The organism is Xenorhabdus bakwenae (genome assembly GCF_030272115.1).
Lineage (GTDB): Bacteria > Pseudomonadota > Gammaproteobacteria > Enterobacterales > Enterobacteriaceae > Xenorhabdus > Xenorhabdus bakwenae.
Map to the genome: position 1 here is coordinate 1,844,496 of NZ_CP119194.1, position 57,671 is coordinate 1,902,166.

The window sequence follows — 57,671 nt, forward strand, 5'->3', positions numbered from 1 at the left end:
CTCAATTGCAATCCATTATCCAATAATTGCCCATCGATAATTTGCCCTACAGGATCAGCCAAGCGGCAGACCTGTCGCACATCATTGGCAATGGTATTCAGCCGTTCCGGTGTCAGTAATAACCGATCGAGCAGCGCCTCGCTCATCCCCTGTTCGCGGGCTTGCAGCATGTCTTGCTGGTTAGCGGCAAGAATCACTTCTATTTCTGTCTCTAACAAATCAGCAATGTGATTCAGCGCCTGGTTTTTCTGATTGCTACTTAATTGCGCCAGCTGCCACGATGCTGCTTTGGCGGCTTTTCCCATCTGCTCTAGCATGATGAAATCCTTAACCCTCAATCAATTCATTAAATTACGATCAAATCATCACGATGCACCGCAACCGCACCATATTCATAGCCCAGTATCTGGCTAATTTGCTGTGAATGATGGCCTGCAATCATACGTAACGCATCACTGTTGTAACGACAAACACCATGGGCCAAATCTTTGCCTGATAAGCTACGGACGCAAATAACTTCACCACGGGAAAAATCACCTTTAACGTTTTTAATTCCTTTTGGTAACAACGAGCTACCTTTTCCAACAATTGCCTCTTCTGCTCCATGATCGACAATAATTTCCCCTGCCGGAGGTGCTCCAAAGATCCAACGTTTACGGTTTTCCATCGGGCTGGCCAGGCCATGAAAGCGGGTTCCAACCGGTTTTCCGGCAATAACATCAGCGATAACATCCTGCCTGTTACCCGCGGCAATAATGACATCAATTCCAGCCCGTCCGGCCACGCCTGCTGCCTGAAGTTTTGTTGCCATTCCTCCCGTACCTAACCCCGACACACTGTCTCCGGCCATCATTTTCAGCTCATCACTGATATCATGAACTTCAGAGATCAATTTTGCCTCTGGGTTACTACGCGGATCTGCGGTATAAAGCCCTGCTATATCTGTCAGAAGCAACAATTTATCTGCACTGCCCAAAATAGCAGCCAGTGCAGAAAGATTATCATTGTCACCCACTTTAATCTCTGCTGTCGCAACGGCGTCATTTTCATTAATAATGGGAACAATGTGATTATCAAGCAAAGCCTGAAGGGTATCCCTTGCATTCAGGAAGCGTTCACGATCTTCCAAATCTGCGCGGGTCAGTAACATTTGCCCGACGTGAATACCATAAATAGAAAAAAGCTGCTCCCACAATTGGATCAGACGACTTTGCCCAACGGCTGCCAGCAACTGTTTTGAAGCAATCGTAGCCGGAAGATCAGGGTATCCTAAATGCTCACGCCCGGCAGCAATTGCACCAGAAGTCACAATAATAATGCGATGACCCTTTTCATGCTGTTGCGCACATTGGCGAACCAGTTCCACAATATGGGCACGATTCAAACGACGAGAGCCACCAGTCAATACACTCGTCCCCAGTTTCACAACCAATGTTTGGCTGCCATTCATCATATTTCTGCCATTACAGTTAATTTGAAAAAACAGTGTTCAGTTTTAACAGGAGAGAGGCGTTATGCCAACTGACATAACGCAAAATTTAATAAAAGCGGGTAAAAAACAAAATCATGCCACCACTTGCGTTTGCAAAGTGACAGTATTTGCAGATGGGATCAATGTCAGTTTAAGAACGTCAAAAGAATCAACCAGACGTTTATGGAATACTTGCAAAGTTGACTCAAGGTGTTCGAGATCGGCCTTTTTTTTGATCTTCATAGCGCGCCATTCACCATTTTTATCAAATAAACCTATTTGATAGTGATAAATAAAACCTTGCTTTTGCTCTTCCAGCTCTAACCACCATCCCCAAAATTCCCGTTTTTCCGGTGCCACCTTTGCGTCGACACAAACGGCTAAACAATCAAAGAAAAAATAACCATTTTGGCATTTTAATTCACGTACATACGGCCCTAATGCAGAAAAACGCTTCAACAACCTATTTTTAGAATAACTTGCAGGTAAAGTCATACAAAGGTCTCCTTATATACAGGACACCTTTGTATCAAATGATTAAAAAATATCAAGTAATAAATTTCGTTTTATAAAATTTTATCTTTCAACCATACACTTATTTCGTGTAATGCCTTATTAAAACCACTATAAACTGACGTGGCAGGAATAGCCCGCAATGAGCCATCCATTGATGACAGGGCAATTAACTTCGAATCTTTTCTTGGGCTGAAAATATCATCTTCCCAATACACCGAAAACATGGGTACAGAACAACGACGGCCCAATAAACCTTGTTTTTTCAAAGAATAACAAGCCAGTTCTGAACGCAATCTCTTTTCATCAACATGATAAATTCCCAGGCGGCTGGCTAACACGTCAATATACATTGACGGGATTTTCTGCTGTAATTTTTCATCATGCAGTAATTCATGGACAATCGGACCTACTACCGATACGCCTTTAATCAGTTTCGGTTCCAGATAGGCAAGGCGGACAGCGATATTTGCCCCAAAACGAAAACCAAATACGCCGACACGGGTATGATCAATCCACGGTACGCTGTTTAGCTGTTGTAAAACTTGTTGATGAAGTGCACATGTATCCTGCGTTAATGCGAATTTAGCGGAATACCCCACAGAAGGCATATCCACCGTTAACATGGCAAAACCAAGAGGTGCGAAGTATTCACGGAATAACCGCCAGCAATCACTCTGTACATTATCCAGACTGGCGCAAACTAATATTGTTGGATAAGGTCCCGGTACATGGGCAGGAAAGTGCAATAATCCAGTCACACTTTTGCCCCCTTCCAGCCGGAATTCCAGTTTTTTCAATTCATAATCAGAAAAACGGGCGGCATTTTCATAGGCTTTATTAGCCATCACAATGGCCTGATCGGCCAGTTCATCACCACGCAAATGAGGATAAGCCGCAATACTGTATAGCGTTGCAGCCTTTAACCAACATGCTCCGGCTTTTTCTGTATCCTCAGTATGCAATGCTTCCTGTTGCCAGTACATTGCCTGCTGGGACCACTCAAATGCCCAGTTTCCTTTACGATAGCCGACCACAGTATCCAACAAATGTTCACTACTGCGCTCGGCATCTGTCACCGCAATCCGGCTGAGAACATCTTGAATTTCCAGCGGATTGACTCCCCTCCAGATCCAAGCGAGCCAATTAATCATGCGATACCAGCACTCGCGGCGCTCCCCACCCAACTTACCAGCACTGGCAGTTACAGATTGTGGGCGAATATATTTTACCAGTGTAGACGTCTCACGTTGTTTAAGCCGGGGCTTAAACAACGATTCTGAAAGGTTTTTTTTCGTCATGACAAAAGAAAATCTTACTGTTTCTCACAAATAGGCGGAACGAACACGACGCCCATATCCCATGGCTGTTCAATCCATGTATTTTGGGGAATATCAACAACATAATCATCCACAAGAGGACGTCCGGCGGGTTTGGCAAAAATCGTTACAAAATGCGCTTTCGGATACATTTCACGAATTGCCTGAGCAGTTCCTCCGGTATCAACCAGATCATCAACCACAATGAACCCTTCACCATCACCTTCCGCCCTTTTCAATACGTTCATCTCGCGCTGATTATTGTGATCATAGCTGGAAATGCAGACAGTATCGACATGGCGAATACCCAATTCACGAGCCAGTAACGCGCCCGGAACAAGGCCACCACGGCTAACGGCAATAATGCCTTTCCACTGTTCTACGGGAAGTAAACGTTGCGCCAATTGACGGGCATGTATTTGCAACATATCCCACGTTACAACATATTTTTCACTCATAAAATTAGATCCTGGAAACTAAAGAATATTTCAGAAAAGTGCTTTTTGCGGCAAAAAGGTTGCGCGGGATTATAGTGATTTGAACCGACAAAAACCAGTAAAAACAGGGTAAGCCCTCATTCTGACTGCCCATTGCTGACAATAAAATGATATTCTCAAATTTCGCATGGATAGTAGGTCAATGCCGATGACAAAACGCCCTGATGTGTCAAAACATGACTCTTTTCTTCTCACTAAGATGCAATTATAGGAGATTCGCCGTGTCCGAATTATCAACATTATCCCCGCAACCATTATGGGATATTTTTGCCCAAATTTGTTCCATCCCCCACCCTTCCTATCATGAAGAAGCACTCACCGCCCATATCATTGAGTGGTCCAAAAACAAAGGATTCCATGTAGAACGGGATGAAGCAGGCAATATTTTAATCCGAAAACCCGCCTCAAAAGGAATGGAAAATCGTCAAGCTGTCGTACTTCAGGCACACCTTGATATGGTTCCACAGAAAAATAACGATACCCAACACGATTTCACACAAGATCCGATTCGTCCTTATATCAAGGATGATTGGGTGACGGCTGATGGTACAACTTTGGGTGCGGATAACGGTATCGGCATGGCTTCTGCTCTGGCGGTATTGGCGGACGAGTCCGTTAAACACGGTCCATTAGAGGTCTTACTGACCATGACCGAAGAAGCGGGTATGGATGGTGCATTTGGCCTGAAATCCGGCTGGTTGCAAGCCGATATTCTGATCAATACCGATTCAGAAGAAGAAGGCGAAATTTACATGGGTTGCGCGGGGGGTATTGATTTCATCACAACTTTATCACTGACCCGTGAAACTCTGCCAACTCACTATAAAACGCTGCAACTGACTATTAAAGGATTAAAAGGTGGTCACTCTGGTGGCGATATTCATCTGGGATTGGGTAACGCCAATAAATTACTGGCGCGTTTTCTGGCGGCGTATTCCGATGAGTTGGAGCTGAAATTAATACATCTGCAAGGCGGAACCCTGCGCAATGCCATTCCGCGTGAAGGTTCTACCGTGGTGGCTGTTCCCGCCGATAAAGTTGAAAAACTCTATCAATTGAGAGATAGCTATCTGGAAACATTGAAAAATGAATACGCTGTCGTTGAAAAAAAACCTCACCCTGTTGTTGGATGAAACCGAAACATCATCACAGGCACTAACAACAGATTGCCAGATTCGCCTGGTATCCATGCTCAATAGCATGCCTAATGGCGTTATTCGTATGAGTGATGTCGCCAAAGGTATTGTAGAGACCTCACTGAACGTAGGCATTGTAACGATGGACGAAGATAAAGCAGAGGTAATCTGCCTGATTCGTTCACTGATCGAAAGTGGCAAGGTTTATGTTACTGAAATATTGTATTCCCTGGCAAAACTGTCTGGAGCAGAAACCGTGGCAAGTGGCAGCTATCCGGGCTGGCAACCTGACGCCAATTCGCCAATCATGCATTTAGTCCGTGAAACTTATCATCAACTCTTCGATAAAACGCCGAATATCATGGTGATCCACGCGGGTTTAGAGTGTGGCTTATTCAAAAAACCGTATCCTGATATGGACATGGTTTCTATCGGCCCAACCATTCGGGGTGCCCATTCCCCTGACGAGAAAGTTCACATTAAGAGTGTTGGTCAATATTGGCAGTTACTCACTGCAATTCTGAAAGCTATTCCGGTTAAAGAATAATAGAAAATATATTGGTTCTCCCCTGCTATCTGTTCTGTTTGCAGGGGAGACTTCGTTCTTTGCACCTCACCACGCCAATAAAAGCTGACGCTCCAGTTGTGGGTTTTGTAATGTCACATGCAGCCCAACTAACCTGACGCCTCGCCCTTCCCGGCGAGTTTCCCAAACCTGTCTGGCTACCTGAATCAAATCGCGTTTATCCAATACCGGATGGACATGTTCCTGTGTCGTCAATTGAAAATCATCAAACTTTAATTTAATACCTTGACGGGCAATATGGAGATCGGGTTTTACCTTTTCCAGCCGTTTTTTCAACTCAGGATAAAGTTTTTCAATCAGTTCAACACATTCATGCCACTCATGGATATCCTGCGCTAAGGTTTTCTCCACCCCAACGGATTTACGCAAGCGTTCTGGCGTAATTTGCCGTTCATCAATGCCGTGGCAACGCTGCCAGAGCGCCAAACCGAACTTACCCAAGCTTTTTATGAGTGCCAGCTTATCGTAACGTTGCACGTCAGAGCAGGTTTCCAACCCCAGGTCTGACAAACGTTTAGCCGTGACCTTTCCGACACCGGAAATTTTGCGCAATGGCAGCGAGTTAACAAAAGTTTCAACCTGTTCAGGAGAGATAACATATTGTCCATTGGGTTTATTGATATCAGAGGCTATTTTGGCTAAAAACCTCACTGGTGCCACACCGGCGGAGGCCGTTAACTGCAATTCATCAAAAATGGCCTGACGGATTTCCTGGGCAATCAACGTGGCAGAGCCGTGGCAATAACGGCAATCTGTCACATCCAGATAAGCTTCATCTAAAGAAAGAGGTTCGATCAACTCCGTGTAACGGGATAAAATTTGACGGATATGTCGGGATACTTCTTTATAATGCGCCATCCTGCCGGGGATAACTTTCAATTGCGGGCAACGTCTTAATGCCATCGCTGTGGACATCGCACTATGCACCCCAAAACGGCGGGCAAGATAATTTGCCGTACTAATTACGCCCCTGCGATCAGCACTTCCCCCGACAGCAATGGGGACATGACGAAGTGACGGATTATCCCGCATTTCAATGGCGGCAAAAAAGCAGTCCATATCAATATGAATGATTTTGCGCATCTGATCCCCCCATGCCAAACAACTGTATAAATATACAGAAAGAGATCATGAAATTCTAGTTAATTTTTCAGCAAAACTTCAATGCATTGATTGCTCAAATACCTTTATAGGATAAGAAAATAATTTCCATTACGAAATTATTTCACATAGTGCTATAGTCTTTATAAGATGTTCACGCCACGAAATAAACGGCATTTGTAAATCATAAAATATAATATATAACATTAAGTTATTACAAAAACACATCAAATAAAAAATTAAACAGAATTCAATTCTGAATGAAACCCGTCAACTACATTAATATAATGATTTCCATTTTGAAATCATTTTCTATGGTGTTATAGTCTTCATAATCTGTTTATTATATGAGATGAACAACAGTGAAAAAATCAGAAAACACACTGAATAATAGTTATTTAGATCAAACTATCCCATCTAACCAAAAAGGTGAACTGGCATTCAAACTTGTTCTGGTTCTGGGAATGTTGAGTGCCATTGGCGCTCTTTCAACCGACATGTACCTTCCTTTATTTCCCGCCATATCACACGCACTATTCACGACTCAGGCGGGTGTTCAATTAAGTCTAACCTCATTTATGGCTGGTCTCGCTATTGGACAATTAATCATTGGTCCCTGGTCGGATGCCATCGGCAGGAGAAAACTTTTACTCGGCGGCATGGTTTTGCTGACTGTAGCCTCAATTGCCTGTTCATTCTCTTCAAGCATTGAAATGTTAATCACTAGCCGCTTTTTTCAAGGTGCCGGAGGCGCATCCGGTATTGTCCTGACACGCGCCATTGTTTCCGACCTCAGTTTTGGTAACAAAGCCGCCTACTATTTCAACCTGATTCTGGCAATACAAGGTGCAGCACCAATAGTTGCTCCATTGATAGGAGGCGTGGCTGCTTATTTCCCGTGGCAGGTTGTGTTTGTCTTTATGGCGCTTATTTCTCTGATAATTACCCTCTTAACGTTCGTTTATGTGCCGGAAAGTTTGCCGGATAAATCAGAATCTGGCGAGAGTAAAAGCAGTTTGGCTAAGCCGTTTTTAAAACTGTTCCAAAACAGAACCTATATGGGATATACATTAATCTTCTCCGCCACGTTTGGGGCACTGTTTGCCTATATTTCAGCATCACCTTTTATATACCAGTCTATGTTCAAATTCACCCCCGGATTTTTCTCCATTGTGTTTGCGATTAATGCCGGCATTATGATGTTCAGCAGCATACTGAGTGCGCGGTGGGTTGGGCGGATCGGTGCCAAATCGCTTGTCATCATTGGTGTTGTAACCACCTTCGTCTTAGCGTGTCTGCTCTTGGTTGTAAATTATCTCAACCTCTATCAGTTTGTGTTAACGACAGCAATTTTCATGATGCTTATGTTTACAATGGCGTTAATTTTTGGCAATGCCGCGAGTCTGGCATTAACCGCCGTTCCTGATGTAAGAGGGGCAGGCTCTGCTGTCCTCGGTGCTCTTCAGTTTGGAACGGCTTCTTTGACGGCATTTTTAACCGGTCTTGGCCAATCGGTGTCTCTGTTTCCTATATCTATCGTATTAATCGGATGTGGGCTTATCACTCTGTTTTCCCTGATATTGGTGCGCAAAGGAGATAAATGAAATGAGAAGTCATGAACAAAACACTATTGAAATTCGTGGTGCGAGGCAAAATAACCTTAAAGGCATTGATTTGCGTATTCCTAAGAATGTCATCACTGTATTCACTGGTGTTTCTGGTTCAGGTAAAAGCTCCCTTGTATTCGGTACAATCGCAGCGGAATCCCAAAGACAACTCAATGATACTTTTCCGCCTTATATCCGGCACCGGTTACCGTACTATGGCCAGCCTGATGTCGATGAGATAAATAACCTGACCACCGCAATTATCATTAACCAAAAGCGGATTGGGGAAAATGTACGCTCGACAGTGGGTACAGCATCAGATATTTACACTTTGTTGCGCCTTCTGTTTTCCCGAATCGGTAAGCCCTTTGTCGGGTATTCCAATGTCTTCTCTTTCAACCACCCATCAGGTATGTGCCCCAATTGTGAAGGGCTGGGCATTGCCAGTACGATAGATGTAAAAAAACTGCTGAATGAAGACAAATCTCTGAATGAAGGGGCAATTGCATATTCCTCATTTGCGCCAGGAACCTGGCGGTGGCGCCGATATGCTCATTCTGGTTTGTTTGATAATAATAAGAAAATCGCTGATTACTCGGCAGAAGAACGCCAGCTTTTGCTTTACGCGGATAACATCGCGCCGGCGACCCCATCCCCTGACTGGCCTAAATCTGCCCGATTTGAAGGACTCATTCCCAGATTCACGCGCAGTTATCTTGTGAAAGATAACAAAGAATACAAAAGTGAAGAATTTCGGAACATTGTTGCAATGAAACAGTGCCCTGTCTGCCATGGACAGAGGCTTAATAAACAGATCCTGTCATGCTTAATTCAAGGCAAAAGTATCGGTGATTGTGTCGATATGCCGATTATCGAGCTGGGCCAGTTTATCGCTACATTGGCTGATCCTTCCGTGAGTACGCTCATTGGTGCCTTAAAAGAACGTTTAGCATCCATGTGCTCTGTCGGTCTGGGATATCTGAATCTTAACCGTCCGACCCCAACATTATCAGGTGGAGAGTCACAACGATTAAAAATGGTGCGACACTTAGGCAGCAGCCTCACCGGGATGACTTATATCATTGATGAACCCAGTACCGGCTTACATCCGGCTGATATCACTAAACTTAATACCCTGATCCAGCAATTACGTGACAAGGGCAACACTATCTTGATGGTTGAACATGACCCTGATGTCATTAAAATCGCAGATCATGTCATTGATTTAGGTCCCTGTGCAGGCGATAACGGAGGAACTATCACTTATCAGGGTGATCTGACTGGGTTACGTGCCTCTGACACATTAACAGGAAAATACCTGTCTCAAACAACCCGCCTTAATCAAAATCCCAAAAAGCCGCTTGGTTATATCTCTGTCAGGAACGCAACACTGCATAATCTTAAAGAGATCACTATCGAGATCCCACTGGGAATAATGCTTGTTGTCAGCGGCGTGGCGGGTTCTGGAAAAAGCTCCTTAATTATGGGAGAGGTTGTCCCTCAATGTCCAAATGCTGTTGTTATCGACCAAAAACCCATTCATACCTCGAAACGCTCCCATATTGCATCGTGGAGCGGGGTTTTTGAACACATTCGAGAGCGCTTTGCGCTGGCTAATCATGTGGATAAATCATGGTTTTCTCCAAATGCTAAGGGCGGATGTCCAGAGTGTAAAGGGTTAGGCGTGATTGAAACCGATTTGGCTTTTATGGATTCGATATCCTTACCTTGCGAAGCCTGTCAGGGGCAAAAATTCAATAAAAGAGCCTTAGATTATAAATATAAAGGAAAAACGATTGTTGAACTCATGAACCTAAGTATTACTCAGGCAACACATTTTTTTGAAGGCGACAGTCAAATTCATCCAACATTAATGCGCATTCAGGATGTTGGGTTGGGTTATATGCGCCTCGGTGAATCGCTTGATCACCTGTCTGGTGGCGAATGTCAAAGACTGAAACTGGCATCTTATCTTAACAATAAAGGTGATGTGTATGTCTTTGATGAACCGACAACCGGTCTTCATCCTTCTGATGTCGCGGTTCTTGTTACGTTGTTTCGCCGCCTCGTCGAGCAGGGAAATTCTGTCTTGATCATTGAACACAATATAGAAGTTATTGCAGAAGCAGACTGGATTATTGATTTAGGCGAAGGTGCAGGGACTGATGGTGGTCAGGTGATGTTCAGCGGTACACCACAGGCGATGTTTGAAGAGGGTAACTCATTGACCGCTGATCATTTACGTCAGCATTGTCGCTAAATAAAACCGGTAAAAAATAAAGTACTCCATTCATTAAGCGGGACAACCAAGTGTATTTTTTAGCATATTACATAGATTGTCCCAACAAAGCCTTACGATATGTTATTTTATAACACTTTATCTGCATCACCTATAGCATTATTAATCATCCAATTATAAATAGAAAATGCATCGGTAGTTAAAAAAGATTCGTTATGAAACTGTATTGATGCCACATTATTAGATTTCAATGCAATAATTTCACGCTTACCTAATCGTTCAAGATAAACCAATCGATTGTATTTTGGCGTAAACCAATGCGGTAATTTGTGCATCGCGGCAAAACTATTATAAAACCCGATATGACAGATTATATTCTCAATGGCTATTTTATATTGCGTTCCTTGCCGTGTTTTTGGAAGCCGTCTGATGGGCAAGCCAAATTCAGCACAAATAAGTTGATGCCCCAGGCAGGTTCCAATTAGTGGTAAATTCTGTTTTAGACGATTTGCAATCAGTGCCCGTGCGGTTGCCATCTTGTCATGGCTGACAGCATTCGGGTCTCCTGGTCCCGGGCCAATAAACAGAATATCTGTTTTACCTGAACTCATTAATTGCGGCAAATGCGCACCCGTCTCAGACCATGAAACGATCGTTACATCATGCCCGATATAACGTAACTGATAGGCAATCATTTCAGTAAATGAGTCCTCCATATCAATAAGCGTAATGGAGGGAAGAAAATTGGGCGCCAATACTATTTTTTTAGCATCGCCTAACCAGAAAGAAGAAACTTTATGATTACGCTGCTGCAATATTGCCGTGATATTACTCAACACATGTTCAGATAATGGGGTATTATTGGTTGAATTAATATTTTTCTTCTCGTCAAAAAAAGAACGCATTAAACCACTCAATTTTGCTTTGGTTTCTTCAGCTTCATTTTCCGGCGCTGAATCACGAACAATTGTGGCCCCTGATGTCAATCGGAAATGCCCCTTTTTTTGTAATATCTGCCGCCCGGATTAATATAGCGGAATCCAGATAGCGTTGATTATTCTTAACACCAATCATGCCGACAACACCACTGTAATAACCACGACCACGATTTTCCCTGCGTTTAATAACCTGAGACGCATTTTGCACAGGGCTTCCGGTAACCGTTGGGGCGAACAAAGACTCTTTCAGGATAGTTTGAATTGTCTGTGATGTTGAGCCACGGATAAAATATTCCGTATGTGCAACCCGGGACATCATCTTTAACTGAGGACCGCTCACCGTAATATCACTGTCACATATGCGGCTCATCATTTTCAGTTCTTCATCAACGACCATGAAGAGTTCATTCTGTTCCTTTTTGTCGTTAACGAAGTGGTATAAAGCCTGCTCTACCCCTTTTTCTGGATATTTTAACGTGCCACTTATTGGGTTCATGGCAACCTCTTTGCCATCCACCAAAATATGTTGCTCCGGGCTGCTACCAACAAAATAGCGGTCACCGGTATAAACAACCCATGTCCAATAAGAACCACATTCGTTTATCAGTAATTGATTAAATAGCGCGAGTACATCTTCCAATGCAAAGTCTTCAATATCACCTTCCAAACTTCTCGATATAACGAAATTACTGCCTTCTCCGGCACTAATCTCATCGTTGATCACCTGTTCCACCATCTGGCTATAAGCCTTGTCTGTGATATCGAAATGTATATTAGCGGCTTTTATTGGCTTACCACTCTCAATAAATCCCCAGTTATCTATTTGGTAACGGGCTTTTGTTTCAATATTCATGATAATGACAGGTTCGTTGTCGTTATGGCATGCAAACCCTTTTTCGGCAATCTGATTGAATGGAATGATAATTAATTGAGAAACATTCAGCTTTTCAGGCGATGTTATATCTGCTACGCCTAAACGGTCTGATTTCAATGAAAGCGTAGGCTCCAACGAAATTGGCTCTAGAGCTGAGAGTGAATGGCTGTATTCTATTTTCCCCTCAAGTAATAAAAATGAGTCCTTAGCATCGGATAATGGGCGATAAATACATGCAAAAGGTTTATCCGCCGTCACTAAGTGGCTAAAGAGATTTTTCGCATCCTCTGATTGCCGCTCTCCCTGTGGTAATTCTTTCAACAACATCATTTCTCCTTAGAATTTGTCTTGTCAGGCTTTTTAGTCTCCCTGACATGTTATTTTCTTAGATTTGCAATGACTTGTTCCGTCGATGCCACTACGGCACATATTTCCGCTGCCATCTTCAACGCCAGATGGTGTTTTTCCGCTGAAAAATCAGCCACAGCATCTGATACAAAGAAGGTTTCGATATCATGTGAATAAGCATCAATAGCCGTAGTCAGACATCCTATATGGGCATAGACCCCACAAATGATCAGTTGATTGCGCTTCAAATCCCTTAAATGGTGTTGCAGATTAGATTTAAAAAATGCACTGTAACGCCACTTAGTCAGTACGGTTTCATCTTTAGTGGGTGTCAGGAGTGGAATAATGTCCCGATGTTCATCGGTTGCTTGCATGCCTTCACCCCATATATTTTTTAATAATCCACGTTGTTCTGAGGTCATACTGCCGGGCTGGGCAGTATAGAATACAGGAATATTAAAATTTCTGGCCACACTCAATAGCATGCAGATGTTGCTCATTACACCCTTTATCGGGCTTGTTCCGGCTTCAAAAAAATTTACAAAGTATTTTTGCATGTCATGGATCAACAAAGCTGTGCGATGACGATCCGGGAGCCAATTTGCTGTAGATTTGGGTAAATCAACATAGCCTGGCAATGGGTACGATAATATCTTTTCCATGTTATATCTCTTGCTTGCTATGCATTAACAGCTACCTAATGCGGCACCGCCATCGACCAGCAAAGTCGACAATGTCGTTTGGCTGGATTCTTCACTTAGATAGAAACAAATCGCGGCGGCAATTTCGTCTGGAGCAGCAATCTTGTGTAATGGGATACCAATGCGAAATTGCTCTGGATTACCGTACAATGTGCGGTTTTTATCAGCCTCATTTCCCCACATACTGCGTAGCATGGGGGTATCTGTTGAACCAGGAGCAACAACATTGCACCGGATCCCAAATGGAGCCACTTCTAACCCAAGTGCATATGTAAAGGCTTGGGCAGCCGCTTTTGAGGCACAATATGCGGCCATCATTGCCCGGGGTACTCGTGCGGCATTTGAAGCAACAGTCACGATGCTGCCTTTTTTCTGCTCCTTCATATAACCGACTGCGGCTTTGCTGACGTTGAATACCCCCGTCGCATTAACAGCAAAGCTACGGTTCCATCCATCAATATCTGTGTTTTCAACAGAAGCATGGTGTAATACACCCGCGCCATTCACCAAATAGCCGATGGGTCCGAGTTGATTTCTAATGGCCAGAAATGCGCTGTCAACTTGTTGAGGTTCGGTCACGTCCACAGGAAAACCGATAATAGATTGAGGATATTCATAGCGAAGTTTGTCCACCAGAGGTTGTAACGCCTCTGCCTGTTTATCAATAAGTGCTAAGGTTATTCCTTTTATTGCCAATCGTCTGGCGATGGCTTCACCGATGCCACCACATGCGCCGGTAATTACTGCAACATATTTTTTGTCAAAAGTCATAATGCCTCCTGATTAATTGCCCATTGTTGAATAAGTTCAATTGCCTGTCTTTTGTTCAATCGTGGATCACATACAATGTTTGATAATTCAGATTCTTTAGGATGGAAGCCGCAACCAAAACACTCAGCGATATCTTCCGCCGTCGTTTCTAAATGAATGCCAGCACAACAAGCATGGCGTTCGGCTAACTGGATTTGAAAATGAGTAACTTCATCCACCATCTCTTCAAAAATTCGTTGTTTATTTCCATTCGCTGTTTTTGTTGTATTTCCATGCATGGGGTCACACATCCAAAGCACGGGGATACCGGTCTCCAGTACAGCATCAATGAGAGGAGTGAGTTTATGAATATGTTTATGGCCAAAACGGGTGATAAATGTCAGTCGCCCGGGGATTTTTTGAGGGTTGAGTTTTTTGCATAATCCCGTGATTAAATCAGGGGAGACTTTATCGCTGATTTTACATGCTACCGGGTTATCTATATTTGATAACATCTCAACGTGAGGACTCTTTAAATCAAGGGTACGAATACCAATCCAGGGCCAATGGGTGCTGCCAAGGTATCGCCGCCCGTCCGGTGTGGTTCTCAACTGAGAATATTCGTAGTCCAACAACAGGGCCTCATGGCTTGTCCAGACCTGTAAATTCATATCTGGCCTACTTCGGATGTAATTATCAATCGTAGACAGGGTTTGTGACGCTGCGTGATAACTGATTAACATCCGTTTAGGGTCATTTATTCTGGCATCCGAAACAGGTTCCGGGCTATTTACACAGTCACCACGCCATACAGGTAACGTCGTATCCCGGTATTTTTCAATTGCATTCGAACGCGGTTTTGCATATTGGCCCGCTATGCGGCCAACTGTGATCACAGGCTTATTCAGCAAAGTAGAAAAAATGTCTGATAAGTCATGTAAAAAATCAACTTTCGGAATAACCGATTGTTGATCACATTCGATAATCCGTTCAGCACAATCACCAATTTGAATTATTACCGCTTTGTGTAACCAAACCTTTTCCAATTGTTTATAAAAATGTATCAATTTTTTATGATTAATTAATGGCGGTAATCCCAATAACTCTTTTTTTATGGTGGACAATGTTTCCGGGTTGTTCCAGGTCGGTTGTTGCCACGGAGAACTGAGAGTTTCTAATGTATCCATCTGACTCATACTCCACTTCTAATGAAGGGTAAATTAATAATTCACAATCGAAAGCATATTATCTATTAATAATAAAAGCAGCGTTCTGGCGTTTTCTTTAAAGAAAGCAAGAGTAAAATAAGTACAGCCTTAGCTTGTATTTAAATAAAAACGATAAACTCTGACATCACAATAGATACGATTTTATATCAATAGATAAATCGAACGTGTGACGTTAATCATCCATAACTCACCTGCACTTTGTCAACTACTCAAGTAAAGTTATTGACAATAATAAGCATAAGATTATGTTTTTAAATGATTTAAATAATAACCCACAACAAAATAATGATGATATGGTTTCATTATGGAAATCATTTGACTGATTTTAGGATTCCATTGTAGACTTTGTTTCAAAAGCATATTAGGCAACAGAAATAAATTAAAAATGAACGTACATTGATCAAGATCATTTTTCCAAAATATCTTAAAACAGTTATTTAATATATCTTCATTACTTTAAATTATATTAAATATGATGAGGCCTTCTGCATGATCAAAAAACAGACTGAACAGTTGCGTACTATACCAAATGTTCTGAGTGAAATAGTCAATAAATATCCAAATAAAACTGCGTTAATATTTAACTCAGAAACATTGTCATATCGTGAACTTTGGGAGCAATCAACCCAGATAGCACTTGTTTTACAAAAAATGAAGATAAAAAAGGGAGATAAAGTAGCCATTAAGATAACTCGCAGCCTGGAATTATATCTGGTGTTGATAGGGGTAATTCGTCTGGGTGCTATTATTGTTCCGTTAAGCAATGCTTTTAACAATAACAGCCCAGAACAGTACATAACAGATTGCATCGAGGCTGCTGACATCAATTTACTGATTTCAGATGCTGATAACGCTGAAAGCGCCGAATTTAAAATAAACAGTTCACAATTAATTAATTCACAAGTAAATTATCCAATTATCTCTGTAAAAACCCTTTTTTTCACAAACCCGCGAGTTAGATGACATACCCACAAAATTTGAAACCCTAACCGAAACGTTAGTGGCGACAGACCCGGTGATGATCTTGTTGACATCAGGCTCTACAGGTAAACCAAAGAGTGTGATTATCCGCCATTGTGGATTAACCCGCCTTGCAATCCCTATCCGCCAGTTAGGTAATACAGACAAGGATCGTTATTTACAACTTGCAGCGCTGTCATTTGCTGCCAGCGCCAATGAAATTTGGATAAGTCTTCTGACCGGAGCCACACTCGTTGTTTATCCAAAAGAGGCTCCTGATTTGGTCGAAATCGATAACATCATTAGTCATCAGCATATTTCTATTCTTTTCTTGTCCGGTGGGCTATTCCGGCTATTTGTAGAAGTTTCTCCTGATACTTTACATAAACCTGATTGTGTCGTCGTTTCAGGTGATTTTGTTAACCCCAGACTGTTTTCAATTGCAGCCAAAGCAGGTAAGGGGCGCATATTCAATGGAATGGGATGTACGGAAAATTCAGCGCTTACTTCTGCTTATCAGGTGTTACCCGATGAGAGACCTGATGCTGATTCACCAGTGCCTGTTGGTTACCCATTGCCTCTCGTCAATATGGTCGTACTGGATGATAATTTAGAAATCTGTGCGCCAGATATACCAGGGGAACTTTGCATCAGCGGCGCAGGGCTTGCGGAAGGATATTCAGATCCTGAATTAACCCATGACCGTTTTGTCTGGCTGGCTCTTAATGGCAATCATGAGCGCTATTACCGCACTAATGACCAAGCTAAAAGAGATAAATCTGGCAATATCACATTACTGGGACGCAGTAATCACATGTGTAAAATTCGGGGTTTCAGGGTCGAAATCACCGGAGTGGAACATACACTCCGTTCACATCCTCAAATAGAAGATGTCATTGTCACCATAGAGCAGACGGATAATGAGCCTCTGTTACATGCCTGTTATCTGAGTAAATCAGGTTCGCTATCCAGCACCGATCTTCGAGAATTTATGCATTCAAGGCTGCCATCCTATATGGTTCCAGAACGGTTTACACATGTTAATGCTTTGCCAATGAATCAAAATGGTAAACGCGACCGAAATCAAATGGTTCAGCTTATTGCTGATGAGATGCACAAGCAACAAGATGACAACGTAGAATCAAAAATTCTCTCAATATGGGAAGAGATCACGGGTTATAAGAACCTTGATCCCGCAACTTCGTTTTGGGAACAGGGAATAAATTCTCTTCATCTAATCAAATTAGCCTCTTTAGTCAGTAAAACACTTGGTATTCATGTTTCATCTGCCGATGTGTTTTCAGTGGATAGTGTCGGAAAATTAGCCGCTCAGTTTGGTGGAAACGACCTGGAGAGCAGAAATGGACAATGAATCATTGAACAAAACAGTCAAGGATACATGGGATAACAGAACATACCTACCCAGTACACAAGGACAAAAAGGGTTATGGTTACTTGATCAGGTACTGAACCAACCCGAAAGTTACAATATTCCATTACTTATAGAAGTAGGGACTCAGTTAGATCACCATTTGCTGGAAAAAGCCGTTACTCAATTTGTCAACGTCACCCCTGTTTTACGCACACATTTTACGTTTACTCAAGATCAGCTGTATCAAGTCATAGAACCCCCCTATGACATTCATATTACGCACAAAACTATCACTGAAGTGAATCATCCAGAAGACGTTATTCAACAAATGGCGTCAAAACAATATGATTTGGCAAAAGGGCCGTTATTCGATATCTGTTTGATAACAGGAGAATTAAAACGATGTTGGTTGGCGTGTTGTTTTCATCATATTATCGTTGATGCACCATCAGTGACTATTTTTATCAAGAACATTCTCGCATGTTATGCTCATTTGGCTGAAAACAGAGAGTTTCATTATCGGAAAATCAGTGCTGATTATTTGGAGTTCACCCAATGGCAAAAAGAGCAATTAGCTAAACCTGAAATTGCCACCATGAAAGATTATTGGAAGAAAGTACTTACTCCGTACCCTTCTATGATAGACCTCCCCACTGATTACCCCAGGAAGGAGTGCAAAGGAACCAAAGCAGGTTATCGTCATTTGCAACTTAGCCATGATGATGTATTGAAAATATCTGAGCAGGCAAAAAATCTTGCAATGACCCCTTTCATGTATATGACCCTGTGCTGGCAGTTTTTGCTGTATCGTTTATCGGGTCAAAAAGATATCACCATTGGTATCCCTTTTGCGCTGCGGGATAACAGTGAATTTGAAGAAACGGTGGGATATTTGGTTAATACTCTACCATTCAGATCTCATTTAGATTCAGGTAGTACCGTGAATCAGTTTGCCGTATCAGTTCGTAACCGCTTTATTCAGGCTCATTTTAATAAGCAATTACCGTTTACTGACATTGTTGCAGATACAGGCCAGAACTTTGGCTTAGATAACCCTGTTTTTCAAACATTACTTGTCAATCTTGATACCATTAATGATGCATTTCAGGATTTCCCTTACTCAATAAACGTCACCGAACAGTATATTCAATCCGCTAAATATGATTTAACCCTATTTGTCGAAACGGGTACATCCCATCGTTTAATTATGGAATTTAATGCCGGACTCTTCGAAGGCAACACCATTCAATATTGGCTGGAACTCTACAGGCAAACCGCTTTATGTATGGGGGAACGGGGTGAAAAAACTTTAGATGAAGTTGAAATACTCACTCAAGATGAACAACTGTCCATCGTTAATCGTTCAAGTACCTCATTCGCTGACATAAACATCCCATGTTTTATTGATGAGATAGAGGAATATGCAAAAACGCATCCGAACAATATTGCATTAATAACACGTCACGGTCACCGGACTTATGGATGGTTAAATCATCGCGCCAACCAGCTCGCTGAATTCATGTATACACATTATACCCTCCGTGTGGGTTCACGGGTCGGTTTATTGCTAAACCGAAATGAAGACGCTATCGCAGCTCTGCTGGCCGTTTTGAAAACAGGGGCATCTTATGTTCCCATTGACCCCAGTTATCCCCAGGAACGGATTGAATATATGCTCCGGGACGCAGCGGTGGATTGTATTGTAACCATCAGTGAGTTTGTCACAACATTATCTGCGACCATCCACAAAATCGTGTTAGATGAAACGGTATTTATACAGGATGTTAACTGGCAATCAGTGCAACGAAAGCCAGAAGATGAGCTATATGTTATTTACACTTCCGGTTCAACGGGACAACCCAAAGGAGTACGCTTACTGAATAAGACACTGTCCAATCTTCTTACATGGCAAAAAGAGATCACTCTGTGTGGTGAAGGGGATTGCACACTTCATTATATGTCTTTATCTTTCGATGTTTCTGTACAGGAAATATTCGGCACCTTATGTACCGGCGGAAAGTTATATATTGCAGATGAAGAGGAGCGTCAGGATCTGCATCATTTGCAAAATGTCATTGAGTTAAACGGGATCCGCAGAGCCTATTTCCCCTATGTGGCACTTCAACATCTGGCTCAATTAACCGCCTCGAATAAAGCCCGGCTATCAATGCTTGATGAAGTCTATTCAACAGGTGAACAGTTAGTTCTCACTGCTGATATCAAACATATGTTTAATGCCAACCGAAGACTGATTAACCTTTATGGCCCTTCAGAGAGTCATGTTTGTTCTGCTTATGTCATGCCGGCAGATATCTCTTTGTGGGGAGACAGTGCATCAATAGGATATCCACTGCCCGGATTTACTATGCTTGTATTGGACGAACACAGACGTATGGTTCCAGCCGGTGTCGCAGGCGAACTTTGGATTATCAGTGAGTTCCTTTCTCCAGGTTATCACAACAAAGATCATGAAACTCAAGCACGGTTTTTAACCGAAAACTGGCCAGGTGCACTGGGCAAACAGGCTTATAAATCGGGTGATCTCATAAAACTAAAATCCAGTGACGCCTTCACATACCTTGGTCGTCTGGATAATCAATTAAAAATCAGGGGATTTCGCATTGAACCATCAGAAATAGAAGCCGTTATCAATTCATTGGATGAAGTGAAAGTCTCCGCGGTTATTGGAAAAGAAATATCAGCCGGCAACAAGATGCTGGTGGCTTTTATAATCACAACAGTGCCATTAGAACGTGTTGAACTATTAACTCGATTACGCAACTATCTACCGGATTATATGATCCCAAATGAGTTCGTATTTTTGCCTGATCTTCCAACGACCCCTAGCGGTAAAATTGACCGAAAAGCACTGCATCACATTGAAATAACGAAAATGTCGGATAATTTTGCAAAAAACGGCATTGAAGAGACGCTGAACTCAACCGAACAAACAGTAAAATTACTCTGGCAAAAAGTTTTTCCGAACCGGTCGATTAAATTAGGCGATAATTTCTTCAATATCGGCGGACATTCACTGTTAGCTACACAGTTAGTATATTTACTACGCAAACAATTTAATGTCGATTTTCCGCTCAAATTACTATTTAGTACCCCGACCTTACGTGATATGGCCGCTTCGGTTGATACCTATCTGAATAATGATAAAAAATCAGATGATGAAATACAGAGTCCATTTATTAACGATGCTTTCGTCCCGCATGATTGGACGTATACGCGACAATTAAATCCCTCAAAAAGCGATGAGGTCTTACTCACCGGTGCTACCGGTTTTTTAGGTATCTATCTGCTTCGCACCTTACTGCAACAACTAACGGGTAAAATCATTTGTTTAGTCAGGGCCACCGATAACCGTGCCGGATTGAGCCGTATCATAAAAAATGCTCATTGTTATGGCATTGACCATGACATTGATTTTTCACGCGTTGAAATTGTGGTGGGCGATATTGCCAAGGCGAAATTTGATTTAACTGAGGCAGAATATCAGTCATTATCAGAAAGAGTCTCTAAAATATATCACGCCGCAGCTCATATTAATTTTGTTCTCCCGTACAGTTCTGTTAAGGGAACGAATGTCGATGGTATCGTAGAAATCATTGATTTTTGTTGTCACCATGAGCGTAAGAAGCTGGAATATATTTCGACTATTGCCGTATTTGCACCGGACTATCCTCAACAGCCAATAACAGAAGATAGCCTCCCGGACTACCCGCACTCACTCTCTATCGGTTATACCCAAAGTAAATGGGTGGCTGAACAGTATGTACAGCAAGCCAGATATCAAGGTGTTGATATCAATATTTATCGGATAGGGCGTATATCAGGTGACAGTGTGACCGGGGCATGTCAAGCAGATGATTTTTTATGGCTGCAAATTAAAAGCTTTATCCAAATGGGAATTGCACCCTACCCTGAATTGCTGAGTACAGATCTATTGCCGGTCGATTTCGTCAGTCAGGCTATTGTGACCTTATCAACCGCTAATAAGATACATGAGCAACAGAACTTCCACTTATTTCATCCGGAAGGTACTGATTTTACCCCGGCATATCTGGCTATCAAACAGACAGGGCATGACATCACACCAGTTTCTGAATCAGCGTGGTTAGAAAAACTCGAACAAAGGGTTGTCAATGGCGATGAGGTGGCACTGGGTTCAGTGATCCACCTTTTTAAAGAAAATGCGCTGAATATTGGTAATAACATCTACAACAATCAGAGTACACGCGAGGCCCTTAAAACCTTAGGTTTCGATTTTCCAGATATTAATGTGAAAACTTTCTCAAAATTAATTTCTTATTTTATGGATAAAGCAATCATCCCGTCATATCAACCTGAAAGTCAGCAACATGTAAAATACTAAGGAGAAATGATGTTTAACGTTGTGTTCGATAAATATATAGAAGCAGTTTTAGAAAAGTCACCCACAAAACTTGCCGCTCTATTTTGTGATGATGGTATTCTGAAGTTACCATTCCGTACCAGTCGAGATACAATTGAGAGCCAGGCACAGATACTTGAGCATTATTCAGCAAGTTTTGGCCAGGCGCCTCTGATTTTTACTTCTGTTCAGGATGCAGAACTGTACTCAACAGATAATCCTGATATTTTTATCGTCGAGTATCGACTGAATGGTAAGACATTGCCACATAAAAAAGATTTCCATTGTTTATATATTAATGTGTTTAAATTAAACAACGGTAAAATTAAAGAATTACATGACTATGAGGATGTTCTTAACCGAGAAGCCATTTTCTCTTGATTTTGGCTGTTCTTAATTGTAAATAAGTGGATATTTACAAGCTTGTTCCATAAAGAATCATTTTTATTTATGGAACAGGCGATTAGCTTGGTTTCTTATTTAATACTCAGGTTATAAAAAAACACATGAAGACAGATAATGACACTACCGTCACACCTTTTGAAAATGCATTGAGTAGGCTTCAGTGTGTTCTTGTCGCAAGAAGAACCATCACAAACCCTGAAGGTATTTCATGGGCACAGTATGATACTCTATATTTACTTCGACAATATCAGCCGATGAATCCTACTGTAATTGGCGAAAAGCTCGGCTTTACCCGCTCTAAAATGTCTAAAATTTTGCGATTGTTAAAAGATAAAGAGCTTATTAAACAAGAAGCGGGGGAAAACGATAAACGCGAACTGGTCACCAAATTAAGCCCAAAGGGGTTAACATTTTTGCAGAGGGCCGAGTCCAGCAGACATAATATGGCTGATATTGTGGCGTCTAATATGTCCCAAGGTGAAATCGCCATATTTACAGAACTTTGCCATCGTGCCGCAGATCTTTTGTATGCACAAACTCCCATTCGTGATGAGGATTGAACATGATGAAGCCCGCTTTTTTATATAAACCTATCACCACGATTTGGAACGTGAAAAAGGTCTCCATGACAAAGGTTTTGTTGTTTATCTTGTAGAGTAAGGCCTGAGTCCAGTGGAATACTGAGATCAGGCCTGACTGACAGAGGTTACTTACCCATTCGGAAAAATCAGTGTTTGCCCAGGGGCTTCCCGGTTTAAGTGAATAAAGTTCAGATGTTTTTCATAGTGATCGAGAATATCGCTAATGATTTGCTCTTTCGTATAATCCATCAAATCATTACCCTGCGTTCCTTCCATCAGAAAAGTCTCCAACCGATAATAGTGAGACTTACCCGCTCTCGCTCGATAGGTAAATCCGGGTACAGAATAGCGTTGTGGCCAGATTTGATAGACAAAATTTTGCTCATCACCTAAATCAACAACCAATTCCAATGGATTCAGCCGTTTGTTCTCTTCGGTCGGTAATGCATTAAACTGAACTTTCGCGCCCCGCACCACCAGCTCTTTAGCCACCTCCTGCATCGCCGGACGGCACACCATATCCAGCATTCGTTGAGCGTTTTTCGTACCGGGGAAATGCATCATACGGCTCAGACGCTGCTTCCAGTTCAATGAACCATTATCATGCACAAGCGTGGGGGAGGTATTTTGCAATGAGCTGGCTTTACGGAAGTCCTCTACCCGTAAAGATTTATATAGTCCCGCCATCACAAAAAAGATCACAAAACTAAAAGGCAGGCCCATGATGACGGTGGTATTTTGCAACGCAGAAATACCATCCGTCATAAGTATACCTAACGTTAATACGCCAATCGCCACCGACCAAAAGACACGTAACCAATTCGGTGCATCATTATTGATATCACTAAGATTAGACGTGAAATTCCCTAACACCAATGAGCCAGAATCAGCCGATGTGACATAAAACAGCAGTCCGGTAATGGTGGCAACAGAAGCACTAAACGTAAATGCCGGATAAAGTGCCAGCAAACGATAAAAACCTTGTTCTGGGTGTTGTAACACGGTTTCAGCCAGCTGGCGATTACCATGAATAATTTCATACAATACACTGTTACCAAAAATCGATAACCACAGCAGGGTAAAAACAAATGGAATGACTAACGTTCCCATAACAAACTGACGAATGGTTCTGCCACGGGAAATACGTGCCAGGAACAATCCGACAAACGGCGACCAGGCCACCCACCATGCCCAGAAAAACAGTGTCCAGTTATTCATCCATTCCGTTGGGTGTTCGAAAGCAAAACTGTTCAGTGTCATCCCCATAAAACGGCTGATATAGTCCCCGATATTCTGCACCAATCCGTTAAGCAGGAATTCAGTATTCCCCATAAATAAAATAAACAAAACCAGGCCAAGAGCCAGCAGGACATTCAATTCAGACAAAAACCGAATGCCTTTGTTTACGCCGGAAGTCACGGAGATAATGGCTATTACCACAGACAACAGTATTAGTCCTCCCTGAACCCCCAATCCTTGCGGTAATCCGAAAAGGACTTTCAGACCATAATTCAACTGCACAACCCCAATTCCCAGCGTCGTTGCAATGCCAAAAATGGTCCCTATTACTGCCGCAATATCCACCGTATGACCGATGAACCCTTTAATGCGGTCACCAAAAATAGGATAAAGTGCCGAGCGGATAGTCAGGGGCAAATTATAACGATAACTAAAATATCCCAGTGCAATTCCCATTAAGGCGTACATAGACCAGCCCGTCAGGCCATAGTGGAACAACGTCCACACCATCGCCTGACGAGCTGCTTCAATGGTTTCCCCTTGACCCGTTGGCGGTCGCATATATTGCGTGACAGGTTCAACCACCGAGAAAAACATCAAATCAATGCCGATCCCCGCAGCAAACAGCATTGCTGCCCAACTCAGCAAACTGAACTCCGGCTTAGATTGCTCCGGTCCCAGTTTGATTGACCCAAAACGGGAAGCCGCAACAAAAACAACGAACACAATGTAAAGTGTCGCGGCCAATAAATAGTACCAACCGAAAGTTTTAGACACCCAGTTCAGTGTATTTTTTATCCAGGCACTGGTGGCATCAGTGAAAAAAAAGAGTGAACAGAGAAAATACAATAATCAGTCCGGCTGAGGTGAAAAAAACGACAGAATTCAGTGTGTCCTTCTGGGTATTTTTTGGACTGTCTTGGGTATTCATAGGCAGTTCCTGAAATTAATAGCATTAAAACAGATGAAAAGCATAATCCATATAACCTTTTGAGTTAAATATAAAATTTAAGATATCTTAAACAAAATCACTCCCTCGTTGTAAAATTATTGTAATAAAACATATTTAATTTTGATTGAACATTCAATTAAAAAAAAGTTTAATACTCCCCGAATGATTGATCTTCTGAGCATAAAATCATGCCAAAAATTGGAATACAGTCGATAAGAAAACAACAACTCATTGATGCAACATTAATCGTTGTTAATGACGTTGGAATGCAGGAAGCCACTATTGCGCAAATAGCCCGAAAAGCAGGCGTTTCTAACGGCATTATCAGCCACTATTTCAAGGATAAAAACGGGCTATTGGAAGCGACCATGCGCCATCTATTACATCAACTGGAAATGGCAGTAGCACGTCGGTTACGACTGCTCGATAATGCAACGCCTGCACAAAGATTGAAAGCCATTGTCGAAGGGAATTTTGATCCCAGCCAGATCAATAGCGCGGCAATGAAAACCTGGTTAGCATTTTGGGCCAGTAGTATGCATCAACCCAATCTGTACCGGCTACAACAAATCAATGAACGCCGTTTGTATTCCAATCTTTGTGTTGAATTTAAACGTGCCATGCCGGCAGCAGAGGCACGGCTGGCCGCACAAGGTCTTGCTGCATTAATTGACGGCATCTGGCTGCGAAGAGCATTAAGCAGTAAGCCTTTTGATATAGCAGCGGCATTCAAAATTACTATTGATTATATCGAACATAAACTCGGAGCATCTGATAAGTGCTGACTTATCGCCTCATGGATAGGACTCTTAAGGAGAATGTAATGAACGCATCCCAACCACTTGGCCTTTGGCACCGCACTGGAATTGAGAGATGAGGCGTGGATCCTCACAGATTTCCGGCCTTATAGTGCCTAAAAGCGGGAGCCTGTTGCTCCCTGATGACTGGAGGATCCACTCATGAAACATACTCCTTTTGGCGTCGATATTGCAAAACATTTGATGCAGATTCATTTTGTTGATGAATACACCGGTGAACTCATTGATAAGCAACTGAGGCGAAATGACTTTTTAACGTTCTTTAGTAACCGTGAGCCTTGCCTGATTGGCATGGAAGCCTGTGGCGGTGCGCATTATTGGGCACGGGAGCTAAGGAAGCTTGGGCATGAAGTCCGTTTGCTTCGGGCGCAATTTGTCAGGGCGTTCCGAATGGGCAATAAAAACGATGTTCAGGATGCCCGGGCTATTTGGCTGGCGGTTCAGCAACCCGGTAAATCGGTCGCCGTCAAAAACGAAGAACAACAGGCGATTCTGTCATTACACCGAATGCGCCACCAATTGCTCAAATTCAGAACCGCGCAAATCAATGCACTGCACGGTTTGCTGTTGGAATTTGGTGAAACGGTGCATAAGGGCAGAGCCTCACTGGATAAAGCGATGCCCGAAGTACTTGAGCGACTCAGAGAAAGACTGGCCCCGTTTCTGCTCAATCTACTTGAAGAGCAATACCATCGTTTGAACGAAATTGATGAGCAAATCGACCAGGTGGAAAAACACCTTATTGCATGGGCAAAACAGAATACAGATTGTCAGCGGATTATGAAAATTCCAGGTATCGGTGTCCTGATTGCGACAGCGGCTATCGCAACCATGGGTGATCCCAGCGCGTTCCGGTCGGGCAGAGAGTTTTCGGCCTATCTGGGCTTGGTGCCAAAACAGACGGGAACAGGAGGCCGAATTAAATTACTGGGGATCAGTAAACGGGGAGATACCTACCTGAGAACCCTGTTTATTCACGGTGCCAGAGCAGCCACCTTACTCACGAAAACCCCGTCGCCGTGGGTGACAGAACTGAAAAAACGACGCCCAGCCTGTGTAGCGATAGTAGGCATGGCTAATAAGCTGGCCCGTACCGTTTGGGCACTGGTTGCCCATCAACGGGACTACCAAAAAGATTACGTCAGTGTCAGGCCTTACTAAGGCGCTTCACTGGTCAACTTTAACTTGTAACACAACAAGGATGAATGCAGAAAGATTGCTGAGGCAAAGGTAACGATGACAAAGACAGGTAAGACCGTGACTTGCTAAACCTGAATAGTTCCTTGAGCATAAAGCTCGTCAGGAGAATGAGGAGCAAGCCAGCGGATTACATCGAGGCCCGCAGTTTTGGCTGCAATAAGGCCGGATATAGAGCTGCAACCTACCGTCGATGTCAGCGTGGTTTTTGTCTTGCAAACGGGATGCGTTCATATAGAATCTATGACCCATTTTGGATTACAAAAACTTTATATCCACGGTGCTTACGTTGATAGTACCGATCCTAATAACACCCCTTTTGATGCAATTAACCCAGCTAATGGTGAAGTTATTGCTCAATTTCAGTCTGCAACAGAACAAGATGTTAATTTAGCAGTTGAAAGCGCCCATAAAGGACAGAAAATCTGGGCAGCCATGACGGCGGTGGAACGGTCACGGATCTTACACAAGGCGGTGAATATCCTGCGTGAACGCAATGATCAACTGGCTGAATTGGAAACACGGGATACCGGCAAACCCCTTTCTGAAACCCGGCAGGTTGATATCGTCACAGGTGCCGATGTGCTGGAATACTATGCGGGCCTGATCCCAGCCCTTGAGGGTCAGCAGATCCCATTACGTGAATCTTCTTTTGTCTATACACGCCGTGAACCATTGGGCGTCGTAGCCGGCATCGGCGCATGGAACTACCCGATTCAAATTGCCCTGTGGAAATCAGCCCCCGCTCTGGCTGCCGGCAATGCCATGATTTTTAAACCGAGTGAAGTCACCTCCCTTACCGCTTTGAAGTTGGCTGAAATCTATACCGAAGCCGGTTTGCCAGATGGTGTTTTCAATGTCTTGACCGGAGCCGGCCATGAAGTCGGACATTATCTGGCTGTTCACCCTCAAATCGCCAAAATGTCTTTTACCGGCGGTATTGTGACCGGCAAAAAAGTGATGGCAAATGCTTCCGCTTCAACTTTAAAAGAAGTCACGATGGAATTAGGTGGCAAATCTCCGCTGATCATTTTTGATGATGCCGATCTGGATCGTGCGGCTGATATTGCCATGATGGCAAACTTTTTCAGTTCAGGTCAGGTTTGTACAAACGGGACACGCGTCTTTGTCCCCAAAGCATTACTCTCACAATTTGAAACAAAAATTCTTGAGCGTGTTAAACGCATCCGAATAGGTTCACCTCTTGATCCCAGCACTAACTTTGGTCCGTTGGTAAGTTTTCCACATATGGAGTCGGTTTTACGCTATATCGAAAGCGGTAAAAACAGCCATGCCCGCCTGCTTTGTGGTGGCGAACGTCTGATGGAGGGCGAATTGGCGAAAGGGGCATTTGTTGCACCGACAGTATTCAGTGACTGTACCGATGATATGTTGATTACACAGGAAGAAATCTTTGGGCCAGTGATGTCTATCCTGGCTTATGAAACGGAAGATGAAGTCATTGTCCGAGCCAATAACACCCATTATGGCCTGGGCGCAGGATTAGTCACTCAAGATCTTTCCCGCGCACATCGCGTGATCCACCAGCTAGAAGCCGGAATTTGTTGGATCAATACCTGGGGAGAATCTCCGGCAGCCATGCCTGTCGGTGGCTATAAACATTCTGGTGTTGGCCGGGAAAATGGGCTGGTCACACTACAAAACTACACACAAACCAAATCAATACAGGTGGAATTAGGCAATTTTGAATCCCTATTTTAATCCACGCCTGAAACAGAGGAGATAACAATGGTTTTTGATTACATTATTATCGGTGCTGGTTCAGCGGGTAACGTGCTTGCAACTCGTTTAACGGAAGATGCCAATGTATCGGTCCTGCTGCTGGAAGCGGGTGGACCCGATTACCGATTCGACTTCCGTACTCAAATGCCAGCGGCGCTGGCATATCCCTTGCAGGGAACCCGTTATAACTGGGCTTATGAAACCGATCCCGAACCCCATATGAATAACCGACGCATGGAATGTGGACGCGGTAAAGGGCTGGGTGGATCTTCACTCATCAATGGCATGTGCTACATTCGTGGCAATGCACTGGATTTTGATCATTGGGCAACACAATCTGGGCTGGAAGACTGGACTTATCTTGATTGTCTTCCCTATTTCCGCAAAGCGGAATCAAGAGATATTGGCGCAAATGACTATCATGGTGCAGACGGGCCTGTCAGTGTCACGACACCCAAAGCAGAAAATAATGAACTCTTTCACGCAATGGTAGAGGCAGGTGTTCAGGCGGGTTATCCACGTACTGCCGATCTGAATGGCTATCAACAAGAAGGCTTTGGGCCGATGGATCGCACCGTGAACCCTAAAGGACGCCGTGCCAGCACAGCCCGTGGCTATCTGGATCAAGCACGTTCACGCCCCAATCTCACTATCATGACTCATGCGTTGACTGATACCCTCGAATTCGCAGGCAAAACCGCCGTTGGTGTCAATTTTTATCAAGGTAATAGCGCAACCTTGACCCGGGCAAAAGCACGTAAAGAAGTGTTGCTCTGTGCTGGTGCGATCGCCTCTCCACAGATTTTGCAACGTTCAGGTATTGGTCCCGAAGAAATATTAAACGAGCTTGGTATTTCTGCGGTGCATGTCTTGCCAGGCGTTGGGCAAAACTTGCAAGATCACCTTGAAATGTACTTGCAATATGAATGCCTCAAACCCATTTCTCTTTATCCGGCATTAAAATGGTATAACCAACCTCAAATTGGCGCTGAATGGCTATTCAAAGGAACAGGTATTGGTGCCAGCAATCAATTTGAAGCAGGTGGTTTTATTCGTACTGATGAAAAATTTGCCTGGCCAAATATTCAATTTCATTTCCTGCCCGTTGCCATTAATTACAATGGCAGTAATGCCATCAATCAACATGGTTTTCAGGCTCATGTCGGATCTATGCGTTCCCAAAGCCGTGGTCGGGTGAAAATTAAGTCACGAGATCCGCGTCAGCATCCCAGTATTTTATTCAACTACATGTCAACAGAACAGGATTGGCAAGAATTCCGCGCAGCTATTCGTATTACACGGGAAATTATGGCACAACCTGCGCTGGCACCCTATTGTGGGCGTGAAATCAGTCCCGGTGTTGAAAATCAGTCAGATGCGCAGTTAGATGCCTTTATTCGTGAACATGCCGAAACGGCATTTCACCCATCATGCAGTTGCAAAATGGGGACTGATGAAATGGCGGTCGTGGATGGTCAAGGACGCGTGCATGGCATTGAAAATCTACGTGTTATCGATGCCTCTATTATGCCAACCATTATTACCGGTAATTTAAATGCCACGACAATCATGATGGCTGAAAAGATTGCTGATAAAATCAGGGCAATTTCTCCTCTGCCCCGCAGCCAGGCAAAATATTATATTGCCAATGATGTGCCTGCCCGCCTATAGGCAAAAACCGTTGATCAATAAAAAGCGGGGTTTATCACAATATCTGATCGTTGGGAGCATGACCTGATAGCAACAGGAGAGACAATTAGCCTCTCCTGTTATTTCTCGTTCTTACCCTATGACAGAGTTGGAGTTAGGCAACAAAAGCGGCTGCTCGGCCTTAGCCGGTTGTATATTTTGCCGTAGGTGTTCGTAAACACCACCCATATCAGGGAATGAAGCCATCGCCTCGCTTAACTTCACCAGACTCGGGCTTTCCGCCTCTGAAACAGTAGTAACGGTATGAGCAGCAATATTGGGTCGCCTGCTGGCCCAGGATAAATCCATCAACATATCTCCTTGCTTACTCATGTTCTCGACTAGACGTGTCACATTAATCGCCGACGAAGTTCCCTCCAAATTAATATGCAAATGCTGATGAGATTTGGCCTGGTTACCAAATACCTGACGCACCACCAATGCTGTTCCATTACCGGAGTCAGTCAACATCAGATCATCATCGTGTCGGTTCACGAGAACACTTTTCAGATTGGCTATCGGTAAGATCAGACGATCTAAAGACTGTCTCGGATCGTTATTGTCGATGATCACCTTACGGTAGTGAGCCCACATCTCTTTACTGAATCGATAGGTATCATGATTGGCTCCACCATACAGCACCAGACTATCGACACCATCAATGATCGGTAGCGTTAGATTATCACTGGCTTCGCCGCCTTGAAGTAATAAGGATGACTTGATTCGCTCCATTCCAATGGATTTATTGAGTATTTTTACCCCACTGCTATCGCTCTGGTATAACGCCTGAGTCATCGGGTTATACACATATGCCGCCTTATTTTTGGCGTCGATTCCCAGGAAGCGCAGATTACCTGAGACGGGAATGCCCTTGCCTGAAAATACCTGACCGCTATCAACATCAAACCAGTCTTGCATATTGTTATTTTGTAAGGTCAGTACCCCTTTGGCATTCCACCGAGCGGTAAGTTCAGTGAGTGCCTGTGACAAATTAGCCGCATTGTTCTGATGCCACTCTTTATCAACACCAACTAACCGCAATTCACCATTATTAGCTCGTACCAATATCTCACCCTTGACGGTGATCAGACGCATTCCGGCATCGACCGGTTGTGCCGCCTTAAGAGACAACTCAGGTGTCAACTCACTGGCAACGGGAAGTTGTGCCGAAGCATTAAGTACAAAGCCAGAACCAAAGGCAGTAGCCAATGCATTCGTAGTCATAGCTGGTTGGTGATATAACTTACCACTTTCCGGTTCAAAGAGCCGCGCAACGGTGCCATCAGCGTCGAATCCCAGGAACTGTAGCGATTTATCCTGTAGTGCTGCTGACGCCACGACCACTTTTCCATTGTGATACCACACGGGTAACACGCTTTTGCCATCGGTGCCCTTGACTCCAAATACCGCCAGAGTGGTCCCACCATTTGTGACACTCGCCAGATCCTGCCACCAGTGGGGACGCCCCTTGAGCCAATGCTCGTTAACTGCTTCGTAGTTAAGCTGCCCCAATGCATCAAGTTGCGCTACGCGCCCATCCTCAGTGATGGCAAGCAGGCTACCATTCAGGTTGACTACGTTGGCTAACGGTGGTGTGTTGATACGCAAGGCAGTGGGTTGATTAGCGTCAAGAACAGCCTGACCCGGGCCTTCCTGACGGAACAAAGCATTCTGCTCTTTACTGTAGAAGAAGAACACTTCCGTACCAACGGGACGGGAGATGCTTCCCGCTAGCACAAGGTCAGCCGGGATCTGCCAGGCACTGCGGGTCTGTTCATGCCCTTTAAAGTACAAGGTTTGTTCTTTCGGTGGTGCCAGATTCGGTTTAATCAGTGTTCCATCGCTGGTGCGTACCCAGTAGCGATGGGCCACACCAGCCGTATCCGTTCCGAATAGGGTGACCAACTCGGCACTGGTCGGTCGGATCAGCCGTGCACCCAGGGTATACACCGAAGTCTCACGTTGAGTGCTATTGCTCTCGTAACCTCGAAGTATAGTCTTAAGCTCGTCACCATGCCGATCTCTGTTTGCCGAAAGCCGGAGTAACTTTTCATCACCCACCACGCTAACTAACTCCATGCGGTCATCGATGATCCGGTAGCTCAACTCAGCTTCTCTCTCTTCCAACTGATAACGGCGCGCCAGGTAGACTGCATCACCTTCTTGCCATAACCGACTAATCCTGCCTGCATTCTGGTTGAACCATGGCTCAAACTGCGCGTTAACTTGTCCCGTGGCAATGTCTACCCGCCACGCGACCGCGTTATCGGCGTCGTAGAAATAAGCATAGTCACCCATCACCGCCCCCAGCTGGGCATGTTTAGCTTGCTCGTGAAGAGTATCGGTGAATAGCATCCGCTTCCTGGAGACGTCATAGAAAGCCCGACCAACATCATGCCCGTTGTGATTGTAGTTCTCCACTACCACATACTGCCCGTGCAACTGATGCGCCTTGGCCAGCAAATTGAGATGTTGCTCAATTTGCTGGCCGGGCACTTGCCACTTGCCCGCATCTTCGCTTATCACCTGCGTTGTCAGATTGGAAAAATCGACTTCACTCACTTCATTTTTGCCGTTGACTACCAATATTTGACCATTCTGAGAGGGATCGAGTTCGACCACGACGCCACCGACTACCAATCGGCTCTTCGAGACGCTGATAGTATCACTGGCGAGTTGGCTGCTATCGATGATCCAGCGCGACGGGACATTGCGGCTGCCATCCGCATTGGAGACGTCACTGATGAGCTTCACGCTAGTGCCTTCATTCAACCCGATCAGATATTCACCACCGGCACCTTTAATCTCGTAATGCAGATAGCCGTGCAGTTCTTTAGGAAGCTCAGGCACTATCAGTTTCCTGTCGTGTTGATCGAGCACGACTTCGATCGGTGTTGCTACATACTCCTGATGGATCCTGCGGATCGTTGCTTCTCCCGGGAAGATGTAGAAATCGTAATCGAAGCGTTTATCCTCTTCGAGTCTGCGGATAACATCAAATCCCGTATCGTGACGCGTAGTTGCCCCAGGAAGTTGCATATATTCGTACCTGATGAAGGACTTAGGTGTCCCCGGTAGGATTAATACGCTACTGTCACTGTGCTCGAGTTTATGAGAGACACCTTTGTAGCCGATGCCGCTACGGACTTCAATCGCCTGGCTGCGATCATGAACCATTCTGGGAAAATCGCCGATCCAGAAGAAATAATTGATTTTTCCTGAACCAGTAGAGCCTGAATGGGTGCGATAAATATACTGGCTGTCAAAATCAATCTGATTATTGCGCAGATCCAACGTCTTAATCACAGCCCCGGCTAATGGTATCAGCACCTTTTTCTCACTGTCATACCGGTAACCATTGCCCGTGTAGGCTTTGTCGAGCATATCGAAGTAACGGCCCACCGCTTTTGCATCCTCAGCAACGGCACCAAACGCTTGCGCCAGCGCGGTAAAGCCCACGGCAAGCCCGCCAAGGATCACGCCGGCACCACCCAGTACAGCAGAGGCCGTCGAGGCACCAACCAGCCCGGCACCCACCCCGGCAGTACCTGTCACGAAGCTGGCCGAATCGAACGCTAGCTGGGTTCCGAACACGGCTTTCTGGGTATCCGTTTCGGCATGGGCTAGCTCATAGGCATCCAACCCAACCAAGGCTCCACCAAGCAGCACACCTATGCCTTCATTGGCAGTATGAGCCAGAGTTGAAGAAAACTGATTGAGCGAGGTTTCAGCGACCATCACTTCACCACGTAACGCCGTGCGCACCAACTCGATAACGTTGGTGACATCGTTCGCACCTGCGTGAATCATCTGGGCGTAGTTAAGGTAACTATGGATCTTGAGTGCGGTGGCCAAATCAGGCGAAACTTTCCCATTTGCCGCATCATTGCGATTCTTGTCGGCAAGCCACTGGATTAGCGTCTGTACTGCAAACCCAGCATTCAGCCCATCAACCGGAGCTGCCTCACCGTCAATTCCATTGAACCGTAACTGGCCGCGTTCAAGGTTAAAATGCTTGCCCAGCGTGAGCATATGTTCATCGACGAAATGGCGGAATTCGAAAAAAGTGGCATCGTTGCTGCTCACCAAACGCGTCTCTTCCAAGTGATCGCGATTGATGAATTGGACACTGTAACGACCTTCCCCCTGTTCCTTAATGCTGCTAATTACTGGTATCCAACGATGGTCAAACTTATGTTCCTGAGCGAGCGCTGTAATGGCCTTATCGAATTTTGCTCCCCACTGCTCTGTTTCAAGGGTAGCCAATGAGGTGCGTAACTGAGTATCCTCGGCAATGTTCACTTGGGCATTGACGGCTTGCTTGACCCACTGGCGTTGTTCTATCACAGTGGCAAGTTCGTCAGGACGGGTCAAATCAGCAACATCTAAGCCATAGTCTACGGGTACTCTTGCCATCTTGACAGGATCGATCTCCACCAGATTGAAGGTAGGCGCAGACTTACTACCAAACGCACTATAGTGAACAGCCAATCCACGCTTCACTAAATGTTTTTCCATAGCACGTAAAAAATTGACTGAGTTATCGAATGCAAAAATCCCGAAATTGGGATCATAGAAATAGTAACGACGCCCTTTAGCGTCGACAGTGCTCCCCACCATCATGGCATGGTTTTGGGTATTGAGGGCGAACGTCGAAGTTCCAGTCGCTTCCTGCAACAAAGAAACAACCTTAGGCAAGGTAACCTTCTCTTCCAGCGCTTTTGACGCCTGACTCGCCTCAACATTAGAGTGCAGCCTTACCAGACTGTTTTTTAGCAGCGTGGAACTGCCCGCCTGAGGGGAAGCTGCGGCAAAGAAGAGTTTTTCCACCAGACTATTGATACGTGCTTCACCCCCGCTGGCTAGTGCTACTGCCATAGCTCTGACCAGGGGATAACAGCGACCACCAGATGCGTCTCCAACCAATGACAGATAAAAATCTTGGGGTATCAGACGACTGAAGCTGCTACCGGCACGCTGAAAGTCCTCGCTGAACACCGCTGTCTGTTTCAATATTTTGTCAATATATTCAGCCCGGCTAACTTCAGTGATGCGAGCGCTCAAAGCCCCTCGCTGTTTAGGGGTAAGTGGGCTGTCAAGAAACAGTTTTTTCATCTCTAGGATTGACATTCCATCGTTAAAACCTGGAATGGTCGTATCCTGAACGTTCTGCAAGCCATCGGAAAATTCAGGACTCTTCGGCCCACTTCGCTGGTAAGCTTCGGCAATAGCATAACGCTCGCCCACGTTATAATCGCGTTCCTGCCCACCGCCTTGGATAGAGGTATCATCAATCCTCACTACCGCATCTATACCGTTTTTGGACTTGATCTGCTGCCACAACCAGCTTTGTTCCACGGAAAACACTTCACGCAAAACTGAATCGTATTGCTCCTTGTAGTGATCCAGCGTGATATTGATATACCTTATCTTTTCATCAATCCGAGAAATCTCAGAACGGTCTCTGGTTTTTCTTCGATTTTCATAGAGTTTATTCCGGCTATCCACCAACGGCTGAGTTTCTGCTCCGATCGCAGCCTGGACCCGGTCACGCAACCCAATCCATCCAGCAATTGCCGGATGATGGGGAGAAAATTCTCCCTGTTCATATACACCCTCAGAGATCCCTTCAACTGACACGCCAAACTGTGCAGCCGCCTTTTTCAGTTTTTGATGGATCTTCTCACGATAAGTGGCGAATTGGGCCTTGCTGCGCTCAATCGCCTGGCTGTCAGCGTCCTGAATCAATAGGGGTTCCTCACCACGACGCAATGTCGGCCAGATATTCAGACCGTCCCGTTGATACTCCTGGCGCTGGAATACCAATTGCCATTTACCCTCAACGTATTGCATGTATGCCGCAGCAAGACCTTCGGCGGTGTTTGCTACCTGATAATCCTTAAAGTCCACGGCCATGACCACGTTATCATATAGCAACGAACTGTTGACCCGTCCGTCGTGATAGACCCGGTAAGTATCAGCATCAAGATCGGTCACCACCAGTGAACAGCCTGACAAAGATCCCGTGAACAGAAAACTTCCCGGAATTGCATACTTAGGAATATCTACATAAGCTGGCAACGTATTAGCCTGGTTTGCTCCGTTGTAGCCAAGGAAATAGGCTGGCACGCTGTCAGCATCACTCCCGGCTATCTCATTCGGGCTTCGATCCGCATATTCAATCTCATATAAGCCTGACTTAATTTTCACCAATTTGGCATCTCCCTCTGCCGGAAGCCGCCCTGCTCTAACCAGTGTCTCGGCACTGATAGTGTTGGATTTTGCAAATAATTCAGGATTGATAGCAAACTGCCGGATATTCGCGCTACCCTGACGGGGTATCGCCTGAGCGGAAACAAGCAGCGATAGGTAGCTGTTATTGGGCATGACAATTCTCCTTATAAAAAAATCCTACTAATGATCTTTACGGGGTTACTTTTTCTTTCATCTGCAAGGCCCACAGCCGGGCGTAAAGCCCGTCTAAGGCGAGCAATTGCTCGTGGCTGCCCTGCTCAACGACTTGCCCCTGATCGAGTACTAAAATCCGATCAGCATGGCGCAAGGTATTTAGGCGATGAGCAACACTGATCACAGTGCGGCCTTGAGCAATGTGCTGCAAGTTAGCTATCACCGCTGCTTCCGATTCATAATCCAAGGCACTTGTGGCCTCATCCAGCAGCAGAATGCCTGGATTCGTTAGCAAAGCCCTGGCCAGAGCGATACGCTGACGCTGTCCACCAGACAAGAGCACGCCCTTCTCACCAACCTGCGTGTTGTATCCCTGTGGCAAGCTGCGAATAAACTCGTCTGCTCCAGCCAACGTTGCTACCTGAATCACTTCAGCATCACTGGCTTGCGGTCGACATTGACGGATGTTTTCTGCGACCGATCCTGAAAACAGCAAACTCTCTTGTGGTACGACACTCATGTTGCGACGCAGCTCCACCGGATCCGCAATCGCTAAGTCGATGCCATCCACTAATACTTGTCCGTGCTGGGGAATATAAAGGCGCTGTAACAACCGCGTCAGGGTGGATTTACCCGAACCTGATGGCCCTGTAATACCAACAAATTCACCGGGACTCATTTCGATATTGAGGTTACGCAATACTTCCTGACCTTCCTCGCTGTAGCGAAAGCGTACACCTCTGAAACTCACCCCTCCTTGTAATCTGGGGATTGAAGCCAGACCTCCGCTACCGTTTTCTCCCTCTTCATCGAGGATGTCACCGAGCCGCTTCAATGAGATTAAAGTGTGTTGAAAGTCCTGCCAGACCTGAGCTAAGCGCAGGATCGGTTGGGTAACGTGCTCCGACAGCATATTAAAGGCCACCAGCTCCCCCAGACTGAGTTTTCCCTCCATCACCATAATAGCTCCCCACCACAGTAGCAGGGCGGAGGTCAGTTTCTGGATCAGCCCTATTCCCTGTCCGGCGAGGAGTCCTACTACTTTGGCGCGAAATGAGGCACGGACAAACGCAGATAGCTGGCGCTCCCAACGGCGCGAGAAACCCGCCTCAGTAGCGCTGGTCTTAATCGTTTCAATGCCGGTCACTGATTCGATCAGGAAAGCCGTGTTGTCAGCCCTTAACTCATATTCCCGCAATACCCTGGTACGCAGCACAGGTCCAACAACCATCCAGAACAGGAAATAGAGCACCAGAGAGTCGAGCACCAGCCATGTTAGCTCAGGGGCATAGAAGAACATCACCGCCACAAACAAGCCGACAAAGGCCAAATCCAGTACCATTGTCAGTGCCGAACCGGTAAGAAACTGTTGTATCTGGCTCATTTCGCGCACTCTGGCGATGATTTCTCCCGTTTGACGCTGCCGGAAATAATCCAATGGCAGGGTGATTAAATGCTGATAGAGACGACTGGAAAGCTCAGAATTGACTTTACTGGCAAGATTAGCGAACAGCCAGGAGCGGAGAAAACGATAAACAGGCTCGCACACGGCCAGGATAAGCATGGCAAATCCCAGCACCTGTAAGCTTGACAGGCTGCGACTGACCAGAACCCTATCGATCACATTCTCGAACAACATAGGGGTGACTAAGGCAACCAACTGTAGCATCAAAGACACGAGGAGCACGTTTCTAAACTGGGCGGCATGTTTACGAATGGAAGGTATAAACCAGCTAAAGCCGAATTTCTGTCGTTTCGGTTGCTCGACTGCCTCCGCCAGTAACACAACCCTGCCTTGCCAATGGTCAGCAAGAATAGTCCGGGGATAATGTTTCTCTTTACTCAAGTCTGGCTGATACAAGACAACAAACTCACCTTCAACCCTTTCCAGTACTAACCAACCCTGTTCTGTATCCAATAAGACAGGCAGGGGAAGGTGTTCGAGACGGCTCATATCTGTGGTGATATAGCGAGCCCTCAATCCGATCCACTGGGCACAACGGCAAAGGTCTTGGTAGTCTGTGTTACCCTGGGTACGGGCGAGACGGTGACTCAATAACTTCGGCTCCACTGCCACATTGAAATGGCGGGCGGCGTAGGCCAGAGCCAAAAGACCACTATCTACGACTGTGGACTCGTCTCCGCTAAATGACTCTAATCGGGTAGATTCGATAGCTGGCATTATCGTTCCTTCAAGGCTTCGGACTGGTACTGTTGCAACGGACTGATCAGGTAGTCGATTACCCGTCTATCCCCGGTACGGATTTCGGCGGTAACACTCATACCTGCTTGTAATGGGACTTCACGCTCATCCACTGCAACAGAGGTTCGTTCCATTCGAACCCGTGCCGGGAATACCAGCCCCAGTTGCTCATCCTTAACTGCATCCTTAGAGACATGAGCCACCTTGCCCCGTACAGTGCCATAACGGGTATAAGGGAAAGCATCGACCTTAATTTCCACCGGCTGACCTGCGTGCACAAATCCCACATCCTTGTTCAACACCATCACTTCGGCTTCGAACAGAGTATCATCAGGTACGATCACCATCAGTTGTTGGGCCGATTGCACGACGCCCCCCAGCGTGTGGATCGCCAATTGCTGCACCACACCATCAACCGGTGCCCGCAGGGTATACAAGCGCAACCTTTCACGCGTTTTAATTAACTGCTGTGCCATAACAGCGATTGCGGCCTGTGCTTCATTCAACTGGTCATAATATTCACGGTTGATCTTCGCCAGATAGCGCTCTCGGCTTTCCTGCAATCCCTGATATTGCTCTTCAAGGACAGCCAATTCGGCATGTTGTTGAGAAAGAGAACGTTCTACCTCCAGCCTTTCTTTCTCTTGCCCTAGTAGCTCAACTTTTGATAGCAGCTTTTTGGCAGCCAGGATCCGGTGCGCTTCAAGACGTACCTTGATATTGGCTGCAAGATGCTCCAACGCGGAGATGTCGGCACGACGGGCGGACTGGTTCGCCTGATTAATCTTCATTTCGCCATCCAGACCGTTTAGATTGGCAACCACTTCTTTCCAGATACTCGCCAGATGCTCTCTCGCTTGCATGGCCTGTGCTGGCGGGATATTTTGCGGAACGACAAAATTTTCGATAGGGGCATCGGTCAGCAGAGCCTGCAATCTCGCCTGCTCCAACTGTTTGAAGTTAATCTGCGCCTGCAACTCCTTCAATTCAGCTTCAACGCCCAGGATGTTGAGTTTAATAAGTACATCTCCCGCTTTTACTTTCTGGCCGTCACGAACTAATATCTCGGCAATTTCACCCGTCTCAAGGGGCTGAATAACCTTCGAATTGCTGGATACAAGTAATTTCCCCACAGCATTAGCATGGATGTCCAGTCGGCCAACCATTGACCAGATCAAAGCGATTAGCAGTAACAGAGTCAGTGCCCCCGCCGTCAGCCTTGCCCAAGGTGCCGGAGGGCGTTCGACGATCTCCAGATAGCCAGGCTGAAACTCGTACTCATCACGGGTACGCTTCGGTGCCTCGGGTGCACAACGTTCTTGACGCCAGGCCAAAAATGCGGTTTTCAGATGCTTGAACGACATCACACCACCTCCTTGCGTAATGCCTGTTGCAACTGCCACAGTCTGGCGTAGCAACCTCCCTTAGCCAGCAACTGGTGATGGCTGCCTGATTCAGTGATCCGGCCCTGTTCTAACGTGATTATACGGTCACAATCACGCACTGTAGACAAGCGGTGAGCAATGGTGATAACGGTACGTCCCCGGGAAATCTCAGCCATATTGGCCTGGATTAAGGCTTGAGACTCATCATCAAGGGCGCTTGTCGCCTCGTCGAAAATCAGAATACTGGGGTTAGCCATCAATGCCCGAGCGATAGCAATGCGTTGACGCTGTCCCCCGGACAGAGAGCTACCCGCTTCAGCCAGCACGGTGTCATAACCCAGAGGCAACTGAAGGACAAAATCATGAGCACCCGCTAATTTGGCAGCGGCTATCACTTCCTCCAACGAAGCGGTGGGATCCTTGAGTGCAATGTTATGGCGCACACTGCGCTTGAACAGGTAATTCTCCTGCAACACAACCCCGATCTGGCTACGCAGGCAGGTGGGATTGAGTTGATGTAGAGGAATGCCATCGAGCAAGATCTCTCCTCCGTCTGGCGCATAAAGTCTTTGTAGCAGGCGGGCCAGGGTACTTTTTCCTGAGCCGGAAGGACCGACTATTCCCAAAGACTCGCCCGCCCTGATATGCAGAGTTATCCCTTTCAGTACAGGCTCTTGGTCGGGTTGGTAACGGAACACCAGATTACGCAGCTGTAAATCACCGTTGAGCGGCTTCCGGGGATAAATATCTCCCTGTACCTGCTCAACAGACAGGTTGAGCATGTCGCCAAGTTTGTCAACAGCGACTCTGGTCAGGACAAACTGCTGCCACAGGTCGATCAACTTAGCGATAGGTTGGCTGATGTGTGACACCATCATATTGAACGCGATTAGCTGACCAATGGTGAGTTCCAGAGCAATAACCATATTCGCCCCTAACCAGATAATCCCGACACTCGTTACTTTCTGTAGCAACATCACTCCGTGGCTGACGAAGCTATTAAGAACCTGAGTACGAAAACTGGCTGCAACCATATTTGCGGTCTGGGATTCCCAACGCCGCTGCATATTGGGTTCCACCGCCAGACTTTTGATGGTTTCGACACCGCTAACGGATTCGTTCAAAAAGGAGGTATTGCAGGCCGCAGTCTGGAACTGCTGTTCAATCCGCTGTTGCAGCGGTTTTGAACTCAGCCAGGCCAACAAGAAATAGAGTGGTAATAACGCTAACACTACGCAAGTCAGAGGCAATGACAGCCAGGCCATTACCCCGAAGAAGACAAAGGTGAATGCAACATCCACACATAAGGTCAGCATAGAGCCAGTCAAAAAGTCACGAATACTGTCAAGCTCTTGCACCCGAGTGATGATAGAGCCTACCTGACGGTGCTTAAAGTAGAGCAGAGGCAGACCCAGCAAATGCCGGAAGAGTTTAACGCCCAAGGCAATATCGATGCGGTTAGCGGTATGAGCGAACAAGTATTCACGTAATCCTCGGAGTATCACCTCGAACACCCCTGCCACAATTAGCACTATCACCAGCACATCCAGGGTGGACAATGCCCTGTGTACCAACACTTTGTCCATCACGACCTGGAAAAGCAAAGGTGCAACAAGAGCAAGTAGTTGCAGCATCAGGGAGAAAATCAGCACCTCACCGAGGAGGTGGCGGTGATGAATAAAGGCAGGAATAAACCAGGAAACATCGAACCTGTGGCCCCCCCTCCCGCAGCTGGATCACTTCGCAACTCCACCTGGCTTCAAGCTCATCAATAGGAAGTACTTCAGGTGAAGCGGAATAAGGAGACTGGATCAGAGCCTGATCAGGAGAGAGGCGTACTAATACAACAAATCCTCCCTGCTTGTCTCGAAAGGCCAAAGGTAACTGTTTTGGTGTCAGCTTATGGAATTTTAAACGGCATAATGCCATATCAACATTATGTATTTTACCGTATTCTTTGACTGCAAATTTCAGCTTGCTATCAGAGGATAAAGAAGGCGTTTCTTGAGCTTCACCTTTAATCAACTGCAACAATAATCGACAACAGTCAAGGGCAGAAGACAACGGATCGGTAGATATATTGTCCTTATCAATCGTAGCACCCATCATGTGATTCCATTCTCATGTTATTGGAAAAATAAACATATTCGTAAGAGGGTTAATCTAAATTCATTAACGATATCTCTATGGCTGTGAAAAAAAATTTCGCATAGTCAAGATAACCAAGAAATATGATAACCGTCAGTAATAGTTATCAATACTATAATCATTATCAACTTCAATCCAGAAAAATAATTTACATTTAAATCAATAAGTTAATTTAAAATGGTCATGTTTGTTATTGGCTTGTTTCCTATTTTTGCCTGTTTTGTATCTAAATATGGTGCAATAAATAAACCTCGAAGAGAGACTATTTATTGGCAGGAACCTCCATGAAAAATATAAGTCAGCAATCATTATCATGTCCTGCTACAGGAAACTATATAACATCTCCTTGTACCCGATAGGTTGGATATATGGCGATGATTAAACAACGATTGAATGCCCTTCTTCATTACATTGATGAACATATCGATACACATATGGATGGAGAAAGTTTGAGTAACATTGCAGCTTGTTCTAAATATCACTTTCACAGATTGTTTTCTGCAACTTATGGTATCGGTGCTGCTGCATATATCAGGCAAATTCGATTGAAAAGAGCGAGTTATAAGTTGGCGTATAACGATGATTCAGTAATAGATATTGCTCTTGCATGTGGATATGAAAGTCCGGAGGCATTCTCCAGGGCGTTCAAAAGTTCAGTTGGTCAAAGTCCTATTGAGTTCAGAAAAAAACCTGATTGGTCTGTCTGGCACAGACACTACCAAATCATAAATAATATTAGGACTAAAATGATGAATGAGAAATTATCTCCTGTTGAAGTAAAAATCGTCAATTTTCCAGAAACCACCGTGGCAGTTATGGAACATAAAGGTCCATCATCAAATATTGGCAATACAATTAGGGCGTTCAAAGCGTGGAGAATAACGAATAAGTTATCCCCAGAGCGTCACCGAACTTTTAATTTTGTTTATGCAGATCCCGCAAACATTGACCCGCAAGAGTATCAGTTTGATTTGTGTGTAGAGGTTTCACCAAAGTTTGCGGTTAAGAATGCAAGAATTGCATTAAAAACAATCCCATCAGGAAAATGTGCTTATATTAGATACACAGGCTCAGATGAGGGAATCACCTCCATAGTCAATTATTTGTATACAAATTGGTTATCGGAACACAATCAGGAAGTTCGGGATTTCCCGCTCTTTTTTGAACGCGTAAAGTTGTTCCCAACGGTGACTGAAGCCGAAGCCGTCACTGATATTTACCTGCCTCTGGCATAAGACACCTTGCAAGTTATTGCTACATTAGCCTGTCGTATATTGGCTTAATGATAGCTCCAGTCTCTTAATCAGACATCTTCGATTAAGAGACTGGCTACTCTATTTTAATTCAAAAAAACAGTTTAAAAAACGAACTAACATTTCCCTGGTGTGGGCGAGTAACATTTTAATTCAAAATAATGAAAATAATTTGTCCACATAGAAGGAGAAGTGTCTCCCTAATCTAACGTCCAGACAAAGTATAAATTTTATCTTATGTTTTGATGATGAAATTAATACACCAGACAAATATCAAAATCAACACATAAAAACACAAATGTTGATTTTGATGGTGAATATGTGTGTCATTATTTAAGGATGAATAAACAAAAAAACAAATAAGTAAAACTAACCAATTGATATTATTAAATATTATTCAAATCAGAATATATCTGTTCTTAACAGCAAGGAAAAAATCAAGAATATTATTTGCCTTATACATAGCATGGTTATTAAGCGCTAAGTTGTATAAATATTCATATGATACATCTATGTGATAAGGCCGTTTTCTCCATATCCGAACCTTTCTTCCATTATGTCTCCAATGATTATCCAATGATCCAAACTCTCTCTATTCGATTCTTTGATATGAAACTGTTGCAGTTTTGGATCGAAACATAGCTTTGGATTGTTACTCGTGTAATTACCTCTCCTGATTATTAATAAATCTCCTGAATTATGTTTGCCTGATAAATCATCCTCAAGTAAAACGGCAACAATATTAGGCCCTGTACCAAAATAATAAGTCAGTTGCCGTCCAACCATCAGGGAGCCTATCTTACTGACCAAAAATTCAGAAGTAATACATTCAGATTGCATAAATAACGGAACAGCACAGGGATTCATATTCCCTTCATAAGAAATGGTTCCATCCAAACGCTCTTTTTCTGCGATATCAGTTGATTCTATTTCACTATATGATATGCCAAAGAAATTGGAGATTTTCTGTATTGTGGAAGAGTGAACGTTTTGAACCCTATCTTCTAAGATGTTATAGATAGTCGTACGATTAAGATTTGTTTGCTCACAGAGCGATACTCTTGTTTCCCCTCTGGAATCGAGTAAATATTGCAAGTTTTTTCTCAGGTGTTCCATTTTTTTCTTCTTATACATACTCACGCCCGGAAATTTATAACTATATAATTTATATTATTTTTTAGACTAAACTCTTTTTGTAAGCGCAGGAAAGGGTGAAAACCACTCTTGCTATTGAACAGTAAAAGTGATAACAGTTTTTTCTTGGGTAGAATCATTTAATATATACCCGATAAACTTCAAGCTGCAATCCGCAAGACGACGCAAGGCCTTATATTTCCCCGCTGAGCGGGGAAATATAACACGCATCTTGAAGTTGGATTGGTATAGAAAATATTAATCGGGTAAGTTATCTTTTTGGAAAGATGAGCAAAAATAGATAATAAATAGCATCAAAGCAGACAAAAACAGATGAAACATGACTTGCAGCGATATTTTAAATTTCAACTTAACAATTACCGTGGAAAATTAACCTTGATGAATATGGAATCAATACAAGTAGAAATATATAAATACAAACGTCCTTATTGACAATGAATAAACTAACAATTATTTGAGATAGAGATGAGTTTATCCTATAAAAATAATGAACCCTATTTCAAGGGGCTAATTGCCATGATGGAACATCTCAGCGATCCTTGGGGTATTAAGGATTTGGATTCCAGACATATCTATATGAATAAAGCGGCTTATCTTTACACCAACACACCAGAATACTTTGATATTGAAGGTAAGTTAGACTGTGAATTTCCAACTGATTGGTCTGACGACCAATTTTCACAAGATCTCAAAGAGCATGACCGGAGAACCGAGGAAGCAAAAGATAGAGTTTCCATTATCGAAACACATTATTGGTACGGGAAAAACAGTTTGGCCCCTTTCATCAGTGAAAAATTTCCCGTATATAACGATGAAAAAGAGTGTATCGGGATAGTCTGGAATGCTAAACCATTAAGTAGCTTCTCTCCCTTAAAATACATTAATCGCCACAAACCCAGCACTCTCACTACAGAAGCAACCACAAACCTGTTTACTCGTGGTGAGCTGGATATTATCTTCTTCATGCTGCAAAGACGCTCAAATAAGGAAATTGCCCAAATATACAACGTTAGCCACAAAACGATAGAAAATAGAGTTTACAACATCTATCAAAAAGCGAACGTTCATTCACTCCAGCAATTTGAGGAGTTTTGCAGACACTTACAATTAGATAGCTATATACCGGAACGTCTAATTGAAAAAGGCGTTCTATTTCTCTAAAGAAGTCAAAAATGATGGGAGTATTAAAAATTGAGCACTGCCCACTAAAGCGAGTACCACAAACACAACGTGTATCACTGTTAAGCGTGGCTATTGTGCATATGGGCATGTTGACAGCATTAGATCAATTTATGCTTGGCGCTGTACTCGGTGACTCTATGGCTTTGATCGATGCCTTTATTGCTATTTTCATCGGCAGCCTGATCTTTGGCATTGTCACGTTTGGACTCGGTTTTGCGGGAATGCGCGAAGGCTTATCCGGCAGCCTGTTGGCCCGGTGGTGTGGTTTTGGCCGCATAGGATCTGTATTAATTGGCCTCGTGGTTGCAATCAGCTTATTAGGCTGGTTTGGTATCCAAAACGCAATTTTCGCCCATTCCCTTAATTTTGCCTCCGGTGATAGACTCGGGTTTGCCTGGTCAGCAGTTTTCTCCGGCACTTTGTTGACAACACTGGTCGCCTTTGGCTTTAAGGCATTACGTTTTACCGCCAGGATCGCTGTTCCTCTGTTTATTTTGCTGGTTGCTTATATCTCCACTACCGTACTGTCAGGTAATACGGGTCAACAGCTACATGAAATTATCAAATTACCTCATTCTGGTGATGCCTTAACCATCAGTGCAGGTATCACGATCGTCGTAGGTGGTGCAATTGTTGCAAGTTTGATGACGCCTGATCTGACTCGCTACACCAAATCAGGCAAGCATGTTTTGGGGATCACCTTGCTGACCATTATTGCAGGAGAATTTGTGATTAATGGCCTGGCGATCCTTATCGCAAAGGCCCTGAATACGTCAGATGTTGTTACTATTATGTCGCAAGTGGCAGGCGGCGCAGGTCTTTTGGTTGTCGTTTTCTCCACGTTGAGGGTCAACGACTTGAATCTGTATTCTTCATCATTAGGCATTATCAGCGCCGCAGAGGGTATTACTGGCAAAAAACTCCGTTATCCTCCAACGACCGTCGTTATTGGCATACTTGGAACGCTACTTTCTATTCTGGGTATCCTGGAACGATTTGTGGATTTCCTGACTGTGTTGGGCGTTGTTTTCCCGCCCATTATTGGGATCATGTTGGTTGATTACTATATTCTGCGTTCCCATCGCAAGATATTAGATAAGAGCCGAGAACAAGGCGCACTTCCGCCTGAAACACCAACCATCGGCTGGGCTGCCATTATTGCCAGTGTTATCGGCAGCGTGGTTGGTCTGGAGGCAGAATGGGGTGTTCCAGCAATTAATTCACTATTGCTGGCAAGTTTAGCCTATGGGTTATTCAAATCAGTTTGTAAGCGCGTTTAGCATAATGCATCTATGATATTGCTCCCCAAATGGGGAGCAATACCTAACGGCCGGCATGTTTCTCTGCATATTCTTTGCCATTAACCCATTGATGATCTTTTTCCCAGGTAAATAACCACTTACGTGTCGGGCCAGCCATAACATTTAAGTAATAACTGTCATAACCCGCGATGGTCGCCACGGGATGATACCCTTTGGGCACCATCACCACATCCTTGTTATAAACCGCCATTGTTTCATCCAACGAGCCGTCATCAGTATAGACTCGCTGGACACAAAAACCCTGTGGTGGATTCAGGCGATGGTAGTATGTTTCTTCCAGATAAGTTTCTTGCGGCTCGTTGTCAGTATCGTGCTTGTGGCTAGGGTAAGAACTGGTGCATCCTTCATCGGTATAGACTTCAACAACCAGTAGACTCTCCGCCGGTTGATCATCTGGCAGGATATTATGAACATAGCGTCGATTATGACCATTGCCACGCTGTTCAGCCCCAATATCTTGTGGGGCGATTAAGCGGGTGGGATAACTGCCTTTTCCTTTCGCCTGACATACCGCCAGTTCAAGTCGAGTCTCGGCAACGATTTCCATCGTTTCATGAGGTGCGACATAGACGGCATAAGGCTTTTTGCGCTCAAATGGTCCCATGCGCTCCCCTATTTTTTCAAACCGTTGCTGAGGCGTCACTACCGTGGCTTTTCCTGCCACCAGCACCAAACACGTTTCATTTTCCGAAGCGGGTAAGGTGATAGTTTCCCCTACATTCAGTTCATAAACAGCAAAATGAACATATCCCCAATTTGCTGTTTCCGGCGTAATATGTTGCGTCCGTTTACTCTGATTTGGTGCGTGGTATTTTGACAGTAGTTTAGACATTTAACCTCCCCCAATCTCCGCGTTTAAATCAATCCCGCTTCTTTGGCAAATTTATGCAAATTGCGATATCCCAGCGTGGCATAAGTCAGTGGATGGGCAACAGCGGGATCTTGTTCTGCTTCAACCACCAGCCAACCGTGATAGTTATTCGCTTTCAAGATCGCAAAAATAGCGGGATAATCGATGCAGCCATCTCCTGGTACGGTAAAAACACCACTTAATACCGCATCAAGAAAACTGGTTTTCCGGTTTTTGACATCTTTTAACACGTCTGGACGAATGTCTTTGCAATGCACATGATTAATACGTGAGCACCAACGTCTTGCCACAGCTAACGGATCATCCCCTGCAAAGGTCAAATGCCCGGTATCCAATAACAATCCCACTTCTTCACCCGTATTTTCCATCAGGCTATCGATGTCTTCTGCACTTTCAATCACCGTTCCCATGTGATGATGATACGCAACCTGTACGCCTTGTGACTGAGTATAACGGGCAAATTCTGTTAGTTTTTCACCATATTCCTCTGCCGGAAACAGTGGTCGGAGATGCACTGGCTTATTCTGATTACCATGAACGCAATAGCTCACTTCGGCAAACACCATCACAGTAGCCCCCAATTCCCGCAACAGGGTCAAATGCAGCTGAACTGCGCCAATCTCTTCTTCAACGCTGCGTGTTAGTAGTTCACCGGAATACCAGCCAGACACGAGTTTTAAATCATGAGCGGCCAGAATGGGACCTAAAATCTGTGCCTGGCGAGGGAATTTATTGCCCAGCTCAAAACCGGCAAACCCTGCCTGTCGCCCTTCTGTCAGGCAAGTTTCCAACGGTGTTTCTGCCCCCAGGGACGGCAAGTCATCATTGGTCCAGGTCAAGGGGTTGATGCCAAGTTGAACAGCCATGAGGCTCCTCCTGTAAGATGAAAAAAGGGATGTTCTTTAGCTTTGTTATTCCGCTATCCACGCTGACGCCAGTTGTTAATCAGGTTGTGATAGTTAGTTTTTATTTTCTGGATAAGCGTTTCATCATCTATTTCTCCCGCCAGCCATTGCAGTGACGGCTGCCCGAACAGCGTTCTGCCAACGGCAAAACCTTTGACGATAGATTTACCCGCCGCTGCATTGAAACTGGCCTTTAAAGTTGTTTCCGGTGTATCAAGGCCAAGGATCACAACCCCACGGCAATAAGGATCATGCTGTTCAACTAATGCTGCGATTTGGTCCCAGGTTGCAGATTGCATCGGTGGTAATTTCCACCAGTCCGGTTTAATACCAAGATTGTAAAAACGCTGGAGTGCTCGCAGATAAAGCCCATCAGAATGGGGCATATCGACTGGCAAGATAACTTCCAGCAACCATTCATGACCAGACTGACAACAGGCGGCATAAACTTCGTGTATCGTTTTTTCCTGTTCCAGACGCAATGGGTGACTATCTTCTGGATGAAAGAACACTAAACATTTCACAATATGTTCCTGCGGCCAGCTAACCAGCTGGGAACCCATATTACCGTGTTCGAGGCAAAGTGGTCGGGAGCCGGGCAGTTCAATCGGACGACCAATCCATAACCCTTTCCCGGTTGCAGCATTCAGTACATCTTGACCGAAACTGCTGTCACATAATATCCCTGCTTTTCCTGCCAAGTGGGCTTCTGTGCTGGCTTCCTGGCTGGCACGGAACAGTTGTTTTTTCAGGTGCGGAATGCGATCGAGACTGGCATTCACCTGGCGTGCCATTTCAACAAACTGGATACGATGGTCAAATGCCATGATACATAATTCATCCCATTGTTTATGACGATGACTAACCCGATGCAGGTGACTGAGATGTGGATCTAGATCTGGACATCGTACATCCGTTGCTCGCATTAAAGTTGCTCGCATTAAATAGTTATCCAACTCCGTTTTATCTGGCATGGCGGGCGCACACCCATGACGGGAAACAACCAAAGCGCCACAAGCATTGGCATAAGTGCAAGCCTGTTCCCAACTTTCGTTATTAAGATAGCCACGCAATAAACCGGACATAAAGGCATCTCCAGCCCCCAAAACGTTCAAAACCTCTACCTTGACGCCCCGGACAGTGACCCCCTTATCTAAGGTATCAGGAATATTGGCAGTGAAGACCGAACACCCTAATGCTCCCCGCTTACAAACCAATGTTGCAGCCGTCAGTGTCCGTATTCGACACAAAGCTTCGACAGTATCCGTAGAGCCACCAGCAATATGAAATTCTTCTTCGGTTCCCACAATTAAGTCAAATAAGGAGAGCACTTCCTGCAATTGTGCTGTCACTTGCTTTGAGGCGATATAGCGAGTTTCACCGTCGCCCAATGAAGTCAGTCCCCACAATACCGGACGATAATCGATATCCATAACCGTCTTGACACCATTGCGGCGGGCGTAAGTCAGTGCAGTCAAAACAGCATCACGCGTTTGTGGATGAGAAAGGTGAGTTCCGGTGATCGCCAGACAGCGGGCAGATGCAATATAGTCTTCACTGAAATCATCTCGGGTGATCGCCATATCAGCACAATTATCACGGTAAAAGATCAGCGGAAACGTGTCGTTATCTTTAATGCCGAGTAAAACCAAAGCCGTCAGCCGCTCTTTATCGGTGATCAAATGGCGGGTATCACAACCCACCCGCTCCAATTCTTCACGTAAAAAGCGCCCCATGTGTTCATCACCCACCCTCGCCAGCATTGAAGATTTTAATCCCTGACGCGCGGTTCCATAGGCAACATTCCCGGAAGAACCCCCTAAGTATTTGGCAAAGCTTGCCATGTCTTCCAGACGGGAACCCATTTGTTGACCGTACAGATCAACCGCAATACGTCCCATGCAAATCACATCCAACTTTCTATGCTGTTCCATTGATTCACCTCTTACCGGATACGCTATTTTGCTAATACATAGTAGAGCGCCATCACATGGGCTGCCATGTTCTCGGCAAGGAAAACACACCTGAAAACAACAATCAGTGTAATAAGGCAACCTGTCGGTTTAACCATCGCCCAGGGGGTAATATCCACCTGTTCTGTATACACTTCCCTGAAATCTATTGGGTACAAAACGGTCTGCCACAGTTATGACTGCTGGAACAGACAGGATGACTTTTATGAAATAAATGTTCCAACAGTGTTTGTTGTTGTAATTTATCGTTATAGCCTGATTTCTTTACCGGATTGCAGGGATTCGAGCGCCTTGTCTGCGAGGTATAAAGCCCGCTCTCCATCGATACCGCTCGTCTCAGGTATTGCCCTGCCAGCCATGACATCAACAAAATGATCCCATTCCGCAATATAGGCTTCACGATAACGCTGCAAGAAGAAATGCACAGGCTTGGCGGTGGTACAACCGTTTTCCCCCCAGAACGCCACACTGTTTTCCTTGATATTTCCGGCGGTCAGAAGCCCCTGCTCACCATGCAGTTCCAATCGTTGATCATAACCATATCCAGAACGACGGCTGTTAGTGATGGTCGCCATTGCCCCCGATGGAAATTTCATCACAATAAACGCGGTATCAATATCGCCCGCCGTACCTATAGCAGGATCGACAAGATTGCTCCCCTGAGCATAAATAGCACATGGTTCTTCACCAATGATAAAACGAGCCATATCTAAGTCATGAATGGTCATGTCCCTGAACATACCACCCGATACCCGCACATATTCAGCGGGTGGAGGAGAAGGATCACGGGAGATAATAAGCAGCGATTCTGCCTTGCCAACGGTTCCGGCATCAAACAGGTTTTTCAGCCGACGAAACTGCGGATCGTAGCGGCGATTAAACCCGACAATCAGAGGAACCTGACACGCTTTTACCGTCGCCAGGCATTGACGAACCCGTGCCAGATCAAGATGAACCGGTTTTTCGCAGAAAATCATTTTATTGTGTCGGGCAGCCAGTTCTATCAGATCGGCATGGGTATCCGTTGCTGATGCAATCAGGACACCATGAACAGCAGGATCTGACATCACTTCTTCAGTGGTCTGTATTTTAGCCTGATAGTGGTGTGCCAATGCCTTAGCACTTGTCAGATGTGGATCTATCACAGAATAGAGGCAAGTTTCTTTATGGTCAGCGATGTTAAGCGCGTGAACCTGCCCAATTCGTCCAGCGCCAAATAATGCAATATTGAACATGAATGCTCCTTTGTACATATGTGTACGTTGTGGTTTTTGCGTCCAGCCCTCAAATAACTCTGATCAATAAATCCCGTATCGCAACTAATACTGACGCACTTTTTTCTCCACATAGTCCCTGATTTTTTCCGCTGATGCGGCAATGTCTGGATTATCAGCAACCTGTGCAGTTCCTATTCGCCACCATGATTCATAATCATGCGTCATGGTTTTAGGCAGTACTTTAATGTCGATTAATGTCGCACAGGGCTGCTTCTTCGCATCCTGCACCGCAGCAATTAATTGTTGTTCATCATACACTCGATAACTTTTGCAGCCGTAGCTTTCCGCATTCCTGGCAAAATCCACCGGTATCAACCCCCCATCCAACCGGCCATTTCGCGGATTGCGATAACGATTTTCCGTGGCAAAACTCCCCATGCCTTGACTCATCTGTAAGTTATTGATGCAACCAAATCCCGCATTATCAAACAGCAGCACAGTGATCTTAATACCTTCCTGAATAGCCGTTTGTAATTCACTGTGCAGCATCAAATAGGAACCATCACCAACCATTGCGTAAACCGGCTGTTCAGGACACGCGAGTTTTGCCCCCAATGATGCAGCAATTTCATATCCCATACAGGAATAGCCATATTCAAGGTGATAAGTATCGGGCACTTTCGGTTGCCAAACGCGCTGTAAATCGCCCGGCAGAGAACCCGCAGCCCCCACAATAATGGCATTGGGTTCCAGATACTGATCCATCAAGCCAAGTACACGGGTTTGGGTCAGATTGGTTTGCAATGTTGCACTGTACTCTTCCAATTTTTCATCCAAATGCCCCGCAATCTCTGGCTTGAATCCAGCCTGATATTGAATGGAAAATAATCGTTCTAATTCCTGCTGCCAGGCTGCTTTCGCCTGAACAATTTCTTGCTGCCACGCCGAACGCCATGCTGTTGTTGACAGAGCCTGTGCAATGGCATTGAGTCCTTCTCTGGCATCCGCCAGAACACCTACGGCATCCAGTTTGCCGGCGTCAAATTCTGCAACATTGATGGTAAGAAATTCCACTTCTGGGTGTTGGAACAGCGACTTTGAGGCCGTCGTAAAATCGGTAAAACGGGTGCCAACACCGATAATCAAATCGGCTTCTTTAGCCAGCTGATTCGCCGCCAAACAACCTGTCGTGCCAATGCCGCCACAATTCAGTGGATGGGCAGCCACAATCGCACTTTTTCCCGCCTGCGTTTCAGCAAATGGGAGATGGAAGGTTTCAGCAAAATGGCGGAAAGCTCCATGCGCGTCGGAATAACGTACGCCACCACCACAAATCAACAGCGGCTTTCTCTTGCGCTGAATCAGTGCCATTGCCTCTTGAATGCGCACCTGAGAAGCTGGACGACGTTCAATTTGGTGAACCCGTTTCTGGAAGAAGTAATCTGGATAATCCCATATTTCGCCCTGAACATCTTGCGGAAGACAGATCGTGACAGCCCCCGTATCTGCCGGGTCCGTCAATACCCGCATGGCGTGGAGCAGGGCTGTCATCAACTGCTCCGGGCGCGAAATGCGATCCCAATAGCGGGATACTGGACGGAAGCAATCATTGGTACTCATGGTGCCATCACCATATTGTTCAATCTGTTGTAAAACGGGATCTGGCTGGCGGCAAGCAAAGGTATCTCCCGGCAACAACAGTAATGGGATACGATTCGCAGTTGCCGTTGCGGCAGCCGTCACCATATTGGCCGCGCCAGGCCCAACAGAAGAGGTGACGGCAAACATCTGCCGACGTTTTTTCTGTTTGGCAAAGCCCGTTGCAATATGTGCCATCCCCTGTTCATTACAGCCCTGATAAACACGAAGATGCCCAGGCTCCTGCTCCAATGCCTGCCCTAATCCCACCACATTACCGTGACCAAATATTGTGAACACACCTCGAATAAAGGGGGCTTCCTCCCCATCAACATTGATATATTGCTGGTTAAGAAATTTGACCAAGGCTTGAGCCATCGTCATTTTCTTCGTCTTTATTGCTCTGTTTTTCATGATATAGCGACTCCATCGTCGGCATCACAAAATGGCTATCGTGATGTTCTAAACGCACACTGGCGGGCCAACGGCTAGTGACGGTTTTCATGCGGGTATAGACGCGCCCCCCGTCATGACCATGTATATTCAGTGGCCCAAACATGGAACACTTCCAGCCACCGAAGCTATGAAATGCCATCAGTACTGGGATGGGGATATTCACACCGACCATACCAGATTGAACGTCTTCATTGAACTGACGAGCCGTTTCACCATGCGGGTAAATAAGGCATATTGATCACGCCTATCATGATCAGCATCGCTATTAAATAGCCGTGCCTAAAATTCTAGTTCTTAATATTTTATGGATATTGATTTACTTAAAATAATCTTTAATTGTTTTCAATCTATAGGTATCCTTTCCAAACAAATAGCTAATAATGGCACAACTGCATCAATGGATAAGTTTATTACAAATCAATGTACTGACAAAAAATCCCCTCCTTTGCCAGACAAAATAATCAAATTATTAGAATGTCACGAAACAATGACATTTAATGTCAATAAATGACTTCCTGCAATAGTGATTAGCTTCATTATTGGAATGGATTTAACTAGCTGTTTTTTCATCTAACAAAAATACAGGCTGAGTATGCTCAATAAGCAGATATACCAATCCAACTTCAAAATGCGTGTTATATTTTCCCGCGCAGCGGGGAAATATAAGGCCTCGCGTCGTTTTGCAGATTGCAACTTGAAGTTTATCGAATATATCAAGCTGTATTGAATATAATTTAGAATCATAGCGGAGTACTCACATGGATAAGATTCTAGCCTCTCCATTTATTCATTTTTTTTGGCAATCATGGGTTCTTGAACCTCAATCACCTAAATACAATATCGTTATAGAACAGAGCATTAAAGGAAATCTAGATGAAGGTAGATTAAAATTGGCTCTGCAAGAATTTATTAATATTTATCCTTTATTCAAATATCGGATTGAAGAAAAAAATGATGAATTATATTGGGTATTAGGCTCAGATAATATTGAGTTTACCTACCTTTCTAATAATGAAGAACAATTGAATCAGTTTGCTCTGCGGCCATTTGACCTCAGAAAAGGGCCAGTCGTTCGTTTTGGTTTACTCAAAGAGGCAAAACAGCAATTTCACTTATTCATTGTACTGCACCATATCATCGGTGACGGGCAGGGGATAGAAGAGTTTTTTCATAATATCGCTGATCTGTACAACCAACGTCCTCTGCGCCATTCCCCCATGACGCTGCAACAAGCGTCAGAAAAATTTGTACAAGATCATCAACTTTTACAGTTGTTGGGCAAATATAACCCCGAACAATACTGGAAAAAGTGCCTGTCAGGCATGACTACCCGTAACCCATTACCCTATTTGCCTCAACAAGCGATAGGTGAACCTGAATTACCTAATGAATTTCGTTTCAATTTGTCATTGGAAGATTGGGAGAACCTCTCAAAATCTTTATCCCCTTGTAAACCGTTCCTCGTATTTAAAACGTTATGGGCAACATTAGTGGCCCAGTATACCGGAACGGGTGACGCTCACCTTATCTATCCCGTTGCAGTCGCCGGCGGGGAGTCTGTTTCGCTTGGTGCACAAATAAATGCCGTTGTTTTCCCTCTGCGTTTTAATGAGACGGATAGTTTTAATTCTCTCTATCAGGCCACGTTAAATTATAGTGCATCATTGAAGGTGCAGCCTGATCTGCGTTTGTCAAGTTTGCCTATATTCCAAGCTGTGCCCACCAATCTTATCAATAATCTCAATGTCGGTATCAATCAGGCCAGTTTTAAGGATCTCGATCTGGAATTAGACGGATGTGAGGTCCATTACGGTAGTCGTTTCAATAACGATTTAGCCGTTACAGAATGGATACTGGAATATCATCTGGAAGAGGGGCATTGGGCTTTTCGTATCCGCTACCATCCTAACCTTTTCCATGCAAAACAAATCAAAGCGTTAGGTGAACAATTCCAGCAATTGTTGGTTAATGCCCTGTCTCATCCCGAAACGCCAATATCACAGTTTTCTTTGCTAACACCTGATCAGGCGCAGACATTACTGGAATACGGTAGTCCACAACAACCAGGCGACACAAGGTCAGAACGACACAATCCCCGGGTGAACGATGTGATACGGAAACATTATCAACAGGCAATCGGACAATCACAATCTGCTGAAATATCAGGCATCCAAGTCTATGTGTTGAATGAACGATTACAGATGGTGCCAATGGGGTTAAAGGGCGAACTTTATCTCTCCGGGCCAGAATTGAATAATAAATATTTGGAGCAATCAGCATTAGCAGAAAAACAGCTGATTACTAATCCATTTGTTCAATATACCAAGGATAAATGGCTTTATCGCACTGGTGAGCAAGTACGCTGGTTACCAAATGGAGAGCTGGAATATCTGGGGACAGAGAACTACGATTTTCTGAAAGAGGCGAGTTAATCTAACCGTTAGGTGAAAAAACGGCGTGATCGTTATGCTAACCAAGCCTATGAATCACGCCAAATTATTACGCCTGCTTATTGATCACCACTTATTCAACATCCTGAAAAGTCGGACCCTGGAAATAAATAGCTTTAATGTGACAATGACGGGGTTGGGTGATAACAAACCGGATGGTTTCCCATACTGAACGGCCATTAAGCAATTGCCCCCCCATTTTTTTCTGGTTATCCAGAACTTCATCAAAACCATTAAGTTCAAAGTCAGGCGGATAAAGCCCGGTCACGCGAATATTTTCTTTGCTTAAATGATGAGCTAAATTCTGGCTAAAGCCACTCATAGCATGTTTGGCGGCAAAGAATGCCGGATGAGCGACAGATTCGGTAAATTGGGGAATACCACAAACCGATACCATAGCAACAATATCGGCACCCTGTGATTGACGCAAGCTCGGCAATA

Annotated in this window: 39 protein-coding genes and 3 pseudogenes (2 of these 42 cut by a window edge); 16 read left to right on the forward strand and 26 right to left on the reverse strand. The window is 44.7% G+C overall.

Features of this window, described 5'->3' with window-relative positions; all coding sequences use genetic code 11:
- The 5 genes from proA to gpt form a co-directional block, all read right to left on the reverse strand.
- Positions 1–317 carry the 5' portion of a glutamate-5-semialdehyde dehydrogenase gene (proA, locus tag PXH59_RS09470; protein ID WP_285811445.1) on the reverse strand. Its footprint begins 937 nt before the window's first position, so 317 of the gene's 1,254 nt are visible here — the first part of the coding sequence; the start codon lies at positions 315–317; its stop codon lies off the left edge, out of view.
- Positions 318–346: 29 nt separating this feature from the next.
- Positions 347–1,450 (reverse strand): glutamate 5-kinase, encoded by a 1,104-nt coding sequence (gene proB / locus PXH59_RS09475; RefSeq protein WP_047770465.1) that lies wholly within the window; start codon positions 1,448–1,450, stop codon positions 347–349.
- A 114-nt stretch (positions 1,451–1,564) separates the two neighbouring features.
- Positions 1,565–1,966, reverse strand: a complete 402-nt coding sequence (gene crl / locus PXH59_RS09480; protein WP_285811447.1) for a sigma factor-binding protein Crl — start codon at positions 1,964–1,966, stop codon at positions 1,565–1,567.
- A 71-nt stretch (positions 1,967–2,037) separates the two neighbouring features.
- The gene (gene frsA / locus PXH59_RS09485) at positions 2,038–3,285 is read right to left on the reverse strand and encodes an esterase FrsA (protein ID WP_285811449.1); all 1,248 of its coding nucleotides are present in this window, start codon (positions 3,283–3,285) and stop codon (positions 2,038–2,040) included.
- Positions 3,286–3,299: 14 nt separating this feature from the next.
- Entirely contained in the window at positions 3,300–3,761 is a 462-nt protein-coding gene (gene gpt / locus PXH59_RS09490) for a xanthine phosphoribosyltransferase (RefSeq protein ID WP_047770442.1), read from the reverse strand.
- Between the two features lie 260 nt (positions 3,762–4,021).
- Between gpt and pepD the strand changes: the two are divergent.
- A pseudogene (gene pepD, locus PXH59_RS09495) lies at positions 4,022–5,483 on the forward strand (beta-Ala-His dipeptidase).
- Between the two features lie 66 nt (positions 5,484–5,549).
- Here the strand turns inward: pepD and dinB are convergent.
- On the reverse strand, positions 5,550–6,605 hold the full coding sequence (gene dinB, locus PXH59_RS09500) for a DNA polymerase IV (protein WP_285811450.1): 1,056 nt from the start codon (positions 6,603–6,605) through the stop codon (positions 5,550–5,552).
- A gap of 380 nt (positions 6,606–6,985) precedes the next feature.
- Here dinB and PXH59_RS09505 point away from each other — a divergent pair, with 380 nt between their 5' ends.
- Both PXH59_RS09505 and PXH59_RS09510 read left to right on the forward strand, forming a co-directional pair.
- Positions 6,986–8,227: a multidrug effflux MFS transporter gene (locus tag PXH59_RS09505; RefSeq protein WP_047770434.1), complete on the forward strand. Its 1,242-nt coding sequence runs from the start codon at positions 6,986–6,988 to the stop codon at positions 8,225–8,227.
- A gap of 1 nt (position 8,228) precedes the next feature.
- Entirely contained in the window at positions 8,229–10,490 is a 2,262-nt protein-coding gene (locus tag PXH59_RS09510) for an ATP-binding cassette domain-containing protein (RefSeq protein ID WP_285811452.1), read from the forward strand.
- A gap of 107 nt (positions 10,491–10,597) precedes the next feature.
- Here the strand turns inward: PXH59_RS09510 and PXH59_RS09515 are convergent, their stop codons facing one another.
- Genes PXH59_RS09515 through PXH59_RS09535 form a run of 5 tightly spaced genes read right to left on the reverse strand, consistent with a single transcriptional unit; the run spans position 10,598 to position 15,267 of the window.
- Complete coding sequence (locus PXH59_RS09515; RefSeq protein WP_285811453.1) at positions 10,598–11,455, reverse strand: aminodeoxychorismate/anthranilate synthase component II; 858 nt, start codon at positions 11,453–11,455, stop codon at positions 10,598–10,600.
- Positions 11,427–12,608 (reverse strand): chorismate-binding protein, encoded by a 1,182-nt coding sequence (locus PXH59_RS09520; protein WP_285811455.1) that lies wholly within the window; start codon positions 12,606–12,608, stop codon positions 11,427–11,429. Before PXH59_RS09520 ends, PXH59_RS09515 begins: the two co-directional genes overlap by 29 nt.
- A gap of 50 nt (positions 12,609–12,658) precedes the next feature.
- Positions 12,659–13,291 (reverse strand): isochorismatase family protein, encoded by a 633-nt coding sequence (locus PXH59_RS09525; protein ID WP_047770430.1) that lies wholly within the window; start codon positions 13,289–13,291, stop codon positions 12,659–12,661.
- A 24-nt stretch (positions 13,292–13,315) separates the two neighbouring features.
- Positions 13,316–14,101 (reverse strand): 2,3-dihydro-2,3-dihydroxybenzoate dehydrogenase, encoded by a 786-nt coding sequence (locus PXH59_RS09530; protein ID WP_047770428.1) that lies wholly within the window; start codon positions 14,099–14,101, stop codon positions 13,316–13,318.
- Complete coding sequence (locus tag PXH59_RS09535; RefSeq protein ID WP_285811459.1) at positions 14,098–15,267, reverse strand: 3-deoxy-7-phosphoheptulonate synthase; 1,170 nt, start codon at positions 15,265–15,267, stop codon at positions 14,098–14,100. The genes PXH59_RS09530 and PXH59_RS09535 overlap by 4 nt, the downstream gene beginning before the upstream one ends.
- A gap of 531 nt (positions 15,268–15,798) precedes the next feature.
- On the opposite strand from PXH59_RS09535, the gene PXH59_RS09540 reads away from it, so the two are divergent.
- The 5 genes from PXH59_RS09540 (at position 15,799) to PXH59_RS09560 (ending at position 23,005) form a co-directional block, all read left to right on the forward strand.
- Positions 15,799–16,272: an AMP-binding protein gene (locus tag PXH59_RS09540; protein ID WP_285811460.1), complete on the forward strand. Its 474-nt coding sequence runs from the start codon at positions 15,799–15,801 to the stop codon at positions 16,270–16,272.
- Between the two features lie 55 nt (positions 16,273–16,327).
- Positions 16,328–17,641: a non-ribosomal peptide synthetase gene (locus PXH59_RS09545; RefSeq protein ID WP_285811715.1), complete on the forward strand. Its 1,314-nt coding sequence runs from the start codon at positions 16,328–16,330 to the stop codon at positions 17,639–17,641.
- Positions 17,631–22,022 carry a non-ribosomal peptide synthetase family protein gene (locus PXH59_RS09550; RefSeq protein ID WP_285811461.1) on the forward strand — a complete coding sequence of 1,464 codons (4,392 nt, stop codon included), beginning with the start codon at positions 17,631–17,633 and terminating at the stop codon, positions 22,020–22,022. The genes PXH59_RS09545 and PXH59_RS09550 overlap by 11 nt, the downstream gene beginning before the upstream one ends.
- Before the next feature lie 9 nt (positions 22,023–22,031).
- The gene (locus PXH59_RS09555) at positions 22,032–22,421 is read left to right on the forward strand and encodes a nuclear transport factor 2 family protein (protein ID WP_285811463.1); all 390 of its coding nucleotides are present in this window, start codon (positions 22,032–22,034) and stop codon (positions 22,419–22,421) included.
- Positions 22,422–22,546: 125 nt separating this feature from the next.
- Complete coding sequence (locus tag PXH59_RS09560; protein WP_285811465.1) at positions 22,547–23,005, forward strand: MarR family winged helix-turn-helix transcriptional regulator; 459 nt, start codon at positions 22,547–22,549, stop codon at positions 23,003–23,005.
- A gap of 150 nt (positions 23,006–23,155) precedes the next feature.
- Here the strand turns inward: PXH59_RS09560 and PXH59_RS09565 are convergent.
- Positions 23,156–25,196, reverse strand: a pseudogene (locus tag PXH59_RS09565) (choline transporter).
- A gap of 209 nt (positions 25,197–25,405) precedes the next feature.
- Here PXH59_RS09565 and betI point away from each other — a divergent pair.
- The 4 genes from betI to betA all read left to right on the forward strand — a co-directional run bounded on the left by betI (position 25,406) and on the right by betA (position 30,646).
- The gene (betI, locus tag PXH59_RS09570; RefSeq protein ID WP_285811466.1) at positions 25,406–26,002 is read left to right on the forward strand and encodes a transcriptional regulator BetI; all 597 of its coding nucleotides are present in this window, start codon (positions 25,406–25,408) and stop codon (positions 26,000–26,002) included.
- 174 nt (positions 26,003–26,176) lie between these two features.
- A complete protein-coding gene (locus tag PXH59_RS09575; protein WP_047771998.1) occupies positions 26,177–27,196 on the forward strand; it encodes an IS110 family RNA-guided transposase in 1,020 nt (339 codons plus the stop codon).
- A gap of 279 nt (positions 27,197–27,475) precedes the next feature.
- Positions 27,476–28,954, forward strand: coding sequence for a betaine-aldehyde dehydrogenase (gene betB / locus PXH59_RS09580; protein WP_285811716.1), 1,479 nt, complete (start codon positions 27,476–27,478; stop codon positions 28,952–28,954).
- Positions 28,955–28,981: 27 nt separating this feature from the next.
- Entirely contained in the window at positions 28,982–30,646 is a 1,665-nt protein-coding gene (betA, locus tag PXH59_RS09585; RefSeq protein ID WP_285811467.1) for a choline dehydrogenase, read from the forward strand.
- 111 nt (positions 30,647–30,757) lie between these two features.
- Here betA and PXH59_RS09590 read toward each other — a convergent pair whose 3' ends face one another.
- Genes PXH59_RS09590 through PXH59_RS09610 form a run of 5 tightly spaced genes read right to left on the reverse strand, consistent with a single transcriptional unit; the run spans position 30,758 to position 42,769 of the window.
- A complete protein-coding gene (locus tag PXH59_RS09590) occupies positions 30,758–37,051 on the reverse strand; it encodes a TcdA/TcdB pore-forming domain-containing protein (protein WP_285811469.1) in 6,294 nt (2,097 codons plus the stop codon).
- A gap of 37 nt (positions 37,052–37,088) precedes the next feature.
- A complete protein-coding gene (locus PXH59_RS09595) occupies positions 37,089–39,254 on the reverse strand; it encodes a type I secretion system permease/ATPase (RefSeq protein ID WP_285811470.1) in 2,166 nt (721 codons plus the stop codon).
- Positions 39,254–40,639: an HlyD family type I secretion periplasmic adaptor subunit gene (locus PXH59_RS09600; RefSeq protein ID WP_285811472.1), complete on the reverse strand. Its 1,386-nt coding sequence runs from the start codon at positions 40,637–40,639 to the stop codon at positions 39,254–39,256. The genes PXH59_RS09595 and PXH59_RS09600 overlap by 1 nt, the downstream gene beginning before the upstream one ends.
- Positions 40,639–42,351 (reverse strand): peptidase domain-containing ABC transporter, encoded by a 1,713-nt coding sequence (locus PXH59_RS09605; protein WP_352232142.1) that lies wholly within the window; start codon positions 42,349–42,351, stop codon positions 40,639–40,641. The genes PXH59_RS09600 and PXH59_RS09605 overlap by 1 nt, the downstream gene beginning before the upstream one ends.
- On the reverse strand, positions 42,314–42,769 hold the full coding sequence (locus PXH59_RS09610; protein WP_285811474.1) for a cysteine peptidase family C39 domain-containing protein: 456 nt from the start codon (positions 42,767–42,769) through the stop codon (positions 42,314–42,316). Before PXH59_RS09610 ends, PXH59_RS09605 begins: the two co-directional genes overlap by 38 nt.
- Before the next feature lie 407 nt (positions 42,770–43,176).
- On the opposite strand from PXH59_RS09610, the gene PXH59_RS09615 reads away from it, so the two are divergent.
- Positions 43,177–44,043 carry an AraC family transcriptional regulator gene (locus PXH59_RS09615; protein WP_285811476.1) on the forward strand — a complete coding sequence of 289 codons (867 nt, stop codon included), beginning with the start codon at positions 43,177–43,179 and terminating at the stop codon, positions 44,041–44,043.
- Positions 44,044–44,571: 528 nt separating this feature from the next.
- Here the strand turns inward: PXH59_RS09615 and PXH59_RS09620 are convergent.
- Positions 44,572–45,195, reverse strand: coding sequence for a helix-turn-helix domain-containing protein (locus tag PXH59_RS09620; protein WP_285811477.1), 624 nt, complete (start codon positions 45,193–45,195; stop codon positions 44,572–44,574).
- Between the two features lie 486 nt (positions 45,196–45,681).
- Here PXH59_RS09620 and PXH59_RS09625 point away from each other — a divergent pair, with 486 nt between their 5' ends.
- Positions 45,682–46,377 carry a helix-turn-helix transcriptional regulator gene (locus PXH59_RS09625; protein ID WP_047768144.1) on the forward strand — a complete coding sequence of 232 codons (696 nt, stop codon included), beginning with the start codon at positions 45,682–45,684 and terminating at the stop codon, positions 46,375–46,377.
- Positions 46,378–46,391: 14 nt separating this feature from the next.
- Positions 46,392–47,678, forward strand: coding sequence for a cytosine permease (locus PXH59_RS09630; protein WP_285811721.1), 1,287 nt, complete (start codon positions 46,392–46,394; stop codon positions 47,676–47,678).
- 43 nt (positions 47,679–47,721) lie between these two features.
- Here the strand turns inward: PXH59_RS09630 and iolB are convergent, their stop codons facing one another.
- From iolB to PXH59_RS09665, 7 genes and pseudogenes are all read right to left on the reverse strand, one after another.
- Complete coding sequence (gene iolB, locus PXH59_RS09635; RefSeq protein WP_285811478.1) at positions 47,722–48,552, reverse strand: 5-deoxy-glucuronate isomerase; 831 nt, start codon at positions 48,550–48,552, stop codon at positions 47,722–47,724.
- A 23-nt stretch (positions 48,553–48,575) separates the two neighbouring features.
- On the reverse strand, positions 48,576–49,457 hold the full coding sequence (gene iolE / locus PXH59_RS09640; protein ID WP_285811479.1) for a myo-inosose-2 dehydratase: 882 nt from the start codon (positions 49,455–49,457) through the stop codon (positions 48,576–48,578).
- A gap of 53 nt (positions 49,458–49,510) precedes the next feature.
- Positions 49,511–51,430, reverse strand: coding sequence for a bifunctional 5-dehydro-2-deoxygluconokinase/5-dehydro-2-deoxyphosphogluconate aldolase (locus tag PXH59_RS09645; RefSeq protein WP_285811480.1), 1,920 nt, complete (start codon positions 51,428–51,430; stop codon positions 49,511–49,513).
- Positions 51,431–51,453: 23 nt separating this feature from the next.
- Positions 51,454–51,627, reverse strand: a complete 174-nt coding sequence (locus tag PXH59_RS09650) for a hypothetical protein (protein ID WP_285811481.1) — start codon at positions 51,625–51,627, stop codon at positions 51,454–51,456.
- Positions 51,628–51,717: 90 nt separating this feature from the next.
- Positions 51,718–52,704 (reverse strand): inositol 2-dehydrogenase, encoded by a 987-nt coding sequence (gene iolG, locus PXH59_RS09655; protein WP_285811482.1) that lies wholly within the window; start codon positions 52,702–52,704, stop codon positions 51,718–51,720.
- An 84-nt stretch (positions 52,705–52,788) separates the two neighbouring features.
- Positions 52,789–54,723: a 3D-(3,5/4)-trihydroxycyclohexane-1,2-dione acylhydrolase (decyclizing) gene (gene iolD, locus PXH59_RS09660; RefSeq protein WP_285811723.1), complete on the reverse strand. Its 1,935-nt coding sequence runs from the start codon at positions 54,721–54,723 to the stop codon at positions 52,789–52,791.
- Positions 54,724–54,748: 25 nt separating this feature from the next.
- Positions 54,749–55,011: pseudogene (locus PXH59_RS09665) on the reverse strand (aldehyde dehydrogenase family protein); the annotation flags it as partial.
- A gap of 527 nt (positions 55,012–55,538) precedes the next feature.
- Between PXH59_RS09665 and PXH59_RS09670 the strand changes: the two are divergent.
- Positions 55,539–57,212, forward strand: coding sequence for a condensation domain-containing protein (locus PXH59_RS09670; RefSeq protein WP_285811483.1), 1,674 nt, complete (start codon positions 55,539–55,541; stop codon positions 57,210–57,212).
- A 91-nt stretch (positions 57,213–57,303) separates the two neighbouring features.
- Here the strand turns inward: PXH59_RS09670 and PXH59_RS09675 are convergent, their stop codons facing one another.
- A protein-coding gene (locus PXH59_RS09675; protein WP_285811485.1) for an SDR family oxidoreductase crosses the window boundary here: on the reverse strand, positions 57,304–57,671 show its end. 400 nt of this gene lie beyond the right edge of the window; the window shows 368 of its 768 coding nt (coding positions 401–768); its start codon lies off the right edge, out of view; its stop codon occupies positions 57,304–57,306.

Coding starts and splice junctions, on each gene's coding strand:
- iolG (WP_285811482.1), bottom strand. CDS start 52,704: ATGTTCAATATTGCATTATTTGGCGCTGGACGAATTGGGCAGGTTCAC.
- PXH59_RS09625 (WP_047768144.1), top strand. CDS start 45,682: ATGAGTTTATCCTATAAAAATAATGAACCCTATTTCAAGGGGCTAATT.
- PXH59_RS09670 (WP_285811483.1), top strand. CDS start 55,539: ATGGATAAGATTCTAGCCTCTCCATTTATTCATTTTTTTTGGCAATCA.
- betA (WP_285811467.1), top strand. CDS start 28,982: ATGGTTTTTGATTACATTATTATCGGTGCTGGTTCAGCGGGTAACGTG.
- iolE (WP_285811479.1), bottom strand. CDS start 49,457: ATGGCTGTTCAACTTGGCATCAACCCCTTGACCTGGACCAATGATGAC.
- PXH59_RS09645 (WP_285811480.1), bottom strand. CDS start 51,430: ATGGAACAGCATAGAAAGTTGGATGTGATTTGCATGGGACGTATTGCG.
- betI (WP_285811466.1), top strand. CDS start 25,406: ATGCCAAAAATTGGAATACAGTCGATAAGAAAACAACAACTCATTGAT.
- PXH59_RS09630 (WP_285811721.1), top strand. CDS start 46,392: ATGGGAGTATTAAAAATTGAGCACTGCCCACTAAAGCGAGTACCACAA.
- PXH59_RS09555 (WP_285811463.1), top strand. CDS start 22,032: ATGTTTAACGTTGTGTTCGATAAATATATAGAAGCAGTTTTAGAAAAG.
- PXH59_RS09595 (WP_285811470.1), bottom strand. CDS start 39,254: ATGCCAGCTATCGAATCTACCCGATTAGAGTCATTTAGCGGAGACGAG.
- iolB (WP_285811478.1), bottom strand. CDS start 48,552: ATGTCTAAACTACTGTCAAAATACCACGCACCAAATCAGAGTAAACGG.
- gpt (WP_047770442.1), bottom strand. CDS start 3,761: ATGAGTGAAAAATATGTTGTAACGTGGGATATGTTGCAAATACATGCC.
- betB (WP_285811716.1), top strand. CDS start 27,476: ATGACCCATTTTGGATTACAAAAACTTTATATCCACGGTGCTTACGTT.
- PXH59_RS09590 (WP_285811469.1), bottom strand. CDS start 37,051: ATGCCCAATAACAGCTACCTATCGCTGCTTGTTTCCGCTCAGGCGATA.
- PXH59_RS09520 (WP_285811455.1), bottom strand. CDS start 12,608: ATGTTGTTGAAAGAATTACCACAGGGAGAGCGGCAATCAGAGGATGCG.
- PXH59_RS09510 (WP_285811452.1), top strand. CDS start 8,229: ATGAGAAGTCATGAACAAAACACTATTGAAATTCGTGGTGCGAGGCAA.
- PXH59_RS09540 (WP_285811460.1), top strand. CDS start 15,799: ATGATCAAAAAACAGACTGAACAGTTGCGTACTATACCAAATGTTCTG.
- PXH59_RS09530 (WP_047770428.1), bottom strand. CDS start 14,101: ATGACTTTTGACAAAAAATATGTTGCAGTAATTACCGGCGCATGTGGT.
- PXH59_RS09615 (WP_285811476.1), top strand. CDS start 43,177: ATGGCGATGATTAAACAACGATTGAATGCCCTTCTTCATTACATTGAT.
- PXH59_RS09610 (WP_285811474.1), bottom strand. CDS start 42,769: ATGATGGGTGCTACGATTGATAAGGACAATATATCTACCGATCCGTTG.
- frsA (WP_285811449.1), bottom strand. CDS start 3,285: ATGACGAAAAAAAACCTTTCAGAATCGTTGTTTAAGCCCCGGCTTAAA.
- PXH59_RS09550 (WP_285811461.1), top strand. CDS start 17,631: ATGGACAATGAATCATTGAACAAAACAGTCAAGGATACATGGGATAAC.
- PXH59_RS09560 (WP_285811465.1), top strand. CDS start 22,547: ATGAAGACAGATAATGACACTACCGTCACACCTTTTGAAAATGCATTG.
- PXH59_RS09575 (WP_047771998.1), top strand. CDS start 26,177: ATGAAACATACTCCTTTTGGCGTCGATATTGCAAAACATTTGATGCAG.
- dinB (WP_285811450.1), bottom strand. CDS start 6,605: ATGCGCAAAATCATTCATATTGATATGGACTGCTTTTTTGCCGCCATT.
- proB (WP_047770465.1), bottom strand. CDS start 1,450: ATGAATGGCAGCCAAACATTGGTTGTGAAACTGGGGACGAGTGTATTG.
- PXH59_RS09535 (WP_285811459.1), bottom strand. CDS start 15,267: ATGGATACATTAGAAACTCTCAGTTCTCCGTGGCAACAACCGACCTGG.
- PXH59_RS09600 (WP_285811472.1), bottom strand. CDS start 40,639: ATGTCGTTCAAGCATCTGAAAACCGCATTTTTGGCCTGGCGTCAAGAA.
- crl (WP_285811447.1), bottom strand. CDS start 1,966: ATGACTTTACCTGCAAGTTATTCTAAAAATAGGTTGTTGAAGCGTTTT.
- PXH59_RS09620 (WP_285811477.1), bottom strand. CDS start 45,195: ATGTATAAGAAGAAAAAAATGGAACACCTGAGAAAAAACTTGCAATAT.
- PXH59_RS09545 (WP_285811715.1), top strand. CDS start 16,328: ATGATCTTGTTGACATCAGGCTCTACAGGTAAACCAAAGAGTGTGATT.
- PXH59_RS09525 (WP_047770430.1), bottom strand. CDS start 13,291: ATGGAAAAGATATTATCGTACCCATTGCCAGGCTATGTTGATTTACCC.